Source organism: Paenibacillus camerounensis, assembly GCF_000723885.1.
Classification (GTDB): domain Bacteria; phylum Bacillota; class Bacilli; order Paenibacillales; family Paenibacillaceae; genus Paenibacillus_AQ; species Paenibacillus_AQ camerounensis.
On sequence record NZ_CCDG010000019.1, the window covers coordinates 1 to 57,671 of the forward strand.

Here is a 57,671-nt window from a genome sequence, read left to right on the forward strand (position 1 = left end):
CAGGAGCGGGGCAGATTCCAACAGGCACAGTCCTGATCAAGAACAAGTGGAAAAGCAATTATCTGTATGAGACCGGCGAAGGGATCATCCGGTACGGGATGACTAATCCGGCGGATACCTCTGCACACTGGAGAGTGGAAACAACGGACGACCTATCCCGGATCAAAAACGTCAAAACAGGCCACTACATCACGCTAGCCGGTAATGCCGGCAAAGAGGATTCCCTAAAAGCAGCAGCTAGTACAGGCGGAGGGAACGTATCCGAGCAGTGGCTGATCGATCTTTCGAACAGGAGCGGGTACATGGTTATCCGCAGTGCAACTGCGCCGGAGGGCAAGCTTGTTATCCATCAGGAGAATCAGCTTGGCTATGCCCAGGTCAGCGCGGATATTAATGTGACCTTTGAGAGTCCGCAGTGGGCTTTTGTTGATCTGAGCGCAGCACCTGCGGTGCGGCTGGAGAGCCGGATGCGTCCCGGTCAGGTGATGTATGAAGAGGAAGGCAAGGTACGCTATGGCAGAGCAGCACTTGGCAATGAGGCCGCGCAGTGGTTTCTGGAGCCTGGGGAGGCTGGCGGGACCTTAACCATTCGCAACCGTGCGACAGGGCATTACATCAAGCAGAACACGGAGCACTGGTCCGGTGTTGCGGCTGAGGCTATTGATCCCGCTGACAAGGGGTTAAGCGAATGGATTCAGGAGGCAGCCTTAGGCGATGATGGGGCAGGCTATATCACTCTGCGCAATTACGGGCTGACAGACGGGGGCAAAGAGCTGTGGCTGAATCCGCAGTACGGTGACGATAATGATGTACGCTCCAACAACTGGCCAGGCTGGGCAGGCAATCACAGTGCGCAGTGGACGATTGTACCGGTTACCGAACTGCAGCCTGTGCGGATAGCGGCTTATACCGATGAACAGACGGCGGCGGATTACCTCTATGAAGCTTCCGGCGGAGCATTGGCGCATGGAGCGATTGTACCGGAGGCGGCAAATGAGAACAGCTATTTATGGTATATCGAGGATTACGACGGCCATAAACGGTTGCGCAATGCGGCGAGCGGTCACTATATCACTTACACAGAGGGTTCGGTAAAAGCACTGGCACTCAGCGGCAGTCAGCCTTCCGACCGGTGGGTATTCAATGAATCGGATGATTACGATGATTATCAGACGATTGGGAATGTGCAGAGCCCGGGCGTCTATCTGGCGATGCTGGCAGGCGGCGGTGCCGGTGCCGGAACGGATGCCAGTACACTTGCGACGCAGTGGCAGCTGCTGGACCCAAGCACTCCAACAGATAACGCCGAGCATTATTACCGGATTCAGAACGGCTGGCAGTCTTTTTACTGGTACGAGAGCAAGGAAGGGCAGCTGAAATACGGCAATATGCAGGAGGACGGCTCTGACCAGTGGCTGGTGGAAAAGTATAACGGCCGCAAGCTGTTCAAGAACCGCAAGACCGGACACTACATCAATATAGCGCAGATGCCGGACGGACATATTCAGGTGAGCCCGCTGGCGGACAAAGCCAACGTGGATCAGACCTATATGTGGACCGGAAAAAATACAGGTGACAGCACATACGTTATTTCCAGTGTACTCGACAAGGAGCCGGGCAAACGGCCCGAGAAATATATCTCCCTGCAAAACCTGACCAAATATGCCGAATACGGTGTCATTAATCCGGATTGGGGCAGTCCCAAATGGAGATTTGTTCCGGTAACGGAGAAGAAGCAGGAGCTGTTCCGCTTCAAGCTTAACAGTGTGAACGGGGAAGATCAGTATTTGCAGGACGGTCCTGTTCCGGCTGTGCAGGAGAATGAGCGGAAGCTGGAGGAAGGAGGGGCTTCGGTTACGGAGGATGTGTATGCACATCAGTCAGGGCCGGAGGTGAAGAATACTGGTTCTGATGAAAAGAGTACGCTGACCGCAGAGACAGGGGATGAATCCGCCGGGCGGGCAACGCAGCTGGAACATGCTGAGGAGCAGGCAGCGGAGTCACACTATGGAGCGGACGTTGCTAAGGCTGCAGATGATTCAGATATGACAGTCGGCCAGGCGACATACGGTACGCTTGACCTGGAGGATGACAGCTTTGTATGGCAGCTGCAGGAAATCCCGGGTACAAACGGAGCGGTGAAGATTAAGAACAGGGGCACAGGCCGATATCTCTCGCTGCAAAATTTCGGGGAGGCGATCGAGCAGGAGTTACCTGAGCTGGCTGTTCCTACAGAGCAGACAGTCTATGATGTCTGGGCCAGCATCCGGTGGGTGGTGGATATGCAGCAATCAGGTGTTTCTACTATTAAAAGCGCCTGGGCCGGCCATTATCTGTACGGTGCAGCCGGTGCAGACGGCGAACCGGTCATCCGGATCAGTAAAGCGGCAGGTGCCTCCAGTATGGATAGCGCCCGGTTTACCGCCGAAGCGGTAACAGAAGCTCCGCCGGCGGTTCCTGTGTATCCGCTCAGATTCAAGAACGCGCAGACCGGCGATTATCTCTATGAAAATGAGTATGGTGTAGTGCTGTACGGCCAGCCTGCGGCGGATAACGGCTACTCGCACTGGACGATTTCTGGCGGAGCGGATGGTCAATTTATTGTAAACCGCGCTACCGGCCACTATCTGACCTTGAATGAAGATTATTCGTTCCTGGAAGGCAGCGCTGAGCCGGATAAGCATGGTGCCTCAGCCTGGAGAATAAGCCTGGCTGCAGATTACCGCAATTACCTGATCCGCAGCCTATATGGGGAATATGACGATGAGCTGATTCATGTGAGCAATAAAACCGGCTATGCCGAGCGCACCCTGCTGCTGGACAGCGAGGTTTCTGCACAATGGGCGCTTGAAGCGGCACCTGGAGAGTTCAACAGGCCGGCCGGTGAGGCGCGAAATAGCGATACCTCCACACCGGTGCAGGATAATACCAACATTGTGAGGATCGCCCCGCAATCACCGGCTGGGAAAGTACTGGCGGAGAAGAATGGCCAGCCGGTTTATGCGGACAGCACGGACTTTTCTGCTAAAGCTGAGTGGCTGGTACAGGATTATAACGGCCGCAAAAGGATTAAAAATGTGCAGACCGGCCACTATCTCTCACTTGATGAAAAAGGTACTGCTGTGCTGGGTTCCGGCGGCGGGGAGGCCTCGCAGTGGATTACGGAGGAGAAGCTCGGCTTCATGCGGATCAGCAGTGCAGGCCATAGTGCAGTGTTCGCCGTGGACGGCAATGAGCAATGGAGCTTCGTGCCGGTGCCTAAGGATATTGTGTATCCCGGCAAGGATGCCTTCCATGGCAATGGACTGCTGCGGTTTGCGGTAAATGCGGAGCAGGCCGGAGAGTACAGCGCGGTACTCCGTTATAAATATCCAGCTTCTACAGGTGCTGCGCTGAATGTAACGGTGAACGGGCTCCCGCAGGGTATAGCTGCGTTGACGGCTGGCAGCGGTAACTGGAACGAGGTACCTGTGGAGCTGGCGCTGAGAGCAGGTATGAATACCGTTACGATCAGCAGCGGCGATGGTGACTGGAGTAAGGTATCCGTTGACAGTCTCACCGTCAAGGACAGTGTGGCCAAAGCCTATCGCGGGGCAACTGTGCCTTATATCGGCTATGAGGCAGAGGATGCAGTTACGAACGGCGAGCTTATAGGTCCGTCCCGCAAATACCGCAGTGTCGCCTCGGAAGCCTCCGGGCGGCAGGCGGTGGTGCTTAAGGATACCGGCGATTATATCGAGTTCACCCTGGCTGAGGCAGCGAACGCTATCGTGCTGCGTTATTCCATCCCGGACAGTCCGGACGGGGCAGGAGCTGAGGAGACGCTGACGCTGGTGGTGAACGGCCAACGTCAGGAGCTGAGCCTGACCTCCAAATATGCCTGGGAATACGGCAGCTATCCGTGGTCGAATGATCCAAGGCAGGGCAGCGGGCACCGCTTTTTTGACGAGATTCATGCCCTGATCGGGGAGGCTCCGGCAGGGGCTGTAATCCGTCTGGAGAAAAGTGCGCAGGATCAGGCAGCCTCTTATGTCATTGATCTGGCAGAGCTGGAGCAGGTTGCCCCTGCACTTGAGATGCCGGCAGGCTATCTGTCTGTGACGGATTACGGCGCAGTCCCTGATGATGAAGGCGATGATACTGCCGGTTTCAAGGCTGCGCTGGCTGCGGCAGAAGCAGCCGGCAGCGGCGTCTGGTTCCCGGCAGGCAGCTTCAATGTCGGCGACGGCCTGCTTGACCTGTATCGTGCAGACATCCGCGGGGCAGGGATGTGGCATACGACGCTGAACGGGGCCAAGTTCTACGGTCACGGAGGTGAGATCAGCGTACATGATCTGCTGATTGAGGGCGGTATTAATGTGCGTGACGATGAGGCGGTTACGAACGCTTTTCACGGGGCGTTCGGGCAGGGCTCACTGATCCAGAATGTCTGGATCGAGCACACGAAGGCCGGACTGTGGCTGACCCAGCCGGGAGGCGAGAAGGCGCGGACAGACGGCCTGCACATGGTCGGCCTGCGCATCCGCAATCTGATGGCGGACGGCATTAACTTTGCCGTAGGCACAGGCAACAGCATGATGGAGCAGAGCGACATCCGCTATCCGGGTGATGACGGGATTGCCATGTGGTCTTTTACCGATGATAAGCTGAAAGACGTTAACGGCAGCGAGCGGACGCCGAGCTTCAATAATACAGCCCGCTTCAATACCGTTGCGCTGCCTTGGCTGGCTGATAATATCGTCGTCTTCGGCGGCCGGGACAACAAAATTCAAGATAATATTGTCAAAGACACCGTAACAAACGGTGCGGGTATTGCTGTATCGACCCGTTTCTCGGCGGAGCCCTTCCATGGAACTACAGTGGTAGAACGTAATACACTGCTTCGTACAGGCAGCTATGATTCCGGTTATGGCGTCAATTTAGGAGCCATCTGGCTGTATGCAGGCGAGAGCAATCTGAATGCCGATATCCAGATCGGCGGCAATACCATACTGGACAGTACCTTCTCCGGGCTGGTTGCGCACGGCAATATGAGGCTGGACGGTGTTGTGCTAACTGACAATGTGATTGACGGGGCAGGCACAAGCGGTGTGGAAGTGACGCCGGACCTGACCGGCAGTCTGCTGATCGACAATCTGATTATCCGCGGGGAGCGGATGAACCTGCTGGCTAATCCGGCAGCCGGGTTCACCATCCGCGAGAAGAATCAGGGTATCGCAGCTGCCGTTAAGCCGTTCACGGTGAAGCTGGCTGACGGGCAGAAGGGGCCTTTTACCCTGAAGCAGGGGACGGCTGCTGAACTGCAGGTACTGGATCAGAATGGTGCGGATCTTACCGCGCAGGCTGAATGGAGTTTCACGGAAGCAGGTATAGCCGGTCTTAAGGACGGCAGGCTGCAGGCTGTCGCAGCAGGGAATACCCTGCTGAGCGTGAGCGTGAACGGCAGCTCACGGGTGTATGACCTGGCTGTGCTGAAGCCGGACGATACGGAGTCCGGCAGCCCCGGCGGCACCGGAGGCTCCGGCGGCAGCGCAGGAACTGGCGCTGCTGCGGCGGACGGTGACGCCCGCCTGAGCGCTGCTGCTGCCGCAGGCCAGCGCGAGATCACTATCGCTGCCGGTGCCGGCGGCACGGCGCGCTTCAGTGCAGCCGCCCTGCGGAGCGCGGCTGCGGCAGTGCCCGGCGCCGTGCTCGTGGTCACGAGCGGCACCGCGGCGTACCGCTTTCCGCTGCACCGCGCGGAAAGGGTGCTTGAAGCGGCCGGCCTTGCGGACGGCACGCTGGAATTTGCGCTGGCTCCGCTTGGCGGCGCAGCGCTTGAGAAGCTGCTTGCCGACGCAGGCAAGCAGGCCCTTGCGGTGAAGGGTGTGCCGGCAGGCTTCACCCTGAGTGTACTCGGCGGCAGCGGCGCAGCCGCCGTGCCGGTCAGCGGCTTCGGCGCTGCTTACGCAGAGCGGACGCTGACCGTGGGCGAAGCGGTCAGTGCAGACCGCGCAGCAGCGCTGCTGTACGATGCACAGACCGGTACCTTCCGGTATGTGCCGGCCCTGTTTGAGACGGCCGGCGGGGTAACGAAGGTTACCGTAAAGAGCAACGTAGCCGGGGGCGTTATAGCCGTTGCGCTGCATCCGGTCAGCTTCAGCGATCTATCCGGCCACTGGGCCAAGACCGAGATTGAGCTGCTGGCAGGCAAGCTCATCCTGAACGGCACCGGCGCCGGTAATTTTGCGCCGCAGCAAACCGTCAGCCGGGCCGAATTCGCGGCCATGCTGGTGCGCTCGCTTGGCCTGCTGCCGGATGCTGCGGCTGATGCCGCAGCCTTCAGCGACGTGCCGGCCGGCGCCTGGTTCGCAGCCGATGCCCAGGCGGCTGCCGGTCTGGGCCTGGTGCAGGGCTACGCGGACGGAACCTTCCGTCCGGAGGCTCCGGTCACCAGGGAGCAGCTGGCGGTGATGGCCGCCAGAGCACTGAAGCTGATGCAGTCAGCTTCAGCCCTGCCTGAAGCCGTGCATGCTTCAGCAGCCGCCGAACCTGGAGCCACTACCGCAGCAAATGTTGCTACAGTAACTACCCAACCTGGACTTACCACCGCAGCAAATGTTGCTTCAGTAGCCGCCAAAACTAGAGCTACCACCGCAGCAAATGTTGCCACAGTAGCCGCCAAACCTGGGGCCACCATCGCAGCAAATGTTGCTACAGTAACTACCGAACTTGAAGGCGCCGTATCTGGCACGGCTCCAACTAGTAACGCATCGGCCTTAGCGAGCCAGGCCTTTGTCACTGGTGCTGCATCCGGTGCAGCACCAGTAACCCCCGGCAGCTTCTCCGACGCTGCCGACATCGCTTCCTGGGCGCAGGAAGCGGTGAACACCCTGACCGCCGGCGGAATCATGTTGGGACGGCCTTCCGGCAGCTTCGCACCGCAGGCCTTCACCAGCCGCGCCGAAGCGGCGGTCATACTGGCCCGGCTGCTGCGGGCTGGCAGGCTGCTGAACGACTAATCCTGTTCATCCTGCCTTAATGCAGCACCCAAAAAGCCGCCGCCTCAGGAAGCTCCATTCCTTGGGCGACGGCCTTTCTAATGTGGCAACATTAATGTTGCCCCTTTAATGTTGCACCTCTAATATTGCATCTCTAAAGTGTTGCTTCACTCTAATGTTAATTTTCTAATGTTGCACTCCAAAGCGGTATTGCTAATGTGGCTTCAATGAAATCCGCTTACAGCATTTCATTATCGTTAATTGGAAAAAAGTCACTTAATTCTCCGGAAACTATGGTGGGGAGAGGTTTAGTTGGATAAAGGCTGCTTAATTTTGCTGATTTATGGCTAATAGGGGTTTTCGGCTAGATTAACTGTCGATTTTCCACCTAATCATTAGAAATCAGCTGAAACCGCAAAATTAGTTGGCGAAAATCGAACTAATGAGTTCAGTCTACGACAAGTTCAGTCTACGACAAGTTCAGTCTACGACAAGTTCAGTCTCCAATAATCTCGGTCTCCAATGGTTCGGTCTCCAATGATGTGCTCTGCTGTGCGTTCATTTTGCAATAAGCTCGGTCTCCAATGATGTGCTCTGCTGTGCGTTCATTTTGCAACAAGCTTGGTCTCCAATGATGTGCTCTGCTATGCGTTCGTTCTGCAACAGGTTCGGTCCAAAGTGTTCTAGCTTCATACTTAGGAGCTCCGGGACACCTGCCCCTACTTAAGCTGCCCCATCCCCAAATTCACCCGGTAATTGCCAAACTCCAGCAGCTCGTCCAAAAAAGCATTCAGCTCCTCCTGCCCCTTCAGCCGCACACGTATCCAGTAGCAGCCTTCACCGCTGACGCGGTGCAGCTCAAGCACGCTGTCTTTATTTTTGGCAAACTGCTGAAAAGGGGGATGTGCGGCGTTGGAGCTCAAAAACACAGTGACAAAAGCATGGATTCCCAGTCCGATTTTAGCCGGATTCCAGCGCACGGTATAGCCCTCGATAATCTCAAGCTCCCGCATTCTGCGGATGCGCGCGCCTACGGCCTGTCCGGTCATATGCACCAGTGCCCCGATGTCCTTGTGGCTGAGTGTGGAGTCCTCGATAAGATATTGCAGAATGCGGTAATCGGTATCGTCGATCATATAGGAGGTCATATAGAGTGAATCCTTTCCGTGTGAAAGTAGAAATGCCCGATCTGTTTCGAAGCGCAATGTAATACAGAATGAAAAGCTTTTATAATGAATTGTAGCAGAAGACAGCCTGTAGAAAGAGGTGTACACATATGAAAATTCAACTGATCCGCAATGCCGCCCTATGGCTGCAGTATGGAGGGCTGACCTTCCTGATAGATCCTATGTTAAGCGAAAAGGGGGCCAATCCGCCAATCGTCAACACCGCCAATGAGCGCAGAAATCCGCTGGTGCCGCTGCCTGCTCCCGCAGGGCAATGGCTGAATCCGGATGTGGTGCTGGTAACCCACCTTCATCAGGATCATTGGGATGCGGCTGCGGTCTCGCTTTTGGCCCATGATCTGCCTGTGCTGTGCCAGGAAGGGGATCAGGAGAGGATCGGCGGGCAAGGCTTCATTAATGTTACAGCTGTGCCTGATACAGAGCCGCTGGCTTTCCAAGGTGTCGCTATAACGCGTGTAGGAGGACAGCACGGGACCGGAGAGACAGGGAAAATGATGGGCAAGGTGTCCGGGTTTATTTTTCAGGCAGTGAATGAACCTGTGCTGTACCTGGCGGGGGATACAATCTGGTGCGGAGAGGTTAAAACGGCTTTGGACACGCATCATCCTGAGGTGGTTATCTTAAATGCCGGAGGTGCGCGTTTTATGACCGGCGGCCCTATTACGATGGATGAGCAGGATGTTGTGGACGTCTGCCGCCATGGGCCGGATGCAGCTGTTATCGCAGTGCATATGGAAGCCATTAACCACTGTCTCGTAACCCGAGAGATGCTTAAGGCTCGTTTGGCTGAAGAAGGGCTGCTGGAGCGTGTGTTTATTCCCGCAGACGGGGAATTTTGCCGTAGTTTCTGAAGCGGCGGAAGTTATGTTTAACTGCAATAATCGGGGGAGATGGAAGTTCAGGTGTTTAAGTCCTGATTCCGCGGCTTCCAAATGTAACCGTTATAAAAATTCTATGCCGCCGCTTGACGCGAACCCGAAATCATGATAAATTATTCCTTGTTCATGTAATGTTCCCTGATAGCTCAGTTGGTAGAGCACTCGACTGTTAATCGAGTTGTCACAGGTTCGAGTCCTGTTCGGGGAGCCATTCTTGGAGAGATACCCAAGTGGCTATAAGGGGACCCTCTGCTAAGGGGTTAGACTGCGTAAGCGGTGCGAGGGTTCGAATCCCTCTCTCTCCGTCGTAATTACAGAAATGAAGCTCCCGGTTTTCCGGGGGCTTTTTTTTGTTGCTGCCGTGGGAATGAAATCTGGCTGTCAGAATTGTTTCCGCGAATGCCCAATAAGCTGCTCTTCGGACTATAAATAATATCTTCCGCACCCTCATCAGCAGCTCCGCATTACCCCATTTCTTTCTTCGGGAATACTGCGCATTAAATATTTTGCAAAAATAGTTATGTGGGCTCGGATGAAGGCGAAAGAGGGGGTTTGTCACAATTTGGTGTCGAATGTTAGCTTTTCTAGCCTAAAACTACATTATACTATTCGAACCTATGTAATTCTAGCGATGTAACTCGTTATTCCTTTAATTAGTTGAAGAATTGATGCTGTGAAGAGACAAATGTTATATTATTTGAGCGAAAATAAAGTATTGTATTAGAAAAGGGAAGAAAATTCAAAAGAACACTCCTCCTGAATCCTCTGTTTTACTCCGAAATCCTCTCGTTTTCATACCTTTTGTAGATTTTGTAACCTATAGTTTACATTACCTGTTAAGTAATATAACGCTAATTTTCGAAAATTATATTAAAAGCTTGCATTTTTTAGTGACGCACCAAAAACCATGTGTTAATATAAATGACATCTTAGAAAGAAAAACAGATTGGGAGACAGAGGAAGGGGTTTTTTGATTACTATGGGGAAAAGGGGATGGCGATGGAGTACTTCATTCAGCAATTAATTAACGGGATTTCCGTAGGCAGCATTTACGCTCTGATCGCCCTTGGCTACACAATGGTTTACGGGATTATCAAGCTGATCAACTTTGCTCACGGCGACATTTTTATGGTCGGGTCGTTCATCGGCCTGTACAGTGCCAAGTTTCTGTCAAATGCCGGGCTTCCTCCGGTACTGGTGCTGCTGCTGTCGCTGATCATATCAATGACGATGAGCTCACTGCTTGGGATCACTATTGAACGGCTTGCATATAAGCCGCTGCGCAAGTCCACCAGAATAGCCGCACTTATAACAGCGATCGGCGTATCGTTCCTTCTGGAATATGTCGGAGTGCTTATCCTCGGACCGCAAGCGAAAGGGTTCCCGGATATTATGGTGAAGAAGCAGTATCAGCTGTTCGGAAGTTCGATCCAAGTCGATTCCAATCAGGTTATGATTCTGATTACTACCATTGTACTGATGATTATTCTGCAATATATCGTTCGTTATACGAAGACCGGTAAGGCCATGCGGGCCGTATCGTTTGATATGGAAGCGGCACGGTTGATGGGGATCAACGTAGACCGCACCATCTCGGCAACCTTTGCCATCGGGTCGGCGCTTGCTGCAGCTGCCGGCGTAATCTTCGGTATGACGTATAACTCGGTTGATCCGCTTATGGGTGTAATGCCGGGCCTCAAAGCTTTTGTAGCGGCAGTACTTGGAGGAATCGGAAGCATTCCGGGCGCGCTTGTCGGCGGATTGCTGCTGGGAACAGTTGAGACTGAAATTTCATCGCTTGGCTATTCATCCTGGCGTGACGGTGTTGCTTTTGCCGTGCTGATTCTGATCCTAATCTTCAAACCATCCGGGCTGTTCGGCAAGAATGTCCGGGAGAAAGTGTAGGTGGGGAACAGCATGAAGAAGCTGAATACAAAATTCTGGCTGGGCATTATCGTTGCCCTTGCGTTCTATGGTTTAGTTCAAGTTCTCCTAACAATTGGAATATTCAATGATGTAACCCGCTCAATGCTGCTTCTGGTAGGCGTTAACGTAATGCTGGCAGTTTCGCTGAACCTGATTAACGGGATTACCGGACAGTTCTCGATCGGGCATGCCGGATTTATGTCCGTCGGTGCCTACACCTCGGCTATACTGACACTTGATTACGATGTGCCGTTTGTTCTGGCTATCATTGCCGGCGGTATCGTGGCCGCGGTCTTCGGGGTGTTGATCGGGATGCCGACGCTTCGTCTCAACGGCGATTATCTGGCGATTGCTACACTGGGTTTTGGCGAGATCATCCGGATTGTTCTGCTAAATACAGAATATGTAGGCGGTGCTTCCGGTCTGAGCGGAATTCCGGCAAAAACCACCTGGACAATCATTTTCTTCTTTACCTTGTTCACGGTTATTCTTATTAACAACTTCATCCGCTCCACGCATGGCCGTGCCTGTCTGGCTATCCGCGAGAATGAAATTGCCGCAGAAGCGATGGGGATTAATACCACATTGTATAAGGTCATTGCATTTACCATCGGTGCTTTGTTTGCAGGGATGGCGGGCGGTTTGTCGGCGCATACCTTCTATGTTATTACTCCCGGCAGCTTCAACTTCCTGAAATCATTTGAAATTCTCGTAATGGTCGTTCTAGGAGGTCTGGGCAGTACGGCGGGATCTATTGTAGGGGCAGTATTCGTTACGCTGCTCTACACGTATCTGCGTGAATTCCCGGAATGGCGGATGATTATCTACTCCATCGTTCTGATTCTGATGATGATTTTCCGTCCGAGCGGCCTGCTTGGCAAAACCAAAATTAATTTCGGCAAGCTCGGTAAAAAGGAGGCAAAGGGCAATGGCAGCATCGACAGCAGTACTCCTTGACGTTAAAGGGGCCAGCCGTTCCTTTGGAGGCCTCAAGGCGCTGAGTGAAGTTTCCCTTCATATTAACAAGGGGGAGCTCATCGGCCTGATCGGACCGAACGGCGCCGGCAAAACAACATTATTCAACCTGTTAACCGGGGTGTACCCGCCCTCTACCGGTAAGATTCTGCTTAACAACGAGTCGGTAGGCGGCATGAAGCCCTTTAAGATCAATCATAAAGGTGCGGCGCGCACATTCCAGAACATCCGGCTGTTTACAGCTATGACTGTACTGGAAAATGTCAAAATCGCCTTCCACCAGCATGCCAGACATTCCTTATTCAGCTCCATGCTCCGGCTTCCGAAGCACTTCAAGGGTGAAGAGGAAATCACGCAAAAGGCGATGGATATTCTCAAAATATTCAGCCTCGCTGATCAGGCCCAGGAGACGGCAGGCAACCTCAGTTATGGTAATCAGCGCCGTCTGGAAATAGCCCGTGCGCTTGCGGCCGGACCTAAGCTCCTGCTGCTGGATGAACCGGCTGCCGGTATGAACCCGAATGAAACCCGGGATCTGATGAACCTGATAGCCTGGATCCGGGAAGAATTCGATCTGACGATTCTCCTGATCGAGCATGATATGTCACTGGTTATGGGTGTCTGCAACCGGATCTATGTCCTGGACCGCGGAGTCCTTATCGCCGACGGAACACCGGTGGAAATCCGGAACAATCCGAAGGTTATTGAAGCGTATTTGGGACAGGAGGCGTAAAGGGATGCTTACAGTACAGGGAATCAACGTTTACTACGGAGCCATTCACGCATTAAAGGATCTCAGTATTCAGGTTAACCAGGGAGAGATTGTGACGCTGATCGGCGCCAACGGCGCAGGGAAATCCACGCTGCTCAAGACGCTGTCCGGGCTGCTTAAGCCTAAGACCGGCAGTATTGAGTTTCTGGGTAAATCCATCACGAGCCAGAGTGTTCAGTCAATAGTGAAGCAGGGGCTGATTCATTGCCCGGAAGGCCGGCGCGTGTTCGCCAATATGTCAGTAGAGGAAAATCTTGAGCTCGGGGCTTACCTACAGGACGGTAAAAGCCTTTCCGCTGATTTCGAGAGAGTCTACAGCATGTTCCCGAGACTGCTTGAGCGTAAAAAGCAGCAGGCCGGAACGTTGTCCGGCGGTGAACAGCAGATGCTGGCCATGGGCCGTGCTATTATGGGACACCCTAAGCTGCTGCTGCTGGATGAGCCTTCAATGGGCCTTGCCCCGCTGCTGGTGCAGGATATTTTTAAGATTATACAGGAGGTTAACGCAGCCGGTACAACGGTGCTGCTGGTTGAGCAGAACGCCCATCAAGCACTTAAGATTGCTCACCGCGCCTATGTGCTGGAAACCGGAAAAGTGGTTCTGGAGGGAGACGCCAAGGAATTGGCAGATTCGGAAGAGATCAAAATGGCCTATCTCGGCCACTAGATAAATGTATCTGAAGCATCACAGATCCAACACATAGAAATAATATTATTCGGGAGGCTGGGAGAAACTATGAAAAAAATTGGGGCCATCATTTTGTCAACAGTATTGACTGCGGTATTGGCATCAGGCTGCGGCAACAACACAGAGAACAGCGCTAACTCTGCAAGCGGCGGTAATGCAGCTGCCGGGGGCACAATCAAAATCGGTGCCGACCTTGAGCTTACAGGCGGCCAGGCTTCTTTCGGCGACTCCGCATCCAAGGGCGCTCAGCTCGCTGTAGACCAGATCAATGCAGCCGGCGGTATTCTGGGCAAGCAGCTTGAGCTGGTTATTGCCGACAATGCCTCGAAATCTGAAGAGGCAACTCAGGCAGCACAGAAGCTGATCACCAACGATAAAGTGGTTACAATTATCGGTGCATCCACTTCTACGAACACACTTGGGATCGTTCCGGTTGCTACCGAGAAGCAGATTCCGCTTGTAGCTGTTGGTGCAACCAACCCTAAGGTTACAGTTGACGAGCGCAGCGGCGATGTGAACGAATGGGTATTCCGCGCAGCCTTTATCGATCCGTTCCAAGGCCAGGTTATGGCTAACTTTGCAAGCAACAATCTCAGTGCTAAAACGGCAGTGATCTATACAGATACTTCGAGTGACTACTCCAAGGGTCTGCAGAAGTTCTTTGAAGAAACCTTCAAGGCTAACGGCGGAGAAATTCTGAGCCAGGAATCCTATCAGCAGAAAGACTCTGACTTCAAAGCGGTTCTGACCCGCATCAAAGCCTCTAATCCGGATGTTATCTATCTGCCGGGCTACTATGAAGAGGTGGGTAAAATCGTGAAGCAGGCCCGTGAGATGGGTATTACTGTACCGTTCCTGGGCGGCGACGGCTGGGATTCCCCGCAGCTGGCTGAAATTGCCGGTGCAGCAGCGCTAGAGAACACTTTTATGTCCAACCACTATTCACCTGAAGATACGGCAACAGAAGTAACCACGTTCGTTGATGCTTACAAAGCAGCTAACGGCGGTGCAGTACCTGACGGTATGGCGGCTCTCGGCTATGATGCGCTTAAGCTGGTTGCTGATGCAATCACCCGTGCAGGTGAAGCTGATCCGGCTAAGATCAAGGATGCTCTGGCAGCAACCAAGGATCTGCAGCTGGCTACCGGTAAAATCACTCTGAACGAAACCCATGACCCGGTTAAAGCTGCTGTCGTGCTGAAATTTGTCGGCGGTGTTCAGACTTTTGAAGCAAAGGTTAATCCTTAAGCGATTCTTCCGCATATGATGTGGGGAATGAATAATGGACTCTACAGAGAAAGGCTCCTTTGCGGGCCTTTCTTTTGTCATCCTGAATAGAGGAGGAACAGACATGATTATCGGAGTACCGAAAGAGCTCAAAAACAACGAAAACCGTGTAGCTCTCACCCCGGCGGGAGTGGAAGCCCTCTGTAAAGCCGGCCATAAGGTGCTGATTGAGCAGTCGGCTGGGGCCGGCAGCGGCTTCAGTGACGGAGAGTACTTGAATAAGGGCGCAGTGTTGTATCCGGAAGCTGCTCAAGTATGGAATGAAGCGGAAATGGTCCTTAAAGTGAAAGAGCCGCTGGCTGAAGAATATGTTTTTTTCCGCAAGGGCCTTATTCTGTTCACTTATCTGCATCTTGCGCCTGAGGCAGAGCTTACCAAAGCGCTGGTGGACGGAGGAGTTACAGCTGTTGGCTATGAAACCATCCAGCTTGCGGACGGCTCGCTGCCGCTGCTGACCCCGATGAGTGAGGTTGCGGGGCGGATGGCAGTTCAGATCGGAGCAAGGCTGCTGGAAAAGCCGCAGGGCGGGAAGGGGGTTCTGCTGAGCGGCGTGCCCGGGGTACAGCCCGGTGAGGTCGTAATCGTGGGCGGGGGCGTTGTCGGTACAAATGCGGCTAAAATGGCGCTGGGACTTGGTGCAAGAGTGACTATACTCGATAACAATGCCGCCCGGCTCCGCTATCTGGATGATATTTTTGGCGGGCGCCTCATTACAATCATGTCGGATTCCTATCATCTAGAGCAGGCGGTACGCAAAGCCGATCTGCTGATAGGGGCCGTGCTGATTCCCGGCGCCCGTGCCCCCAAGCTGGTGAAGGAGTATATGGTACAGCAGATGAGTGAAGGCTCTGTCATAGTGGATGTGGCGATTGACCAGGGCGGCTCCATCGAAACCATTGACCGTACAACTACCCATGAGAATCCGACATATGTAAAACACGGCGTCGTGCATTATGCAGTAGCCAATATGCCGGGGGCAGTGGCCCGTACCTCGACGCTTGCGCTCACTAATGTGACAGTGCCGTATGCACTGCAGATTGCCGGTTCGGGCATTCGCAAGGCAGTGCTTGACAATCCGGCACTGGCCCGCGGGCTTAACGTAGCAGCCGGGCAGGTGACGAATACCGCGGTAGCCAAGAGCCTAGGCTATGAGCCGGTTGACGGAGCTGAGGCGCTGGCTTTGCCGGGCAGCTAAGGCAATTATGAGCGGGCATGTCTTCAATGCAGTCTATACAGTCTTTGGACGGGAGGGGCGGTGTTGGTATTTTCCGCATCCGCCTCCCGGATATTTTCAGGATTTCACGATTCAGAAAAAAGCACTTGTCAAAGCTAGCGGAGTTTGATATACTCATTTTTGTTGTGGTAAACACAAATTATGAATAAGGCCCGTTGGTCAAGGGGTTAAGACACCTCCCTTTCACGGAGGTAACAGGGGTTCGAATCCCCTACGGGTCACCATATATGCGGTAGTGGTGGAATGGCAGACACGCTATCTTGAGGGGGTAGTGGGCGTATGCTCGTGGAGGTTCGAGTCCTCTCTACCGCATAATTAAAGGAACGGAAGCCTTGGTCTCAAGGATTTCGTTCCTTTTGTTTTGTGCGCAGAAGTTTTAGAATATTACTGGTTCAGAACTCCGGCATATTGGGGATACAGCTGGCGGATGCAATCCGGGCAAATATCATGGGTGAATTGCAGGGAAAGCTGGGCATGAAGAAACCGCTCAACAGTGATCCATTCTTCCAGGCTGCTGCGGACAGATTTGCAGGACGCGCATATGGGCACGAGACTGCCGGTAATACGGCGGGGACGCAAAGGATGACAGCTGCGGGTGTGCTCATGCTGGCGGGGCTCAGCAGGACCTTTATCGTGCAGGGAAAGAACAAGTGACTGAATTCCGCAGGAGCGCTCAGTGAATAACGGAAAAGCGTCCAGGCTGAACACACGGTCAGGTTGGTCAGGGATATGCAGAAAAAAATCAGAGCTGGAAATCAAACGTCCGCCCTGAAGGATGTCCTGTACAGCATTAGCCAGTGCTGTGAGCTGGACGGGGATGGTGATCCACTCTTCAAAGAGCTGCAGATAGTGGCTTCCCGTCATTCCGCCCGCTTGTGACAGCCTGTAATGCTCCGGGAACGTCTTCCAATGATTATTCATAAACAGGATGATTCCGGTTCTGTCTATAACCAGCGCTTTATGTGTCAGGGCGTTAAGAGAAGCAGTGAGGGCTGTAGATAAGCTTAATGGCAAGGTTATCGCTCCTTGAGTGCATGCAGGATGGGCTGTCAGTACGGAGGCAGGTTCAGAAGCTCTGACACCAGACGCCTGTAGCGTTCAGCCTTCCGTGTACCATGAATCAGATTAGACAGGCGGTAGGGCGGTATTTCGTGCAGCTCGCAGAATTTCTTCTGATCCAGCTGTAATTCTGTCAGCCTCTGTTTGATTGCCCAGCCATAGGGGGTCACGGGACGTTTGCTGTTCAACAGGCTTCACCTCTTATCGACCATCCAGCCGTATGATATAATCATCTGGAACTAATAATAACCAATTATACACTTTTTTACGTCATTTTACAATCTAAATAACGTATTTGCGTCAAAAAAATGCTGTGGAAGGCGGTTGAACGATGCAGACGATCTATGATCGGATTGAATATCTGATTAAGCAGAAGGGAATTACCAAAAAGCTATTCTATGAGCAGCTCCATATCAGCTCAGGCAATTTCGGGGACTGGAGGCGCGGAAAGTCTACACCGGGAACGCAGCATCTGATCCGCATCGCTGAATTTTTTCATGTCAGTCTGGATTGGCTGATTTTGGGTAAAGCGGCTGCTGATGGGGTTCGTGAAGAAGGAGAAGCGTATTTGTCTGCCCAAATGCGGCAATTGAGTTGCCACAGTGAAGAGCTGCTGCCCAAAGAGCAAGAGTTTATCGAGGAATACATAGCATTTACCCGATACCGTAAACAAAAGCAGGCAGAGGAAAATTCCTAAGCCGGCATCTTTACATTTACTGCAAACCGGTTTATAATATTGAATGTTGACCTCAAACAAAGCTTTACCTTTTGTAAGACACCGCGCGGTAGTGGTGGAATGGCAGACACGCTATCTTGAGGGGGTAGTGGGTGTATACCCGTGGAGGTTCGAGTCCTCTCTACCGCATAATAATTTGTACAGAACAACAGGGCAGTAATTCTCTAGATGAGAGTTGGTGCCCTGTTGTTTTTTTACTATAACCTAAAACTGATTATATGGAGGAATATTCGATGATTCTCAAATCTCCCGGAGGCTCTATTTTTCCGTATTATTATAAGGGCGGAGAGATACACTGTTTGAAGTACGGCAGCTTTCATACCGACAGCAAAGCTTTGTTTGATTTAATGAAAGCGGAGGAGGCTTTTATTTTAGGGCAGCCTAAACGCCTTGCTGTATGGGTAGATTTATATGAAACACGGCTTACGAAGGAAGTGATGCGTGAACTTTCAGGGAACCTGATCAGGCTTCAGCCGCATATCCGAAAGCTGGCGATTGTCGGGAATTATTTCAGCAGACATCGGCTGCACAGGTATTTGCGTAAGCATGCCGGCCAAGCTGCGGCAGCAATTCAATATTATGACGATCCAGAGGATGCTAAGACTTGGCTGGTGATGTAGCTTGTCTAAGATAAATGCCAGATTATTTTATGGAAACGAAAAGATATATTAATCTGAAATTAATTGTGTAAAATATTATTGTTAGTGATATAATGTGATTACATTTAATCTTGGAGGGAATTACATGACTGTTAGTGTAGTATTGGTTGCGGTAATTGCGTTGTTACATATTTACATCCTTTATCTGGAGATGTTCCTGTGGGCGACACCGAAGGGGCAGAAGGCATTTGGGACTACGGCACAGGCGGCACAGGATTCAAAGGGGCTTGCTTTTAACCAGGGGTTGTATAACGGGTTTCTGGCAGCGGGGCTGATCTGGGGGATCGTGTATCCGGATGTAGCTGTCGGCCAGCATATTCAGCTGTTTTTTCTCGGCTGCGTAATGATTGCCGGAATTGTGGGCAGTCTGACTGCCAAAAAGACAATTTTGTATATTCAAGCCGTACCTGCATTAATCGCCATTGTTGCCGTTCTTATGAAGTGGTAATTTTGTGTGATAAAAAAACTCCCCGTACATGGCCGGCAGGCTGTTACAGGGAGTTTTTTGTATGGTCAACGGTAAAATGAATTAGTCCAGCAGCTTAGCGATATCGGCTTCAATCTGATCCGGAGTGGTCGAAGGGGCAAACCGCTTCAGCACACGGCCTTCCTGATCCACCAGAAACTTGGTGAAGTTCCACTTCACACTTTTGGAGCCCAGTACGCCTGGTGCTTCCTTGGACAGATATTTGAACAGCGGATGTGCACTGTCGCCTTTTACATCAACTTTTTCGTACATCGGAAAGGTTACTCCATAATTAATCTCGCAGAATTCGGCGATATCCTCGCTTTGGCCCGGCTCTTGGCTGGCAAACTGGTTACTCGGAAAACCTAGCACTTCAAAACCGCGGTCCTTGAATTTATCGTAGACCTCCTGGAGACCCTTATACTGGGGGGTGAAGCCGCATTTACTGGCTGTGTTCACAACGAGCAGCACTTTACCTTTGTACTTGGACATCGACTCTTCCTGGCCGCGCAGGGTATTAGCTTCATAATCATAAATACTCATGAATTTGGCCTCCCGAACATAAATTTATCACAATTTAATTTTACACTATTTATTATGGAATGCAAACATCCGGATTGTGACAAGAGCGGTATTATCGTTTCAAAATTAACCTGAGGTTTAAAGTTAAGGTGTGTACGACCAAAACTCACTATAAAAGGAGACGATCAACGATGAGCACATTAAATTCGAAGGCTTTGTATACAGCGACAGCAACTGTCCGGGGGGGACGTGAAGGTTCTGTAGAATCTTCGGACGGTGTGTTGAAGCATGATCTGAAGATGCCTAAGGAGCTTGGCGGACCCGGCGGGAACGGCACAAATCCTGAGCAACTGTTCGCAGCGGGCTACGGGGCCTGTTATGAGAGTGCGCTTGCCAATATTGCCCGTAAAGAAGGCGTGAAGCTTCAGGATGTTACGGTTACTTCTAATGTAATGATCGGCAAGGATGAGAGTGACGGCGGCTTTAAGCTGGGTGTGAAGCTGGACATCAGCATACCGGGCGTTGAGCGTTCCAAGGCTGAGGAACTGGCCCGAAAAGCGCATGATTTCTGCCCGTACTCCAAAGCGACCCGCGGAAATATTGAAGTTGAGCTAAATGTGATATAAGGACAGTATAAAGCTCTATTTTAGGGAATAATGGCTAAATATAGTCGGAAACCGGATAAACGGGATAATTGGCAGGCGGCAGCGCGTACTTCGGTTGACATCAACCCCAAAAATCTTTATTATGTCTAAGTATCTGTTAAAGCTACGTGTGCTATTAGAACCAAAAATTTAGATAATGGGTGATGAAGATGTCTTACAGACCGAAAATTACGAATGTGACGAAAGCCAGCAGCAATGATAAAGAGGGCTTGTACGAATTTATTATTAAGACTGCTGACGGAACACAATGCCGCGCGTTCTACAGCCGGAATCCGGAATGGAAAATGACGAACATCAGCCGCCTGCTCAAAACCCCATGCCCGGTGTGCCGCAAGGACTTCATCTGTAAATGCATGGAAGCCTACACTGCTGAATTCGAAGATCAGATGATCGGTGACCAGTGGATCGAAAAGGCAATTGCTGAATAAGGGTAACGGACGGACAATGAATGCGCGGGAGCTATCCCGCGTTTTTGTTTTATATATGGATAGCAGGAAATAGAAAGGTGCCTGGAGGGGGTGCAGCGTTTGGAAAAGGATAAAAGTCCGGAAGCAGGGCAGAGCGTTGTGCTGATCGACGGGGTCTGCCATCTGTGCCAGGGGCTGGTCAGGTTCATTATTCCGCGAGATCCTAAGGGCCGTATTAAGTTTGCTCCGCTTCAGGGTGAACAAGGGCGGGCACATCTGCTGGCTGCAGGGCTTGAGGCTGGCCGGCTGGATACGGTAATCCTTCTTGAGAACGGCAGAGTGTACACGGAATCTTCTGCTGTGCTGCGAATTGCCCGTAAACTGCGGTATCCGTATCCTTGCGTTTATGCCTTCATTATTGTACCCCGCCCGCTGCGTGATAGACTATACCGGTTTGTAGCCAGGAACCGTTACCGGTGGTTTGGACGGGATGAGACATGCCTGATTCCATCGCCGGAGATTAGGAGCAGGTTCCTGTGAGCGGGAATTTCAAAAAAGCAGCGGAGGAGCTCCCGCTGCTTTTTTGTGTGCCAATGTAAAAATTCATATGTTCTATGCCCTGATGTGATTCAATGTGCTATTTAAGCGGTTCAGTTGAAAGCAGGAAGCTCTGCACAAGCTTCCATTTGCCGTCTGCAGATTTGGTGAGTGTAGTAATGGTAGTATTGCGGTTATCCTGGAACTGCGGACCTTTAAGCTTCTTAATGGTTTGCACTGAATACAACACAGCAGTATCACCTTGGTAGTCGATGACTTTCGAGGATTCAATGGTGCCCTCAAGGTCATAAGCCTGGAACAGCTGGGCCGCTACAAGCTTATTCTGCTCATAACCCGCAGAGTTCTCGTCTATGGTGGACATTAAGCCATCCAGGTCTTCTTTATTGGTGTAATCGACATTGGCGGCAAATACAGCCTTGATCGCATCTTCATCTGCCTTTGGAACCGTTACGGCTGCTGTCAGAGCGCTTTCCGGGAGGCTGTACTGCACGGCCTGAAGCTGGAGATTGCTGATTTTCCAGTCAGCGTCCTTAGTGCTGCGTGTCAGGGAGTAAATATATTCAGTCTGGCTGTTCGGCATAAACGGCCCGCTGATTTTTTCGGTGGATTCGATGGTATGTACAGTTGCTTCATTGGCTTTAAGCTCGATGATATTGAGCTGGTCAACCGAATTTTTGAGGTTATAGGTTTCGAACTGCTGCTTGATCTGCGGACCGATCTGGGCAATCGGCGATTTGGAGTCAATCAGGCTCATGAAGCCTTCATAGTTCTCTTCGTTTGAGTATTTTACATAATTACTGAAGAAATCGGCTACTGAGACTGTATCATCGGTGCCCTGCAGACTGGTAATTTCGACAGTTCTCGTAGTTGCATTCCAGACCACGTTATTGCCGGTAGCTTCACTTACAAAACGGACTGGCACATAAGTAACATTCTTTATCATTTTTGGAGCGGTCTGGAGCGGCTTCACAATGCCGTTAATGCTGGCGTTTTTGCTGCCGAGCTGCAGCTTGATAACCAGGCCCTCTTTTGTTGCGGTAATGGTGCTGGTCTTGGCATCAAATACAACACTAAGTCCCAGCTTCTCAAAAATAGGGCGCATCGGTACAAGGATGGCATGGCCGTCATTGAGCGGGGCGTTTGTGGTCAGCTGCAGCTGTTCCTGGTCGATCTGGACTGTAATCGGTTTCTCTGCGGCGGAAGCCGAAAGGCTGATTGCGCCGGATAAGGTAAGTGCGGCAATAAAACCGGGTAGTAATTTCATCTGTGTGAGGTCTCCTTTTAAATGAAAGTGTTGGTATGGGAAAAGTTTACCAAATAAAAGTATAACACCTAATGTAATTTGGGGATATATCCTATTGCGGACATGCTGTTCCAGTAGAGGTATAGCGAGGTAAATACTGTTTTTTGAAAAAAAGGATTGCCGCTCTACTGCATATATGCTACTATAGCTGTAAATTATAGGATTACGAGCGGAAGCACCGTTCAATGACCGTATTACTGCGGTTATTGACGGTGCTTTTTTTGCTTTGTCTGAAAGGAGAGTGGTTATTATGGCAGCGAGGATTGTGCTGGCCGTTCGCGAGAGTCAATATATTGAGCCTTTGCTGCATTATGTGCATCACAGTGATTACGGGGAGCTGCTGCGGATTTCCGCGTTCAGCAGGCCGGATACCTTCATGGAGTTTATGGCCAGCGGCGAACCGGCGGATGCGGTAGTGGGCGATCCTTCTTTTATTGAATCCTGGCTGGTAGAAGGAAGGAGCAAAGTACCTTGGGCTGTTCTCAGCGAGGACGGGAGAATAGCCGGTAACGGTACAAATCTGGCCGGCGGGACGGTCATTCAGAAATATCAGGCTTTGCCCTCACTGCTGGAAGCTGTACTCCAGTTATGCGAAGTAAGGCGGCCCAGAGCAGAATCTGCCCTCAGAGAGGAAACACTGCTGCTCGGAATCGTCTCGGCCAGCGGCAGTAGCGGCAAAACAACGCTGTCGCTTAATATGTCCAAACAGCTGGCGGCAAGGGGATTGTCAGTATTTTATTTGAACCTGGAGAGTGTTGACAGCAGCGGGCTGCTGGTGCAAATGCCCTCACACAAGGCGCAAGGCCTGGAACGGCTGCTGTATGAGCTGAAGGTAAGGCAAGCGGATGGAACTGAGGATGCGGCGGTAAAGCTTGAGCTTGGCAAATATGTATGCAGACATGAAGCTCTTCGCTGTGACGGGTTCAGGCCTGTAGAGAATTTTAAGGAAATGCTGCAAATGACACAGCCGGATACGCTGGATTTATTGAATCTGCTTAGTGCGGCGGGCAACTATGACGTAGTGCTGGTTGATACCGGCAGTCTGGAGGAAGAACGCAGCCAGGCTGTACTGAAGCGCTGCGGGATACTGCTCTGGATGCTCAGAAATGATGAGCAAAGCTTGTATAAGACAGAGAAATGGCTGCAGCACGGCAGCAACGCCCATTCAGGATGGCCGCAGGATCTTCAGGATAAAAGCCGGTTCATTCTGAACTTTGCCGGAGCATCCGGCAAAAATAACCCTGCTCCCGGGGGCATAACACCGGATAACCAGCTTCCCTATATCCCGTCCTGGGCTTTGCAGCATCATGTGGAGCTGTGCCTGGAATCTCCGCCCTTTATAGCAGGGGTAGAGCAGATATGCCGTGATATTGTCGAGCCGCTGCTGCCGGGAGTGTTCACGGGTAGCCGGTATGAATGAGGAATTATTCAGAAGGCTGAAGCGTGAGATCCGTGCGGGGCTTGATGTTACTTCTGCTGTCGGGAACCGTGAGCTTAGCCGCTATATCGAACAGACTATTCTAGAGATGCAGAGCTTACGTTATTTGACTGCCCAGGAGAAGCATGAGCTGGTAAAAAAACTGTTCGATTCCTTCCGGGGGCTGGATATCCTGCAGCCGCTCGTTGATAATCCGGCTATTACCGAGATTATGATCAACAGCCATGAGGAGATATTTGTAGAGGAGGAGGGACAGATCCGGCGGCTGCCGCTGGCTTTTGAATCGAGGAGCCGGCTGGAGGATATTATCCAGTCAGTGGTCTCCGGTGTGGACCGCGTGGTCAATGATTCTACTCCGATTGTAGATGCACGGCTGCGTGACGGTTCCCGGGTCAACGTGGTGCTGCCCCCGGTTGCCTTGAAGGGGCCGGCGATGACGATCCGCAAATTCCCCGAAACACCGATGACCATGAATGATCTGGTGCGCCGGGGGGCGCTAGGCAAAGAGGCGGCAGAGCTGCTGCAGACCTTGGTAGCTGCCGGCTACAATATTTTTATAAGCGGCGGAACGGGCTCCGGGAAGACTACATTTCTAAACGCCTTGTCCCAGTTCATCCCGCCACAGGAGCGGGTCATTACCATTGAAGATTCAGCGGAGCTGCAGATTGTTACTGTACCTAATCTGGTTTCTCTCGAGACGAGAAATGCCAACACGGAGGGGCGCGGAGAGATCAGCATCCGCGATCTGATCCGCTCCTCCCTGCGGATGAGGCCTAACCGCATTGTAGTGGGTGAGGTCCGGGGAGCTGAATGTCTCGATATGCTGCAGGCGATGAACACAGGCCATGCCGGAAGCTTATCTACAGGACACTCCAACAGTGCGCGGGATATGGTCAGCCGGCTGGAGACGATGGTGCTTAGTGCAGCGGACCTTCCTGTTGCCGTAGTCCGGCAGCAGATCAGCTCTGCTATCGATGTATTCGTGCATCTCTCCAGGCTGAGGGACCGCTCACGCAGGGTAGTAGAAATCTGCGAGGTTGCCGGATTAAGGGAAGGGGAGGTGGTGCTTAACCCGTTGTACCAATTCCGTGAAGCGGGGGAACGTGATGGAGTGGTTGAAGGCAAGCTGGCTGCATGCGGCAATCCGCTGATGCATACCGGCAAGCTGGGGATGGCCGGTATACACCATTATCCGCTGAAGGAATTTGCATCGGCTATGGAGGTGAAGGAGCCGGTATGCTGAAGCAGATGCACAGACGGCAGACGCAGCAAAGGCCCGGGCAGCGGGATCTATCAGACAAGAAGAAGCCGGACAGCGGGACGCAGCTGCCGGATTATACAGTGTATGCCTTATCTCCGCGCCTGAAAATATCAGCGGTGCTGGCCGGCGGGCTGCTGATGTTCGGCATCGGTTATCTGTTCTATCATCAGCTGCTGATTTCGTTGCTGCTGGTGCCGGGGGCAGCTTATGCACCGGGGCTGTTGCGCAATTATTTGCGGGACCGAAGGCGCGCTGCACTTAATCTGCAGTTTAAGCAGACTTTGTTTTCTCTTTCCTCCTCACTGTCAGCCGGGCGTTCAGTGGAGAATGCGTTCCGCGAAGCTGTGGCTGATCTGCAGATGCTTGATCCGGAAGGGAACAGTGACATGCTCTCGGAGCTGACCATTATCTGCACGCGGATGGAGTACAATCAGCCGATCGAAGAGGCGCTGCATGATTTCAGCCGCCGGTCCGGAATGGAGGATGTGGAGCGGTTTGCCGATGTGTTCACCGTCTGCAAACGAACCGGCGGAGATCTGGTTGAGGTGGTACGCCGGACCTCCTCTATTATCGGGGAGAAGCTGGATATCCAGCAGGATATTGCCGTAAGCATTGCCCAGAAGAAGTTCGAAGCCAAAGCCCTGCTGGCCGCCCCGCTGCTGATGGTACTCTTCATGAGCCTGACGGCAAGCGACTATATGCAGCCGATGTATACAGGGGCAGGCATGGCGATCTCAACTCTTTCGCTGGCCGGACTATACCTGTGCTACCGCTGGACATCCAAGATCATGGATATTCCGCTCTAGGGCTGTGAGGAGGTGGGGAAATGCAATGGATAAGCGGTGCCGCAGTAATTGTACTGATTCTCGGCTGGCTGCTGCTGCGCCTGAGATGCGGCAGCCGTTATGACGTACTGCGAGGCCTGACGATGGAGGGATTGAAGCTGCGCGCCGCCGGAGTGCCCTTCCTGCTGCTGGTTGAGAAATGGAAGATTGCCAGCTATCTGCCCACGGTGGTGCTGAGAATACAACGCTCGCTGCAGCGCAGCTATGGCTTGCGCTACAGTTCGGAGCGGACGCTGCTCTTTATGGGGGAGATGCTCTGCTTCAGCTGGCTGTTCCTGCTGGGCGGAAGCTTGCTGACCCTGCTCAGCGGCGAGGAGACCGGAATTATTCTTGGGGTGCTCCTGGCCCTGATTCTCCCGGTTGCTCTCGTCAGTGACCTGCACAAAAAGGTAAGGCTGCGGGAGCAGAATATTGTGCTTGAGCTGCCGGAGCTGCTCAACAGCATCGTATTGCTGGTTGGCGCCGGCGAGACCGTGCAGCGGGCCATTATCCGCTGTGTGGAGAGCCGCAGGGGTGACTACAGCCATCCGCTCTACAAGGAGCTTTTTACAATGATTACCGAATGGGAGAGCGGCTATTCCTTCCAGCAGGCATTTGAACAGTTCAGCAAACGCTGTGCCGTGCAGGAGGCGTCGCTGTTTACAACTACAGTACTGCTGAATTACCGCAGGGGCGGTGCGGATTTTGTACTTTCGCTGCGTGATCTCTCACGGATGTTATGGGAGAAGAGAAAAGCGCTTAGCCGTACGCGCGGGGAACAGGCTTCCTCGAAGCTGGTATTTCCGATGGTGCTTATCTTTTTAATTGTTATTGTGCTGGTGGGAACACCGGCAATCATGATGCTCAAAATGTAGGAGGATGAGGAAAATGAAATTAATGATAGCAGAAGCTGCCAAACGGTTGTGGAAGGATGAGGAAGGGCTGGGTACGCTGGAAATGATCATGATTATTGCGGTATTGATCGCAGTGGTTCTGGTATTCCGTACGGAAATTACTAAGGTGGTCAAGGATTTAATCAGTACGGCGGGAAGCAAGAGCCAGGAAGTTTTTGAGTAATGGATCTGCGGAGTGATGAAGGCAGTTTCACAGTTGAAGCGTCTTTGCTGCTTCCTATCATTATGATGATTACAATGCTGCTTCTTTTCTTCAGCTTATATACCTATCAGCGGACAATGCTGCTGCAGTTTTCTTCTGCCACAGCTGAGCGTGCTGCCTATAACTGGGATAACAGTAATAAAGGTGCCGGCGGAGCGTTTCCGGCCGGGAGCTATGATTCGTTGTACTGGCGGATCGGCGAAGACGGGCTGCTTGCTTCCCTGTTTGGTACAGGGTCTGTAAATGGGGGAGTGGAGCTTGCGATACCGGCACCAGGGGCTCAAGGTTCTTTGCCCAAGCTGAAGCTTGAGCATTCGGCGGAGAAGCTTCCGGCGAATATGACTGGAGAGATGAACTACAGCTACAATTTTTCCGGCCGCAGGATAAGCACTGAGCTGCAGCGTGTACTTCGGCTGCCAGTGCTGGATAGGCTTATGGAGGATAAGGCAGAGCCAATAGTAACGACACAGGCGGTTGTCACGGAACCGGTGGAATTTATCCGCACAGTTGAGCTGATGCGATATTACGCCGCCAAATTTAAGAACGGTAAGCAGGAGAACAGCTCCGGGACGGGCATGGATAAGCAGGAGGCCGGCCAGATGCTGAACACTCTGAAGAAGTGAGGCCAGCTGAACAGGACGGAGGGTACAGATGAGATCAATGAACCGGACAAAGACAACTCAAGACAGCAACCGGATACCGGGATGCAGCATGAAAGAGGATGGCTCAGTATCCGTTTTTCTGATCATGGTACTCGCCTTTGTCTTCCTGTTCACCGCTGTATTGATTGATTATGCGCGTATCGCTGCTGCGAGTGTACAGCAGGAGAGACTGGCCAGGGCGGCGGTGCGCTCAGTAATGTCTTCCTATGACCTGAGCCTTCAGCAAAGCTATGGACTGTTTGCTTTCGGAGGCGATAACGGGGATCAGCTGCTATCCGGAGTACTCAACGACAACCTGTACGAAAGCGGACGGGGGGATGCCTTTAATCTGCTGCCGGTCAAGCTGGACAGCTCTTCCCTGGCCTGGAGCCGTTCAATCGGCAGTTACGATATTTTCCGCCGGCAGATCGCGGAGGAGATGAAATACAAAGCACCGGTTGACTTTGCTCTTGAGCTGGCAGGCAAATTCAAGCCGCTGGCGGCTGCAATGGGGGAGGCTTCTCGTTCAACGAAGGTCCTCGGTAAGCTTCAGCCCCTGTATGATGCGCGTGAAGCAGCGCTTGACCGGATGCTTGAACATCGGCGGCAGGCAGCGGAGAGTGCAAGAGGCCTGCAGCAGATCATTATGAATCCGCCGCAGGATTATATCGGTACCCGTTCGCTAAGCAGTGTTGAAACAGCTGCGGATATAGCGGCTATGTATAACGATTATGTAGGCAAATACTATACCGACCTGTACCGTGACAGAGAGAAGGAATCTGAAAGATACCAGTATGACATCGGCCGCTATTTGCAGCAGTCTGCGAAGCGGCTTACCGGAATACCGGAAGTGCTGTCTGCTTTCAGACAGCAGCATGATTCTCATGTGGCTGAAGCTAAGGCTGCGCTGCGTGAAGCGTCAGAACTTAACACACAGATGAAGACTTTACTTGAGCAGTCCAGGGTAAGCAGCGCTGAGAGCGGGCAGGAATCGGCGGACAGCTGGAATATTCCCGGCAGCAGTAATAAGGGACTTGATACAGAGGTTTTGTCTAAGCTGCGTGAGCAGGAGGACAACCTGCTCCTTGCACCGGGCGAGCTCAGTACGCTGGAACGGAATATAACCGTTCAGGAACAGGCCGCCGGGGGGGGGGAGCCGGCAGTATCTGCTCTGCCTGCTGCTCTGGCAGAAGCTGCCGGACTTTATGCCGATGTTCCCCGGATGAGTGCTGCTGTGCTGGATGCTTCACAAGCTGTCAGCAGCTATCTGCTGAATTACGGCAACTCAGGTGCAGTTATATCCGCAGAGACTGCTGAGATCGAGGCACACCGTACCGCCGACAGTGAACGCAAGCAGATAGAGCAGCAGGCTAAAGCCAAGCTGGGAGATGCAATGAAGCTGATAGATCAGCTTCGCAGCCTCGGCGATAGCGCGGCAGCAGCGCAGCAGCGGTACAACACGCTCCGCCAATATTACGAGGACAGTATCCGGTTTAATCAGGCAGAGGATAATGCACGGACAACAGATTCCGGGAGCAGGGATGTATATACTGCGGGCAGCTCCGCAATGAGTGATGTAGACGGGCTATATGCGGCTATAGGCAGCATTATGACGGGGGCAAGGGATAGGCTGTTCCAGACGGAGTATTCGGCAGCTTATTTTCAGCATTTTGACTTCTCCCTGCTGGCTGCCGCCGCTTCTGATTCCGGAGACAGCCTGCTCTCCGCCCTGTCCGGCCAGCTTGATCCACATGCCCAGGAGCTGGAGTATATTCTGTACGGATTCCATAATCCTGCAGGAAATATAGCCGCTGCCTATGGTGAAATTTTTGCACTGAGGCTGGCAATACGGACGATGGAGGGATTTATCGAGAATGCCCGGCTCAGCAACCCGCTGGCTATTTTAGCCGCAGCGCTGCTGTACGGAGTTGAGCAGGCGGTTCAGGATATGCTTCAGTTGAGCAAAGCTGGCGAAGTCGTATTATCCAAATACTTGCCGACTATGCTGGACTACCGCGGTTATTTAAGGTTATTCATGCTCCTGCATGGGGCAGGTGAAGCCCAACTGTCCCGCATGCTTGCCCTAATCAGGCTGAACACGGGAATTAACCCGCAGGAAAAATTTACTTATGCTTCTGCCCAGATCCGCATGGGTCTTAGGCTGTGGTTTTTGCCGGGGACGGTGAAGCTGCTGGATTACAGCTCCGGGCTTCCGGGCGAAGTAGAAGGCAACGTATATTACCGTGCTGTGCAGGCGGATTTTTCTTATTAGCAGCAGAAGGAGGGCGGAATGGAGTGCTGGAGTCTGCAGGCGCAGAAACGCCGGGATGAAGGGAGTATGGTAGTTGAGGCAGCGATGGTGCTTCCGGTGTTTCTGCTGTTTGTCCTTTTTTTGATCTATATCATTCAGATGACGCTGTATTCGACGGCTCTGCAGAGCACTGCATCCGACACAGTAAAAATGATTTCGACACATATCTATCCGGCTGCACTGGCCGCGCAGAGGTTGGCTGAGGAAGAGAACAGCGTTGCAGATCCGGCAGGACCCGGCGGAGCGCCGGATGCAGGGAAGCCGTCCGGGAAGTGGAGTATTCCCCGCCTGTCGCTTCAGGAGTGGAGCGGCAGCTACGCGGATACAATGCCTTCACCTATTGATGAATGGGTCAGGGCTGCGGTGCAGCGGGCGGAAGGCCCTCTGCAGGAGCTTCAGGCTGAGGCGTCCCAGGCTGTGCTTGACCTTGCGCTGAAGCCTTTAATGAAGCCTTATCTGGCAACGGATTGGCTGGATTATGACCGGATACATGTCTCCAATGTCACAATTCCTGAGCTGAAGGAGGGTTCGCGCCCGTACTTCGGATTAGTGGTCAGCTATGAGCTGCCGATGAAGGTGCCCTTTCTGAATAAAGCAATCGTCCTGGAAGCCGGCAGTGTTGAACGAATCTGGATCGGGAATACCGATGCCGCCGAACAAAGCGGGGAAGACGGGAATGAGGAGCCGCAGGCATATATTATCATTCTTGATAAACCGGATCCGGGCGTAGCCAATAAGCAGGGCGTGATCAGGATTAAGGTTCCACCGGGAGCAGCGGCGAATCTTTCAATTTTTTATAAAAGCGGCCAGAGTACAGCTAAATATCTGGGCTGGAAAGAAGCAGACGAAGCCGGCTTTATTGAATGGGAATGGAAAATCGGGGTTAATACGACACCGGGCACATGGACGTTTGTTGTAACGCTTGAAGACGGGACAAGTCTGGAGGCAACCTTTAAAGTAGTAAAAAGATTCTAGCGGGAGGAGGGGTGACGATGGCAGGATGGGCCTTCTTAGGCTGTCTTAGTATTCTGGCAGCAGCTTTTGTTACGGATCTGCGGTGGATGAGGATACCGAACTGGATTTCTGTGATTGCTCTGGTTACAGGGTTAATGTCAAGAATCATTGCAGACGGGGGCAGCGGTTTGCTGTTTGCACTCACCGGCGCAGCTGCCGGCTTTGCTGCCCTGCTGCTGCTATATGTGACGGGTGCAGTCGGAGCCGGGGATGTGAAGCTTTTTGCAGGGATAGGAGCCTGGACAGGAATCTGGTTTACCCTTGAGGTCATTATGTATTCTGTATTGTTCGGGGCTGTAATCGGCTGGATTATTGTTCTGTTCAGGCGGGAGGCGGCGGGGAGAATCCGCAGCATGCTCAGCAGAACCGCCGGCTTTCTGCTGCTGCAGAAGCCCGGCGTGTTAACAAGCGGCTTACAAAGTCAGGGACTGAGATTTCCGTTCATGCTGGCTGTGCTTCCAGGATTTATATATACCTATTTTTGTTTTTAGACAGGGGGTGAACGCTGTTGTTCGGATTAACCCGGGATTTTATCCAGCAGGACGGCATTTCTATGCAGCTTGGAAGCGCGGAGGGATTATCGGCAGCGGAGCTTAATATGGTGCAGGCGAGAATGCTGATGAATACCGTCATCCCGCATCATCTGCGACTGCTGCTCAAGGAAATTGATCTTAAGATAACGCTGGAGTATGCTGTTTCCCGCCGCAAGATGCTCAGCCACCTGCTAAAGAGTGAAAGGCTGAGCATGGGCGAACTTTTCAGTCTGCTGCTGCAGATTGCCCGCGGAATGGAGGAGGGAAGGCTCTATATGCTAAGGGCAGAGCAGTATGCGCTGCATGAGGATTATATATTTATTGAAGGGCCGCTGGGCAGCGGCAGGGTCTTTCTTACTTACATACCGCTGCAGCCGGCAGAACCGTTGGTCTCTACAGGTGAAGCAGTTAAATCTTTGGTTATGGTGCTCATGGCATCGGTTACCGAGCTGTCCGGGAGCGGGCTGCAGCGACTGCTTCAATATTGCGGAAGTATGGAATTTAGCCCGGCCGGGCTAAAAAGCCTGCTTGCCGAGCTGCTGGCAGACGACGGGCTTGTAGACAGGTTGTCAGCGGGTACAGAAGCTGCTTCATCAAGTATGCCGGCTGGGGCCGGGCATGCAGTTTCTGGAGAATTGCCTGTCCGGCATATACAAGAACGGCAGGCTGGCTTTCCGCAGGCTGTTATGCCGGGAGAGCCTTCTGCTCCTTCTGCGCTCCGGAGACATTCGTTGGCCCGCCCGCAGGAACAGGCAGCTTGCAGCAGTCAGGGCAAAGAACAGGCGTGGGGAGGCCCCTTGCCGAGATTGAGGCTTGCAGATGAATCGGACCTGTCTGAATCTGAAGATATGGATGAGGCCGACAACGTCATTTTGTCCCCATACAGAACTTATGCGGCATTAGGCGCTGCTTTGGCTGATGCGCTGCTATGGAAGTTCCTGTATCTGGACAAGCCGTCAACACTCTGGCTGTCGGTCTGCCTTGCAGCTACCGCTATACTGGCATTCATATGCTGGATGGTTTGGAGCGGGAGGATCATGACGGGAGTTAGACTGGGCGGGGACGTAAGAGGGGAGAGGCTTGAGGGTGAAGCCTTAGAAGCAGAGGAGCGTTCAATAAACCGCAGGCCGAAGGCGTCTGAATGGGATTTTGGCAAAAATCCGGTAATGCCGTTCAGTGCCCAGACACCTCCCGTTGTTGAACAGAAGCTGCCTTTACAAGTAAGACGGGAATCAGGAAGCTTATTGTTTGATAACAAGACCCCCGCAAGGCCCCAGACTGCTCCCGAGCCGGCAACAGCGCTGCTGGAGGTGCGTGAAGGTGAAGCCGCCGGCAGGGGAAAGGTACAGGCTGGGCGGACTGGGCCGTTTCTGGAACGCACGGGTACAGATGAGGATGGAGCAGCGGAGAAGATTGAACTGGACCGGGCCAGCTTCATTATAGGCCGTTCAGCTGATGTAGCCCAATATGTAGAGAAATCGGAGGGGGCCTCAAGGGTTCATGCTGAAATCTCCAGAGGCCCAGCCGGTTATATCATCAAGGATCTGGACTCGCGCAACGGGACGCTGTATCAGGGAGCCCCGATGATTCCTTATAAAGAGTATCCGCTGACCGAGGGCAGTGAATTTACAATCATCAAGGGCAGCTATACATTCCGCTCCGCCTGATGATGACTCATTTCTCTGCCTTCAGCTGCTCCAGTGCGGGCTGGAGCGTCGGATAGTTAAAGGTAAAGCCTTGGTTTACAGCTTTGGAGGGCAGCACCCGCTGGCCCTTCAGCAGAATTTCCGACAGCTCGCCGGCGGCTGCCTTTAATACAAAGGCAGGGACGGGAAACCAGTGCGGCCGGTGGTAGACCTTTCCGATCATCCGGCCGAACTGTCCGTTAGTCACCGGATCGGGGGCGGTAGCATTAACGGGGCCATTTATCTCCGGGTTACGGATGCAGAAATCAATTAGTCGGGCAATATCCTCCAGGTGAATCCAGGAGAGCCACTGCTTCCCGCTGCCGATTCTGCCGCCGAAGCCAAGCACGTAGGGCAGCTTCATTTTGGGAAAGGCTCCGCTCTCGTTGCCGAGGACTACACCGGTACGGAGCTTGACCAGCCGTGTTCCTGTGTAAGCTGCATCAGCTGCAGCTTCCCATGTATGGACTACCTCTGACGGGAAATCCATCACCCGGACAGGAGAGTCTTCATTATAGGTATCTGTGAGTGAAGTGCCGTAAATGGCGACAGCAGAGGCTTGCACAATGACTGGCGGCTTATGCTGCAGAGCTGATACCAGCCTTCCGGCAGCCTCAACCGTTTCAAGCCTGGACTGCATAATAGCGCGCTTACCTTCAGCGCTCCAGCGCTGGCTAAGCGAAGCTCCGGCCAGATTGACCAGCGCATCGGCATTCTCGGCAATTTCCGGATTGGCGGCGAGGCTGTCCCAGGTTGTATAGCTGAGAGCAGGGTGAGAAGTTGCAGCTTTTGGCAGAGTGCGCCCGGCGACAATGAGCTGATGTCCTGCCGCGAGCCACAATGCTGCCAGCTCACGGCCGATAAAGCCGCTGCCGCCGCAGATAATATATTTCATAGAAGGAGCCTCCGTTTCAGGATGCGGTTCACTTAATCAGATGGCGGTAGGGAGAATAGTCGATACCGTTCTTTTCGAGAAAAGAAATAAGAAATTTGTTATCCCGGCGCGGAGTAGCCATGATATAGCCTTTGATGCAGTGCTCACGGGTCACCACCGGAGCTTCGCTCTCTACGGCGATTTTGCCGATCTCGGCAGCGATGGAGTGCTTGGCGATATCGCGGAAGGGTCCGGGAACCGGCTGTACCAGCTGATCCAGAAAAGCCTTCATCTCATCGCTCCACAGCGGCCGGCTGCGTTCTACCCAATAATTCTGCCAGTCGAGCCTGGATCTGCCGTCTGCCTTGGGCAGAACCTTCAGAAATTTACGGAACATAAAATAACCGCCGATGCACATGCAGCCCAGCAGTAAAAAGGTCCAAAACGCGATGGAGTTCATAAACCAGTTGCTTGGTACTGACGATAATAACCTGAAATCTAAAGTAGAAGACATGTATACACCGCCTTTGACAATGAGGATTGTCACAAACTGATTTCACCTCTAGAGTATAGCGTATTTCCAAAGTTTTGCGAAGCGGAAACGGCCGGCTGGAGCTTGCCTAGATTTATTTTCCCGATCACGGTAGAATAAGGGTTAATTCGTGAAGGAAAGAGGGAAAAAAGGCATGCTGAAAATAGGTTCACATGTGTCCTGCGCGGACAAGGGTCTCCTTAGCGCAGCCAATGAAGCAAATGAGTATGGTTCCAGTTCGTTCATGATATATACGGGAGCGCCGCAGAATACGCGCCGCAAGCCGATTGAAGCAATGTATCCGGCTGAAGGCAAGCTGGCAATGAAAACGAACGGCGTTGAAGAGATTGTCGTTCATGCTCCCTATATTATTAACCTGGGTTCCTATAAGGATAATACTTATCAGCTTGCTGTTGATTTCCTGCAGGAGGAGATCCGCCGTACCCATCAGCTGGAGGTCAAGCATATTGTACTTCATCCGGGGGCTTTTACCGACAAGGATGCAGAATATGGTATTCAGCGGATTGCCGATGGCCTGAATGAAGTGCTTGGCGGTACGAACGAGACGGATGTGCATATCGCCCTTGAGACAATGGCCGGCAAAGGAACGGAAATCGGCCGCAGCTTCGAGGAGATTGCCTCCATTATCGATAAAGTCGAACATAACGAGCGTTTGTCCATCTGCCTGGATACCTGTCACATTCATGATGCCGGCTATGATATTGTAGGCGATCTGGATGGGGTGCTCCATCAGTTCGATGAGATTATCGGCCTTAAGCGGCTGGGTGTAATCCACATCAATGACAGCAAAAATCCGCGCGGAGCAGGTAAGGACCGTCATACTCCGATTGGTTCAGGCTGGATTGGCTTCGAGAGTATCAATAAGGTTGTTCACCACGAGGCGCTTGCAGAACTGCCGTTTATTCTGGAGACTCCATGGATCGGGAAGGATGCCAAGAAGCTCCGTCCGATGTATGAGATCGAAATCGCTCTGCTGCGCGGTAATGTGGCAGAACGCTTCGGACCGGAATTCCTGCAGGAGGTAGAGGAGCTGCATTCGTTCTTCGCTAAGCAGGAGATTGATTCGCGCCGCTATGTGCTTGATGTGTGGGAGCTGCTCAAGAACGATGCCAAGGCTAAAAAGGCAGATCCGCGTGAACCGCTGGAACGGCTGTATGACAATGTTCTGGCAGCCGGGCTTTTCCCGCAGCTTAGCGAGGAGGCGCTTAATCAGCGTCTGATTGCTTATCTTGCAGGCAAGCAGGTACTGGTTAACGCTTAGGCTGAACTGAACTATAGATTGCGCTAGCAGATGAGAGGATGGACAGGGGATTATGGAATTGCATGTAAAAAGAGATCATTCTTCAGGCGGACAATATCCGGACCGGGCGCGGATGCTCATATCTTGCCCGGACGGGCCGGGTATTGTAGCGGCTGTCTCGCATTTTTTGTATCAGCATGGAGCTAATATCGTTCAGTCAGACCAGTATACGATGGACCCGGACGGCGGCATGTTCTTCATGAGAGTGGAATTTGATCTGCCTAAGCTGGATGAGCGGCTGGATGAAGTGCGCAATATCTTTGGCGGAGTTGCCGAGCGCTTTAAGATGGACTGGCAGATTTTTAATGTGTCCCATAAGAAGAGACTGGCAATCTTTGTCTCAAAAGAAGACCATTGTCTGGTGGAGCTGCTCTGGCAATGGCAGGCCGGTGATCTGGATGCGGATATTGCCATGGTGGTGAGCAACCATACAGATATGCAGGCTTACGTTGAATCCTTCGGTATTCCGTTCCATCATATCCCGGTTACAGCTGACACCAAGGCTGAGGCTGAGAAACGCCAGCTTGAGGTTATCGGCAGCGATATCGATGTGATTATTCTGGCCCGCTACATGCAGATCATCTCGCCGTCCTTCATCGAGCATTACCGGCACCGGATTATCAATATCCACCATTCCTTCCTTCCTGCTTTCGTCGGGGGGAAGCCTTATGCACAAGCATATCAGCGCGGTGTAAAGATTATCGGCGCAACCGCTCACTATGTAACGGAGGAGCTGGACGGCGGACCGATTATCGAACAGGATGTGCAGCGGGTCAGCCACAGCGATGATGTGAATGAACTGAAGCGGATCGGCCGTACGATCGAGCGGGTCGTGCTGGCACGGGCTGTGAAGTGGCATATTGAAGACCGCATTCTGGTTCATCACAACAAAACTGTAGTGTTTAACTAATCTAATAGTTCTGAAGAGCATTACAGGTAAAAAAGTATTTTACCGGCATTTTGGCGAAGTCTGCCAAAGTGCCTTTTTTTGTTCCTAAAAACGGTTCTAGAGGGAGGTAAGGGCTTGGCTTCACAGCGAGGACAACTGTTAAAACGCAATTATCTGTTTGCCTTTCTGATTCTGTTTACCGGCTTCGGCGGGCTGCTCGGTTACGATCTGTATTTCAAGCCATATGTGCTGTCTCAGACGGTGGTTAAGATTAGAGCCGCTGATGGCGGCTTCATACCCAAAAACTATCAGCTGCAGCAAGGGGATCTCTATCTCGATTCCGTACAGACCAAAGATATCCCTTCAGGTGTCATTACGGAGCTAAGTCAGGTGGAGAACAAAATTACCAATGTGAATCTGATGGACGGAAGCATACTGACTGATTCTCTGGTGGATGTAAGCGATCTGGAGCCTCAGGTGGATGAGGGGATTTTCCCCATTCCCAAAGAAGCGATCTATGCCATCAACGGCTCGCTGCGCAGCAGAGATAAGGTGGATATATACCTGGTAGCGAGCGACAAAGCAAACAACACAGGGAGTAGGAGCACGAGCACGATTACCGGGAACATTAGCACTGGGGGGACTGACGGCAGGAGCAGCTTACAGCAGGCAGGCGGTTTAGGATCTGGAGGCGGGGTGGAGGAAGCCGGACTTACGCCGCCTGTACCCAAGGTCTTCTTAAACGGCGTTACTGTAAATTATGTACGTTCCGAGGATAACAACGATGTGCTTGATTCGGAGAATGGCAATACCAACAACCGCGTAACTTCTACCGGAAAAGTAGCGACACCGGAATTAAAGCTCAAAAAGAGTGAAGGTGAGCTGCTGGGGCAGTATCTGGAGCAGGGCCTGAAGCTGTGGATTGTACGCGTGGAATAAAGGAAACAGAAAGGAGGGCGTTCTATGAAAATCTTCAGTTTAGGTCTAGCGCAGCTGACGATTAATGAGCTGAAGCTGGCCGGTTTTACGGTGATAACGCAAAATGTACTGCCCGAGCCGGCACATGCCGAAGGCCATCTGCTGCTGGTAACGAGTGAACAGGTGCCTGTCTCCGCTCTGAGCGGGCTAAGAAGCAGATTTGTGCAGTCCACCATCCTGTACCTGTATCTGCAAAGGGGAGTCCGCGGCTATCAGGCTGTTCATATGCTGTGCGAAAGTCTGGGAATCATGTTCGTTCCCCCGCGTTCAACAGCTTCGGCCATTATTGAAAAGCTGCGGTACATCATGGAGGAGGAGCATGAGGAACGGAGCAGCCTGGTAGGCTTTTTCGGTTCCGGTCCGGGAATCGGCTGTACAAGTGTAGCCAAGCTGTTTGCCAGACGGATTGCCGCAGCGGGATTCCGCGTGATTCTGCTGGGGCTGGATCTGTATGATCCCGGCTATGACCCTAAGGCAACAATCAGCCTGGACAGGCTGCGGTCGCGGATCACAGGAAAAATGCTGCACGTTGAGGATTTCGAAGGGCTGATTAAGCAGGATGGATATATGTATCTGCCTGGTAACTTTGACTATCTGAGCGTCCATGATTATCAGGAGGAAGAAATATCCTATCTGCTGGCAGAGGCACATTCGCATGCTGATGTGGTTGTGGCTGATTTCGGCTCGATTCCGGAAAGCGCCGCATGGTACACCGGAATGCAGAAATCAGCGCTGCGCATGATGGTTACACATCCCCGGCATGAGTACCGGCTGCAGGCTCTGATGGAGCTTGCCGGGCATATGGATCTGCATCCGCAGGACTTTCAGTGGATTGTGAACCGCAGCAATCTGGAGGAGATGACCTCACCCAAAAGCCTGGCACTGCGCTTCGGCTGTGAAATTCTGCTGGAGCTGCCGTATTATCAGCCGCTGCTTGACACTCTGCCCTTAGGCAAAAAAGAGCTGCAGCAGGTAGACGACAAGGTTCACGCTATGCTGGTATCACTGGGGCTTGCAGCGGAAGCGCGGAGGAAGGGGATCTTTCAATGATTGAATACAATGAAGCCCCGCTACTGGAGACACGCAGTTTTTTTTCTCTGAAACAGAGCGTACTCCGCACCAGTAAGCCGGGAAAGGAAGATTTTTATACTTTTCTGCAAAAGATGAAGCAGGACATGAACGCCGGGCTGGAACGGGAGGACGACAGCTATTTTGAACTGAATGCCAAGGCGCTGACGGGAGATGCGCAGGCGGTGAGCTTTTTTATGAATGAGATTGAAAAGTATCTGCGTAAGACCCCCTTTACCGGCAGGGTGCCTGAGGCTTACCGTACTGCTGCAGAGGCGCTTTTTCATGAATGGAAGGGATTTGGTCCGGCATACCGCTGGTTTACTGACCGGGCTTATAGCGAATCTACCGGGCTGCAGATGATCGGGCGGCAGATCTTTTACAATTACCGCGGCCAATTTGTAGCTTATCCGTATGATATGCCTTCGCTGGACCGGGTGGAGCAGCTCAAACGCTCTCTCCTCAAAAGCGATCCCGACAAAAAGCTCAACAAGGACAATCCCTCAGTCGAATTCAAGATGGATGATCCGCTGTGGCCCGGCCGGTTCATCCGGCTTGCAATCTGGGTGTCACCCAGAGTATGGGACGGTTTTACGACAATCTCCATGCGGCGGCAGGTGGTTGAGTTCCTTGATCTGGAGGATCAGGCGGGCACCGAATGTATCCCTGCAGAAGCCATTGAGCTAATCCGCGCATTGACAGCCACCTTCCGCAACACAATCATCGCCGGTGCTGTCGGTTCAGGCAAAACCACCTTTGCCAACACGATCGTCGGTGAACAATTGCTGGGATCAAGCTCCTGCATGGGCGTGGTGATGATTGAGAAGCATCCGGAGTCAATTTTGCCGTATCAGATCAAAGGACACCGGATTATTCCGATTCAGGCTGCCAACGAGGAGCTGATGGAGGTCGGTGTGGAGTCGCTGCGCCATGATCCGAATATTCTCTATATGACCGAAATGCGGTACAACGAGTGGGAGTTCTATCTGTGGAGCGGCGAGAAGGGCTATGACGGCATTACTGGAACCTTCCATACCGTTGATTCGGAGGATATTCCGTATCAGGGAGCTTTTGCGGTCTCTACCCGGATTGGAGGCAGCCTTAAAGGGCATCTAATCTCGGCACTGAAATCCTGTGAGCTGGTGTTTATTCTCGAGAGTGTTCCGGACGGGAAGAAGCGGCTGGTAAGGATCTCCGAGGTGTTTTATGACGAAGAGCGCAATTCGGTATTTGCCAATGACCTGATGCGCTGGGAGGAGGGACGCTTGGCCTGGAGCTATAATGACAAGCTGACCGGGAAGCTGATGACCAGAATGACTAAAAAGAATGCCGCGGCCACGCGCGCATTCATCCGGGAACTGGGACACCTGGCAGCCATGAAGCCAATGGAGGAGCCATTGAAGGAAAGCCTAAAGTCGAGGATTGTGTTGAACGAATGAGGGGGAGTTAAGTGTGGAGCTTGTCTTTTATATGATCCGTCTGGCCCTTCACTTACTGGTTGTCTTTGGTCTGTGGCTAATGGTTAAGCCGCTGATTGAGCGGCATATGAGGCAGTTCGGGCAAAAGTTTGATCTGCGGATGAACCTCAGGAGAAGTCTTTTACGCAAAAAAGTCAGCAGAGGAGATAAGCGGATCTGGCTGTACCGGCATCTCGATGATCTGCTGTATTTTGCACACCGGAGATATGAGCCTGGAATCAGTGTAATGCGCTTCTTGCTCATGACAGCAGGTTTATTCGCTGCGGTTTTCCTGTCTACCCTGCTTACGCTCAGGGAGCTGCCCGGGCATATGAGCTTTAGTAATCCTTTTCTGGAGGGAGTCAGCTTCGGGGAACGGATGCCGATTCAGGAGGCCTGGCGTCTTCCGCTGTTTGTCTCTGGTCTCGCGGCGAGTATTCCGTATTGGCGGATGAGATACACCTATGCCCAGCGAAAAGTGCGCGGCAGCTATGATCTGCTGGATGTGATCAAAATTTCCTCCAAATTTACACATCTGTCGGTGGACAGTATTTTATCAAAGACGGCGGATTTTTTGACTGAGGATAACGTGCTCAAGACCCCGCTGAGGCTGCTGGGAGCGGCTTTTTCCAACTATAGCAATGAATATGAGCTCAAAGCGGAGGCGATGCGGTTCTCAGGTGCGATCGGCACTACGTTTGCCATAGAATTTGTGTCGGATCTGCTGTATTGCGAGAAGGAGGGGACCCGTTATCTCAAAAGCTCACTTATGATGCTTAACCGCTCAATGGAGCAGCAGCGCGAGACGATTTTAACGGTAAAAGCTGGCAGCAGGGATGCAATCAGCCTGGGATTGTACGGCAATCTGGTTGTGCTGGTGTCCTCTGTAGGAACTTTTATGTATATGCTCAAACCTGACGTTTATTTCAAGCTGCAGTTCCAGACAAAGGTCGGACTTGCCTTTCTGATGGTCATTATTTCCGGACTGTTTGTTTCCTTCATCATCAGTACCATACTTGCCAGACCCAAACTGGATTACCACTGAGGAGAATTGTAATGGAACGATTGTTGCTTTTGGTTGCGGTGTGCGGGGTTGTATATCTGTCATTGCTGGTTTTTGTGAGCAGCAGCACCAGGCAGGAGCGTTATGCATTAAGGCTTGGCATCAAGTGGGCCTCATTTGGGGAAAAGCTCCAGAATGAACGGCTGCAGCAGCTGCTCCAGGCAAGCGGACTTTCGGTATCAGCAGGTAAAATCACCATTTTCCGTTACTCGGCTGCGCTGATTTATCTGGCTGTTCAGGGGATTGGCAGTTATGTGCGGGTAGCACCTTTTTCCGGTATGGACCTGCTGGTTGCCCTGCTTATCCTAATTATCAGCAGCCCGATGCGTTATCTGCCGTTTGGCTGGCTGCTCGCCTGGCTGTATCAGAAAACGCTGATCCAAAAGGACGGCGAGCTGATCTCCTTTATCCGGCTATACGAGAATAACCGGCTGCGTAAGCGCGGGTATGTACAGTTCGGCGCTTTCTGCGCGGGAACGGCCAATCAGTTTCATTATATCCGTCAGGATTTGTATGAGCTGTCCGAGCGGGCGGTGGATGAGGGCACGGAAAAGGCGATCGAGTGGTTTTGCGGCAAATTTCCGGAGAGCCATGCTTTTATTAATGATATCCGGTCGATTCTGCTGGCTACAGAAGGGATGGACGATGATAACGAAGCAGCGAATTATTTGCGGGAGCAGGGTAAGATTATCACCAAAATATCCAGCGATCAGTATTTGAAAAAATGGTCCTTCATCGGCGATGTCTCCACGCTCATTAATGTCATTCCGTCGATTGCTACATTCCTGATGATCGTCTCGCTGGCGATGCAGTACATCATGCTGATTAAAGGGAATTTCAACGGGGTGGGGATGTTCCAGTAATTTTATTAGCTGAGGAAGCTAAGAATTTGCTTATATGAGGTTTTTGATATATTCAAACCTCCATTAAAAATATAAAATGAAAAGGGAGATTTTAACAATGAAGAAAGATGCTATTTCTACCGGGTTGTTTATCGCTATCGGATTCCTGTGTGTGGCTATTGTTATCGCAATTCTGATTCCTGTAGTCCGCGATGTAGTGGGAGCTGCAGATGATAACAGACCAACGATTCCTGGTGTGACAATGAGTCAGCCTCTAGAACCACACCGGGTTGCAACTGCTGACGGAACGACGCTTCCTCTGGTCTGATCCGTTATGAAAAAGGACTCCATTTCAGTCGCCATGTTTTTAGCCATCGGTTTTGTGGTCGCCGGGATTTTTATCGCTGCGGCTACGAATATAATCGGCGGCAGCCAGGATGACGTTATCCAGCACACCAAGCAAGTTGAGCAGTACTAGAAGGAGGGATCCGGGTGAAGGAAACCGTCCTGCGGGCATTGTTCATGTGGCTGGTTTTATTTATTCTGCTTCAGCCTATTTTTACTTATATTGATTATCTTCTGGATTTGCAGGTCAAAGCCAACACCTCGTATATTACACAAAAAGCTGCTACAGAAGGTCTGGTCACCAGCTCCATGAAAAGAGAGGTCATAGCCAACCTTAAGGCTGTTGGATTTCCTGAGGCTTCCATTGATATTTCAAGCAATACAGAGACTGTACAGGAGCGTAAGCAGCGGATCGATGTGTACATTAGTGCGCCCCGGTTAAACCTGTTCCCTTACGATTTCTCGGGAAAGTCTCAGCCGGCGCGTTACTACGGGCACGGTTCCATAATGAGTGAATATCTAGACTAATTGGGGAATGGTTCTAAGCTATGGACTACGTAATCAAACTGGCCTTTGTCCTGCTGATCTTTGTCTACTCCTGGTTTTTTCAGATTCAAAATCAGGAGTGGGACATTCTGCGCAGCATGCTTAAAGACGCTAATAACAATGCCGTGCATGATGCATCACAGGAGCTGAGCGAGACTGCACGGGCGCAAGGACGTCTAATCATCGATCCTGCTGAAGCATACACCACCTTCCGGGAGTCACTGCAACGCAATCTCGGGCTTGATGCCGGCTTATCGCCCCTGGAAGGAAGCAGGCTGCAAAAACAAGTGAAGATTGTAAAGTTTGACATTGTCGATGATTCAACAGGTGTTACTTTTCCGTTCCTCTATGAAGACAGTACATACGGCATTACCAAATACATACAAGGACCCTCTGTCATCGCCGTCATTGAAACACAGCATCCCGTCCTAATCTCCCGTTCAAAAGTCCAAGAGGCCATCGTTGTTCCGGCAGTACAGGAGTATAGGATGGGTGATTAGGCGGAGGCTTCATTAGTTCAGTTCAGGAGTAATTCTAAAACAATTAAAGGGGATATGATTATGAAGAAGTCGATTATTAAAGTAACAACAGCAGTATTTCTGTTGAGCCAATTGCTCTCAATGGGTGGGGGATTTCAGGATAGTGAGGTTTCTGCAGCTGCGCCAGCTCCCACTACCACCAAGCCCGCAGCCGCCGTTATGACGGATAATTTGTTTAAATATGGGCTGAAGAAGGATATCGAGTTGCCGGCTACAGTAACGGCTGATGGCTTCAGCTATACGCTTGAGAAAATTATGATTTATGAAACTAAGTCGGCTACGGCTCAGGCGTTGATTAAACAGTACGGTTTTACGGGGATAGCAAATGATAAATATTTTATTTGGACTAAGTTTACAATATCCAACAATAGTAAATATCTTGTGCAGCTAACATCTAAGGATTTAGCGGAAAAATGGAGATTGTTTTTTGGTAAAGAAGCATCTGTAAAAATGCCCGATAAGCTCTGGGATAAAATGAACAGTCCTTTAGCACTTTGGGGTTGGAAACTTAATCCGGGTCAAAAACTTAGCTCATATCAGGCTTACACTTATAATGGTGATTTTAAATACTTTTATATCTTTCTTGATGTTAAAGGTGCTAAATCTTACCTAGATGTGGTGGAAGAGAAAAATGAGTAACAGGAAAATTAAAGTATTAAGCCGTATTAGTATTCTCTTTCTGTTAATTGACCTCATTAGTCCTATGAGTGTGTTTTCAGCTCTCGTTCCTAATGTCAAAGCAGCGACCGTTGCTATTCCAGTTAGTAAGGGTTTGATAGGTTCAAGCAATTCCGCAAAAGTATATTTTTTAGATTTGCCTAATGGTATTTCAGTAAGTTCTATAAAAACAAACTCGTTCAAGTATTCCGGTAATAATACTGTTATTGATTCTATTTCCTTAGAAAACGGAAAGATTAAACTGAAACTAAAAGGTAATGAGAGCACCGAATCATTCCCGGTAAAAGGAACTGCAGGAAGAATAGATAATCATTTCAAGTCAAATCCAGGAAACTCCATTTGGCTGTATTCAGACGGAAGACGCTGGCAAATAAATGAGTATGACAAAGAAAAAGAAATCAATGTTTATAAAATTAGAAATGCACAAGATGCTAAAACTCCATCAGAGGTTCCTCCTAAAAATACTGTCCTGACAAGATCGGAACCAGTAGAACCAAGTACAGCGAAATGGTATAGGAATGACAGTAAGGGAACTGACATAGTGGATTATAGCAGTATAATACTTTCCAGTATTACTCCTGTTACGGAAGATTTAATGAATGGGGACAAAGGAGAGGCGAAAGTAAACAGCGGAAAATTTCTAGTTACCTATAATATTCCCTCTGCACAAAGACAGCCTGAAGATTTACCAGATTACATGAAGGGGGGCTCGGCTATAGGTTGGCTCTATTACACCTCTTTCCCATACTACTTCACAGGCACAGCCAAAGTTACCTCATATAGCTATGCCGGTACGGTCACATTCGACTATCCCCTTCCAACAGAGCCAACCCTATCTGGAGAAGTCGCACTTCTTGAACCTAACCCTAATCCGGAAAAGTACATAGAAAAGGCTGTGCCGGTAAAGTTATCTTTGAAAGGGTCTCTGGCTGCGTATACCGATACATCGAACATCTTAGAGTGGGTTTTTTATGCCAAAAAAACCGGCAATGATACATCATTAGTCACTAAGAAGGACACAGCGAAGGTTCTTTCCAGCGAGAGGCAGTTTGACTTCGTCATTTCAAAGCAGGAAGCTGCTACGCAGCCTAAGTTTACTCAAAATTACACATTAACCGTAACTGTAAGGTTTGCTAAGCCGATAGTTACAGCCTCTGGAACAATAACATCTTTAAGTGAGAATTTTACTATCAATGCAGGTACGTATAACGGTCCGCCGCCAAGTAGCATCCCTATCCCTACGCCCACACCGGCAGCCGGGAAACCTCCAGTAGCCCGAATATCTATGCCTGACCAAGTGGTCGCAGGGGAAAACTTCATCGTATCCGGAGCCCAGTCTTACGATCCTGATGGTACCATTGTCAAATATTCCTGGCAGCATCCTAATGTTAAGATGGCTCTATACGGAAAGTCCAGTGATACCTCGTATGATCTGGATTTCATTGATACAACACAGACCATCACCCTTACCGTTACAGATAATGACGGCCTTACAGCTACTACCTCCCGGGATATCAAGATTGTGGCACCTGCACCTAAAGCGAAGATTGAATTGCTGGGAGTCTTGAAGCAAAATCGGAAAATAACAATCCGGAATGCAACAAAAAATATATCCGATGATTTTCCGATTATAGAGAGCACCACACGCTTTACTATTACTGCGGTATCGGGGGGCACCCCTGCGGATATCAAATATAGCGGAAGTCTTGTTGGAGTTAAAGAAGTGGATGTGCTTATGAAAACACCGGGCCAGTATAGAGCTGCTCTATATGTTGAAAATACTGCCGGCTACTCAGGAACGACTTCTTTCACGTTCACTGTCGTGCCAGATGATGCACCTGTACCCTATATTTCCATGCCGCTTATAGTCTACCGTGATCCGGACAACGGTAACAAAGCAAGCGTAATGCTGGAGGACTTCACCGTTTCGCCAGACTACGATTACCTGGCAAAACGCGTGTGGGAATATCGCTATGATTCGGATAACAACGGTAATTTTACAGAAGAGAGCTGGGTCCCAATCAGTAACGCTAACCTTGACCGGGTTAATTTTTATCCGGCGAAAGTGGGGAGATATGAAATACGTTTGACTGTTACAGAAGAATTTGGGCAACCGACTATAGATGCTTTTGTGACAGCAGCAGATCGCAAGTCTGCGAATACAGATGCGCAGCCAGTGCTTGAACGAATTGTAACGGTTGATAATCGTCCGCCGACATCGGACTGGTCTTGGTAGAAGGGATAGATTAGGGTGAAGAAACGAGAAAAATCATCTATGTATAGATTATTTGTCAAAATCATCTTATGTGTTGTATTAATTGTAACTATGTTCCCTTGCATGCCAGAGTCTGAGGTAAATGCTGCTGATACATCTATTGTAAACTTTATGGATGTGGAGATTCCGGAGTTTAATGGGACTTATGTTACCCCACGGTTTGTAGAGGGGGGTGCGGATAGCTGGGCACAATGGTCACAATATGTTGAATCTACAATTACCGCCCACCGTAGCAGCTTTAAAATTACAAATATAAAGTTCAACCGGGTGACGAGGGTCCTGAGTTACGACATGTCCGAAATTAATATGTCCATTAATATAGACCGTGTAAAAAGAGATCCAGACTCTTCCTGGGGATTTAATAATATTTACGGATATTCAATGATGATAGTGGATCAGTGGGTTATCGGAGATTTTCAAGGTCTGAATGCAAACCTGGAAGAAAATTTTGCTGCTCCTTACTATTACGCATATGGGGCATCGAATTCAATACCTACACCGGGGCCATTCTTTGATGCTCATCTTATATATCCCAATAATTACTACAATGAAGCTATAACGCCGCATGTATATTCTGAGCTGACGATACCGGCTGCCTACTATGTTAATGACTATTCCGTGCGAGACTGGCTTAATACGCGTCTATTAATGAGTGATCCCAAAGTAATTCGTACAAATTTTAAATTTCAAGACGTTCTGTATAACGGACCCAGCAACTATTATCCGCTGATAGATAAAGTTGAAGCAAAGCTTGAAGTGAACTCTCCACCTACGCTTAATCTGACCACTCAAAACGGAGCTACGCTCTTTAATGTAGAGGGTCAAAATATTCTGAATGTGACCGGATATGCACAAGATCCGGACAATGAGGAACTGGATGTCATAGTAGAGGTTCCGAATATGTATTACCGCAGGATAAAAATCTATAACTCCTATACAGCGCAGCAGTTTACTGTCCCTATTGATGCTATTAATGATTCCATACCACCTGGCAGCTATACAGGTACAGTGACCGTAGTGGATAGGCGTAACTATAAAGCAAGCGGCCAGTTCACTTTTAACGTTAAAAACAAGCTGCAGAATAAGAACTACTATTTAATTAATTCACCTGTAGAAATCAGTCCATCTTATATAGACTATGAAGCCGATCCGCAAATAGCTACCCGATTCAGGTATGAGCATAACCCGAACTATTTCGATAATCCTACATCAATGCTGGTTGACTCGGGAATATGGCGGACATCGGTGTATACCTCGTTTGCTCATTCGGGCTGGTACAATGCTATCGTGCAGGTCAGGGACAATCCCTCGGGTGATCATTTCGATGAATTCCGCAAGTGGAGCAGGGACAACGAGTCTTCTCTTATATTTCTAGTACATAGGAAACCTACGGCTATGTTTTCGGCTAAGCTGATTGGAAACAATATACAGATTACTGACAGTTCGTATGATGTTGATCATACAAGCGCAGCCGATAAAGGATTGTCTGATCGCCAATGGCAATGGCGAAAATCAGGGGATGAAGCATGGAATGAGGGGCAGCTGAGTACTCGGCCTACAGGTGATGCCTATGAATTACGGCTGCGGGTCAGGGATGTAGACGGGCCGAAAGGTTACGGCGTCTGGTCCGACTGGACCTCCCAAGTACTGGGTACCGGTGCTAATCTACCGCCGGTAGCGAACTTTATTATTGATCCGGTTAATGTAAGTTACCGTAAAAGTACGGCTATAACCGATAAATCGTATGATCCGGACAATGATGATCTGGATACCTATGAATGGGTCATTCGCAAAAATGGCAGCCAAGTGTATTATCACTACGGAGCTCTTACTATTCCACCAAGCTTAACAAGCTACGGAGTGGGGAGTTATCAGGTTATCCTGCGGGTGCGTGACAACAGGGGGGCGTGGTCCGGTTATTACTCGCAATGGGCCTCGGTCATTAATAATAAACCGGTTGCTCAATTTAACATGCCTGCTCAAGTATACCGTGATGATATTGTGACTATGGAAAATACAACTCCCGACCCTGATGCAGACGGTGATGTACTGGCTTACACCTGGTACGGCCGCAAGGGAAACAGCAGCTATAGCTATAGCGGCAGTACACGGAACCAGAATGTAGTCATCCGGAATTTGATCAGCGGGCTTGGAATAACAGATAAGGCTGCAATATCAAGAGACTGGGAGATGAGACTTAATGTATCGGACGGCAGTCAGGAGGCCTATGCCACACGGCTGTTTGAAATTTTGAATCATGTCCCCACAGCGGATGTATCCGGGCCTATTGAAGCTACACAGTACACCTCAAGGAACTACAGTTCCGGAGCAGCCGATCTTGATAGCTCCGATGTAAGCAGCCTGCAATATTACTGGAGGGTTATCGACAGCGCGGGGCAGGCCAGTATCCTCCGCAACCATAAATCGATAGATGTGACGTTCTACCACACCGGAACCTACACCATTGAACATTGGGTAATTGATCAGATTGGTGCGAAATCCAATGTGGCTAATCTCAAAGTATATGTTACAGAAAATCTGAAGCCATCAATGTCTCTGACATCTCCTCTGGGTACTGTGAACAGTCCAACTATAATCGATGCCGGTATTGCGGGTGATCCTTCCATTAAATGGACTTATACCGACCCGGAGAATGATCCGCAGGAGAAATACACGCTTGAGTTCTTCACCAAGGAGAGCATACTGGCCAAGACGGTAGAAGGAACGGATAGCAGTGGCACTGTGCGGCAATATCAGCTGACTAACGGGACCTTTGAAAGATTTAAGCTGTTTACTGTATTAGGCCGGGCCTATTCCATGAATTCCTGGTCTGATGTCTCGAATGAACGGGCCTTTATCATCGACAACCCTCCGCAGCCAGGGTTTACACTCATGACAGATACCGGCCGCAACGCCGCCGTAGTACCGATATATCGGACGGATGAGCTGACTATCCAAGGTACAGCGTCAGACCCGGATATCCCGAGCGGTGACAGCATCAGCTACAGCTATTACCTTAAGCCATCCGGCGGAACAGAAGGGCTGGCCGGCTCGCAGAGCACCTTCACCAAGCAGTTCAATACTAACGGCATCTTTATTCTGCGGCAGGTTGTAACGGATTCGCTGGGGCTCTCGCGCGAACTGGCGCAGACGATTACAGTAGCCAACCGTATTCCGGCAGCCAGCATAACGTATCCCGCCAGCAGCAGCCAGACCGTTCCGACAGTAAGCAATACGCTGACGCCTGTAATAAAATGGGGTTATCAGGATGAGGACGGCGACGAACAGCAGCGCTATAAAGTTAGGGTCATTAATCTGACTACCGGTGCTGTCGCAGCACAGTCAGGGGAACAGGCCTCATCCGTACAAGAGTGGCAGGTTCCTGCCGCAGTGTTGACTGAGAATCAGAAGTACGCTGTTGAGGTTGAAGTCTATGACGGATTTAGCTGGAGCGGAGTGTCTCCGCGCAAATATTTTATGGTTAACCTGCTGACTGTTCAGGGCGGGGTGCGCCATACGGCGGACTGGAATACTAACCGTCAGACCTATAATATGAAAAAAAGCGGAACAGCAGAGAGTCCGCGGGGCTATAGTGTGTTTTGGGCCGGAGAGAGCTTTGTGCTTCGTGCAGATACAACGGGGATGCCTGATTCAGTGGAGGTTTCGATGACGGGAGGGTATCATATATTGCTTACTCCCTCTGACAGCAGCAGAACGGTATGGAACGGAGAGCTGTATGATTCCTCATTTGAAAGGCTGCCGGACGGTCCTGTGACTTTTACCTTTACTGCAAAAAATATGTTCAGCAGTAAAATGGACACCGTTACGGTGACCATCCAGGGGGATTGGCAGGATTATTTTCAGAGTCACCGGATTAAATAAAGGCTCCAAACGGGTACAAGCTATAATCTATGGGCGGAGGGCTGATCGCTAGACGATTCCCTCGGCCCTTTCTTCTGCCAGCAGCAGTCTGCGTGCACTTAAAGAGGCGGCAGCAGCCGGAATCTTGGGTGAGCTTATGTAGGTATTGCCATGTGTGAGATGCATATAGTAGGCCAGCTTGCCGCTGTATACTTTATCGGCACAGAGCGATTCTGCGAAATCTTCCGGTGTAACGAAGCAGGAAGGCTTGGCAACCGGCCGGCATGCAGCCTCTTCGCAGACGGAAGCGACAAAGTGGGAGCAGAAGTAAGCGTCTTCCCGGTCAAACCTGACATTCAGCAGTACACCGATCAGGCCCAGCAGATGATATTTGTAGCGTCTCTGATTTTCCATCATGCCCTGGACATGCTTGTACATCGTTTCGTATTCCCCGTCACTGACATTCATTTCATAGATGGCGCAATCAGCCATGCTGTAAAAAGGATGCTCAAAGTTTTCGCGGATCAGTCCCGCAACGAACGGGTTGTGCACTTTTTTCCGCCCAAAGCTGTACACCTCCTGCAGTCCGCTGTCAAAGGCAATGGAAGCATGATTCAGCTCTGCCTTGGTGAACCATTTAATCAAGCCGCTAAAAGCAGTCCCGGTTCCGGTCAATACAATATAGATATTTTTGCGTGCGTCCATGCTCAGGATTCCTTTCTGCTGGAAAATATGGATAATCCGGTAAAATTCCTCGTTAGGTAACTTCATCTTACTGCATAATCCAGCTGCGGGAAACAAACTTTAGTCTTAACCTGAAACTGGACTAAAGGCTAAGTACCTGGTCTTTGGACCAGTATACCGCGCGGGGGCCTGATGTATAAAGCTGATTTTGTCTGGTGAAAAATAAGCTGTTCAAACCGTGCGTGTACAAAAACAATTGATAATGCTTCCACATTAGTGATACAATAATAGTCAAAATGACATTCTTGATTTAGAGGAGGATTATTTTAATGACTGAGCAGGCAAAAGAGCAAGCGATCCATAAAGAAGAAAATTCGACGGTGGACAACCTGGCGATTACTACAATCCGTACACTGGCTATTGACGCTATTGAAAAAGCCAATTCCGGCCACCCGGGTATGCCGATGGGTTCCGCACCGATGGGTTACCAACTGTTCGCCAAAACAATGAATCATAATCCGGATCACCCGACCTGGGTTAACCGTGACCGCTTTGTATTATCTGCCGGACACGGCTCCATGCTGCTGTACAGCCTGCTGCACCTGAGCGGTTACGACCTGCCGATGGAAGAATTGAAGCAGTTCCGCCAATGGGGCAGTCTGACTCCAGGCCATCCTGAGGTCGGCCATACTGCCGGTGTTGATGCTACCACTGGTCCGCTTGGACAAGGTATCGGTATGGCTGTAGGGATGGCTATGGCTGAAGCTCAGCTGGGTGCTACTTATAATAAAGATAACCATAACGTAATTGACCACTATACGTATGCAATCTGCGGCGACGGTGACCTGATGGAAGGGATCTCTTCCGAGTCTGCCTCCCTGGCCGGACATCTTAAGCTGGGTAAGCTGATTGTAATGTACGATTCCAATGATATCTCGCTCGACGGCAAGCTGAATCTGGCATTCTCCGAGAATGTCGCACAGCGTTTTGAAGCTTACGGCTGGCAGGTTCTGCGTGTTGAGGACGGTAATGATCTTCCGGCACTGGAACAGGCAATTGCAGATGCACAAGCTGATACAAGCAAGCCGACCCTGATCGAAGTTAAGACTGTTATCGGCTACGGCAGCCCGAACAAACAGGGTAAAGGCGGACACGGCGGTACTCACGGCTCTCCGCTGGGTGCTGAAGAAGCGAAGCTGACTAAAGACTTCTACAAATGGGTATATGAAGAAGACTTCTATGTTCCGGATGAAGTTCGTGCCCGTTTTGCTGAAGTGAAGGAAAACGGTATTGCCGCGAACAAAGCATGGGACGAGAAATTCGCAGCCTACAAAGAAGCTTATCCGGAGCTGGCAGCACAGCTTGAAACTGCTATCAGCGGCGCGCTTCCAGAAGGCTGGGATGCAGAGCTTCCATTCTTCACAGCTGAAGACAAAGCCGTATCAACCCGCGTAGCTTCCGGTAATGCGCTGAATGCACTGGCAGCAGGGGTTCCGCAGCTGGTAGGCGGATCTGCTGACCTTGAAAGCTCCACAATGACCCACCTGAAAGGCTTGACCCAGTTCACTTCCGAAGCCTATGACGGCCGTAACATCTACTTCGGCGTCCGTGAATTCGGTATGGCTGCAGCAATGAACGGGATTGCCCTGCACAGCGGCCTCAAAGTATTTGGCGGAACGTTCTTCGTATTCACTGACTACCTGCGTCCGGCTGTCCGCCTGGCTTCGATTATGAAGCTGCCGGTAACGTATGTTCTGACTCATGACAGTATCGCTGTCGGTGAAGACGGCCCTACTCATGAACCAATCGAGCAATTGGCTTCCCTGCGTATTATCCCGGGTCTGACTGTTATTCGTCCGGCTGATGCCAACGAAACCTCCGCAGCTTGGGCTTATGCACTTGAAAATACGGCTAACCCAGTGGCACTGGTGCTTACCCGCCAGAACCTGCCGATCCTTGCAGGAACAGTAGATGGCGTACGCGAGAACATCAAACGCGGCGGATACGTTGTTTCCGACGCCAAGAACGGTACTCCGCAGGCACAGATTATTGCTACCGGCTCTGAAGTGCAGCTGGCTGTAAAAGCACAGGCAGTACTGGCTGAAGAAGGTATTGACGTACGCGTTATCAGCTTGCCGAGCTGGGATCTGTTCGAGAAGCAGGATAAGGCTTACCGTGATTCCGTTATCCTGCCTGAGGTTAAAGCCCGTCTTGCAGTCGAAATGGCACAGACCTTTGGCTGGGAGCGTTACACAGGCGATCAGGGCGACATTCTCGGTATCACTACCTTCGGTGCTTCCGCACCTGGCGATATCGTGATGAAAGAATACGGCTTTACAGTAGAAAATGTAGTCAGCCGCGTTAAAGCCCTGCTATAATAGACGGAATAAATATAAAGGGGAGAATAAGCATGAGCCAGTTTACCAACGCAACAGTTCAAAAAGCAGCCAATATTTATTACGATGGAAAAGTTACCAGCCGTACCGTGATTTTGGAGAACGGCACGAAGGTAACGCTTGGCATCATGCTGCCGGGTGTGTATGAGTTCGGCACAGAAGGCCCGGAGACTATGGAGATTCTATCCGGCGATCTGAAGGTACTGCTTCCAGGTACTGACGTCTGGAAAGAAATTAAGGGAACCGAAACGTTCCACGTTCCCGGCAACTCCAAGTTTGCGCTGGAAGTATTCGCATTAACTGATTATTGCTGTTCTTACCCGAATCTTTAAATTCATCTGGTCTATGGAGAGAAGCTCTGCTTAATTGCAGGGCTTCTTCTTTATATCCGGGCAAGGGAAGTGTTAAATTAAAGCTTGTCCAAAATAATGGAATTTGGTATGCTTAATAAGAACTTATGTTCTTGTTTGTGGGAGGGTAACTTTTTTATTCTCCAGGACGCTATTAAGTAAAGGGGGCTGATGCTTTGCTGTATTCAAATGATTACATAACGTTTAACTATGAGGAAGCAGGAGAGGGGCAGCCTATTCTAATCCTGCATGGAAACGGGCCGGACCACCGGATGATGATGGGCTGCCTGGATACAATCTTCAGACGATATGCTGCGGGCGGTGGAGATGATGATTGAGGCGCTGATTCCCGGTGAACGTTTTCTGCTGGTCGGCCAGTCGTACGGAGGGTATCTTGCAAGAGGCCTGCTCAGAAATTACGCCGGCTCAATTGAGGGGCTTTTTCTTTTATGTCCTTGTGTTATTGCAGAGATGCGCGACAGAGAGCTGCCGCAGCATCAGGCTGCAATCTGTGACAAGGAGCTGCTTGAGGAATTGAGTCAAGCAGAACGGGATGAATTCACATCTATTGCTGTAGTGCAGACCAGGACAGCCTGGGAGCGTTATAACCGTGAGATTGTAAGTGCTTTGCAGCTGGCAGATGACGGCTTTATGGAGCGGATCAAGACAGCAGGCAAGTATCCCTTCAGCTTTGATACTGACCGGATAGCCCCCTTTCTCAAACCGAGTCTAATCCTGACGGGAAGGCAGGACTCCATGACCGGATACAGGGATCCATGGAAGCTGCTGGAGGTTTATCCGCATGCCACTTTTGCTGTACTGGATCATGCAGGACATAATCTGCATATGGAGCAGGAGGAGCTTTTAGGAGCTATGGTGAAGGAGTGGCTGAGCAGGGCCGGCAACAGTAAGCTTACTTGACCCGCTCATACCCGATAATAGCTTCGCAGTTTCCCAAGGCGGTAACGGCTCCTGTACGTACGAAGCCGAGCTTTTCATAGAAGTAGTGGTTTCGGATTGCCCAGGACGGCGTGTCGAGTGTCCATTTCCGGGCGGCGGGATAAGTCTCGAACAGAAAACGGAAGGATTCTTGTCCATAACCGTGATTCTGATACAGCGGATCAATAAAAATGCGGGCCAGGTGACATTCCCCGGCTTCCGGAAACGGGAAAACGATCATGCCTCCGATTATGCTGTTCCCGGCTATCAGCTTATAATAATGGGCTTTGCCCATCTGCTCGGCCTGCCAGTCCGTAGAGCCGTAACCGGGAGGGCCGTCTTCCTCTTTATTCTGGTAGAGCCTGGCATCGGCATCAAAAGTCCGTTTTTGGACATCGGCCAGCCTGGCAGCATCTTGCGGATCAGCGAAAGATATAGTAAACATTTATATTGCCTGCCCCCTTGGCATATTATGGTTTTTATTTAATTCATTCTTGCATACTGTGCCGGATACCTGCTCCCAACAACTATATTATGAGCCCGATACAGAATTCCTTCTGGTTATTGACGGGTTAGCAACATTCTCATATACTTCCACTAGCTGCTAGAGTAGATAGAATAGTGGGAGGCGGGAGAATGAAACGATCATGGATGTACAGGCGGTTGCATAAGGTACTGCTGGGCTTTTGGAGTGGTATGCTGCTTGCCTTGATATTAACAATGACTCCGGTAGAGGCATCTGCTAATATTGTGAATTCCAACCAGGTATATTCCTATACGATTATGCAAAGAGATATTGAACGGTTGGTGAAAGCCTATCCGGATCTGGTATCTATGGAGACATTGGGGCAAAGCCCCTATGGCCGGCAATTATGGGCTGTAAAGCTGGGCAGAGGGGAAGCAGTGCTGTCCCTGAACGGTTCCCATCATGCCAGAGAGTGGATGACAACTACCGTATTAATGAAAATGATTGATACATACGCCCAAGCCTATGTTAACAATACAACCATTGGAGATTACAGCGTACGCCGGCTTTTGGATGAAGTGAGCATCTGGATGGTCCCGATGGTGAATCCCGACGGTGTGGTGTTGTCCCAGCAGGGTACGGCAGGCCTTACAGCAGAGCTGGCTCAGACACTGCGGCGTTACAACGGTAACAGTACTAACTTCACCCGCTGGAAGGCGAACATGCAGGGTATCGACCTTAACCGCCAGTATCCGGCCAACTGGAGCACGATTAAGAATGCAGGCTCATACCCGTGGTATCAGAATTATAAAGGCCAGCGGCCCGCACAGGCGCCGGAAGTCCAGCTGATGATGGATTTTACATACCGGATCGATCCGGAGATGACGATTTCGTACCATAGCTCCGGAGAAATTATTTTCTGGCATTTTAATACCCTCAGCAGCAATGCAGCCCGGGATCAGGCAATAGCCCGGACAATTAGCCGTATGACCGGATACTCTCTGGTATCTCCTGAGAAGAACCCTTCCGGCGGAGGCTATAAGGACTGGTTCATCCAGGAGTTTGGCCGTCCGGGCTTAACAATTGAAATTGCCCCGTATGCCGGAGAGCGGAATGTGCCTCTAAGCCAGTTTGAACGCGTCTGGAAAGATAACAGGGCGGTGGGACTTTATTCTGCACTGCAGACTCATTCCTTATGGCTGAATAAGCAGAAGGTCCAGTATCTCCAGCAGTCCATGGATGTACTTGCTGAAACCGGACTCTATTCCCAAATAGGGAAGTTGTCCGGAGGTGTCAGTATACAGCCGCAAAGACTGCATGTGATCGCCAAAAAGGGTGACTGGTACCAGGTACAGGCGGCAGAAGGCACTGGCTGGATTCAGTCTTCCCCCGGAAAGCTTGCGGTAGTGGAGGAGATTGCAGCAACTGCAGAGCTAAAGGTAAGTGTCCCGGCATATAAATATCCCGATGGATATGCTCCTAAAGTGACATTCCTGGAGCCGCAGACTGTTCAGGTATCAGGCAGATGGGGGAACTGGCTGCTGGCCCTGACTCCCGTTGGAAGCTGGTGGATTGATGGGCGGACGGCAGAGCTGAAGTGGCCGGTGGAGGAAGAAGGACAGGAAGCGGCAGTTGAGCCGCAAGGAGCGGAGCAGATGGTGCCCGGGCCTGTAAGCTCCCCTGAAATATAGGCTTGTAAGCCAACTATAGGATGGTAATCACAAAAAAGGTGCTCCGCAACCGCATAATTACGGCTGAATGGAGCACCTCATAACAATTGACCCGGTAATGGAAGTGATTGTTGTACCCGTACCGCAGCCTACTCCTGAGCCTTATCTGCCCCGATTTTGCGGCCGATCCAGGCTTCGTAGGTTTTCACTACAGCGGACAGATCCTCATCACCGTAGCCTTGGGTATATCCGGCCTGGAACATGCTCTTGGCCAGTCCCAGCATAGGCGAAGGGACTCCGGTTGAGTCGCTGAGTGCGGAAGCAAGCTTCAGGTCTTTAAGCATAAGAGCCAGTGAAAACTGGTTGCTGAAGTCATCTTCGATAATTTTGCGCCCTTTCAGCTCGGCCTGCTTGCTGCCCGCGGAACCGTTCTGGACAAGCTCCAGGAATTTATCTGCCGGTACACCGTTCTTTACAGCAATGGAGAAGCCTTCAGCGAGGGCAACATTATGAATGCCGACCATAGAATTATGCGCCAGCTTGGCGACGGCGCCGCTGCCGTTCCCGCCCATATGCAGCAGCAGGCGGCCCATTGTGTCAAAGAGATCACGCTCTGCTTCAATGACCTTGGCGTCGCCGCCAACCATGAACACAAGCGTGCCTTCGATCGCTGCAGGCTTGCTGCCGGTTACCGGCGCATCAAGGAAGCTGCCGCCGCGTTCTTCTACAGCCGCTGCGACCTCTTTGACCAGTCCGGGGGAAATGGTGCTGGA

General features: G+C 51.1%; 53 protein-coding genes and 5 tRNA genes (1 of these 58 running past the window's edge). 48 read left to right on the forward strand and 10 right to left on the reverse strand.

What is annotated here, in order from left to right; all coding sequences use genetic code 11:
• The coding region (locus tag BN3772_RS07315; RefSeq protein ID WP_052380408.1) for an S-layer homology domain-containing protein at positions 1-7,001 on the forward strand (7,001 nt) is incomplete at its 5' end.
• Between the two features lie 698 nt (positions 7,002-7,699).
• On the opposite strand, the gene BN3772_RS07320 is transcribed toward BN3772_RS07315, so the two are convergent.
• Positions 7,700-8,128 carry an Lrp/AsnC family transcriptional regulator gene (locus BN3772_RS07320; protein ID WP_042198265.1) on the reverse strand — a complete coding sequence of 143 codons (429 nt, stop codon included), beginning with the start codon at positions 8,126-8,128 and terminating at the stop codon, positions 7,700-7,702.
• A gap of 128 nt (positions 8,129-8,256) precedes the next feature.
• Between BN3772_RS07320 and BN3772_RS07325 the strand changes: the two genes are divergently transcribed.
• From BN3772_RS07325 to BN3772_RS07375, 11 genes are all read left to right on the forward strand, one after another.
• Positions 8,257-9,018 (forward strand): MBL fold metallo-hydrolase, encoded by a 762-nt coding sequence (locus tag BN3772_RS07325; RefSeq protein ID WP_042198267.1) that lies wholly within the window; start codon positions 8,257-8,259, stop codon positions 9,016-9,018.
• 162 nt (positions 9,019-9,180) lie between these two features.
• Positions 9,181-9,256 (forward strand) — tRNA-Asn (locus BN3772_RS07330).
• Positions 9,257-9,261: 5 nt separating this feature from the next.
• A tRNA-Ser gene (locus BN3772_RS07335) sits at positions 9,262-9,350 on the forward strand.
• A gap of 772 nt (positions 9,351-10,122) precedes the next feature.
• Positions 10,123-10,950 (forward strand): branched-chain amino acid ABC transporter permease, encoded by an 828-nt coding sequence (locus tag BN3772_RS07340; RefSeq protein WP_425280424.1) that lies wholly within the window; start codon positions 10,123-10,125, stop codon positions 10,948-10,950.
• A 12-nt stretch (positions 10,951-10,962) separates the two neighbouring features.
• Entirely contained in the window at positions 10,963-11,928 is a 966-nt protein-coding gene (locus BN3772_RS07345) for a branched-chain amino acid ABC transporter permease (protein WP_042198444.1), read from the forward strand.
• The gene (locus tag BN3772_RS07350; RefSeq protein WP_042198270.1) at positions 11,900-12,679 is read left to right on the forward strand and encodes an ABC transporter ATP-binding protein; all 780 of its coding nucleotides are present in this window, start codon (positions 11,900-11,902) and stop codon (positions 12,677-12,679) included. Before BN3772_RS07345 ends, BN3772_RS07350 begins: the two co-directional genes overlap by 29 nt.
• 4 nt (positions 12,680-12,683) lie before the next feature.
• Positions 12,684-13,385 (forward strand): ABC transporter ATP-binding protein, encoded by a 702-nt coding sequence (locus BN3772_RS07355; RefSeq protein WP_042198272.1) that lies wholly within the window; start codon positions 12,684-12,686, stop codon positions 13,383-13,385.
• Between the two features lie 69 nt (positions 13,386-13,454).
• On the forward strand, positions 13,455-14,654 hold the full coding sequence (locus BN3772_RS07360) for an ABC transporter substrate-binding protein (protein ID WP_042198274.1): 1,200 nt from the start codon (positions 13,455-13,457) through the stop codon (positions 14,652-14,654).
• Between the two features lie 103 nt (positions 14,655-14,757).
• Positions 14,758-15,888 (forward strand): alanine dehydrogenase, encoded by a 1,131-nt coding sequence (gene ald / locus BN3772_RS07365; RefSeq protein WP_042198277.1) that lies wholly within the window; start codon positions 14,758-14,760, stop codon positions 15,886-15,888.
• Between the two features lie 188 nt (positions 15,889-16,076).
• A tRNA-Glu gene (locus tag BN3772_RS07370) sits at positions 16,077-16,151 on the forward strand.
• Positions 16,152-16,156: 5 nt separating this feature from the next.
• Positions 16,157-16,239 (forward strand) — tRNA-Leu (locus tag BN3772_RS07375).
• Positions 16,240-16,311: 72 nt separating this feature from the next.
• Here the strand turns inward: BN3772_RS07375 and BN3772_RS07380 are convergent.
• Together BN3772_RS07380 and BN3772_RS07385 are read right to left on the reverse strand one after the other, a co-directional pair.
• Complete coding sequence (locus tag BN3772_RS07380) at positions 16,312-16,941, reverse strand: nitrogen regulation protein NR(II) (RefSeq protein ID WP_042198279.1); 630 nt, start codon at positions 16,939-16,941, stop codon at positions 16,312-16,314.
• Between the two features lie 35 nt (positions 16,942-16,976).
• The gene (locus BN3772_RS07385) at positions 16,977-17,174 is read right to left on the reverse strand and encodes a Rha family transcriptional regulator (protein WP_042173561.1); all 198 of its coding nucleotides are present in this window, start codon (positions 17,172-17,174) and stop codon (positions 16,977-16,979) included.
• Between the two features lie 143 nt (positions 17,175-17,317).
• Between BN3772_RS07385 and BN3772_RS07390 the strand changes: the two genes are divergently transcribed.
• From BN3772_RS07390 to BN3772_RS07405, 4 genes are all read left to right on the forward strand, one after another.
• Positions 17,318-17,683: a helix-turn-helix domain-containing protein gene (locus BN3772_RS07390; RefSeq protein ID WP_042198281.1), complete on the forward strand. Its 366-nt coding sequence runs from the start codon at positions 17,318-17,320 to the stop codon at positions 17,681-17,683.
• Between the two features lie 85 nt (positions 17,684-17,768).
• Positions 17,769-17,851: transfer RNA gene (locus tag BN3772_RS07395), tRNA-Leu, on the forward strand.
• A 104-nt stretch (positions 17,852-17,955) separates the two neighbouring features.
• Positions 17,956-18,342, forward strand: coding sequence for a hypothetical protein (locus BN3772_RS07400; RefSeq protein ID WP_244444693.1), 387 nt, complete (start codon positions 17,956-17,958; stop codon positions 18,340-18,342).
• Between the two features lie 124 nt (positions 18,343-18,466).
• On the forward strand, positions 18,467-18,829 hold the full coding sequence (locus BN3772_RS07405; RefSeq protein WP_042198286.1) for a DUF1304 domain-containing protein: 363 nt from the start codon (positions 18,467-18,469) through the stop codon (positions 18,827-18,829).
• A gap of 81 nt (positions 18,830-18,910) precedes the next feature.
• Here BN3772_RS07405 and BN3772_RS07410 read toward each other — a convergent pair whose 3' ends face one another.
• On the reverse strand, positions 18,911-19,390 hold the full coding sequence (locus BN3772_RS07410) for a glutathione peroxidase (protein WP_042198289.1): 480 nt from the start codon (positions 19,388-19,390) through the stop codon (positions 18,911-18,913).
• A 170-nt stretch (positions 19,391-19,560) separates the two neighbouring features.
• Here BN3772_RS07410 and BN3772_RS07415 point away from each other — a divergent pair, with 170 nt between their 5' ends.
• The 3 genes from BN3772_RS07415 (at position 19,561) to BN3772_RS07425 (ending at position 20,981) form a co-directional block, all read left to right on the forward strand.
• Positions 19,561-19,995 (forward strand): organic hydroperoxide resistance protein, encoded by a 435-nt coding sequence (locus BN3772_RS07415; RefSeq protein ID WP_042198292.1) that lies wholly within the window; start codon positions 19,561-19,563, stop codon positions 19,993-19,995.
• A gap of 188 nt (positions 19,996-20,183) precedes the next feature.
• The gene (locus tag BN3772_RS07420) at positions 20,184-20,462 is read left to right on the forward strand and encodes a hypothetical protein (protein WP_042198294.1); all 279 of its coding nucleotides are present in this window, start codon (positions 20,184-20,186) and stop codon (positions 20,460-20,462) included.
• A gap of 99 nt (positions 20,463-20,561) precedes the next feature.
• A complete protein-coding gene (locus BN3772_RS07425; RefSeq protein ID WP_042198296.1) occupies positions 20,562-20,981 on the forward strand; it encodes a thiol-disulfide oxidoreductase DCC family protein in 420 nt (139 codons plus the stop codon).
• A 97-nt stretch (positions 20,982-21,078) separates the two neighbouring features.
• On the opposite strand, the gene BN3772_RS07430 is transcribed toward BN3772_RS07425, so the two are convergent.
• A complete protein-coding gene (locus tag BN3772_RS07430; protein WP_042173581.1) occupies positions 21,079-22,263 on the reverse strand; it encodes a copper amine oxidase N-terminal domain-containing protein in 1,185 nt (394 codons plus the stop codon).
• Between the two features lie 289 nt (positions 22,264-22,552).
• Here BN3772_RS07430 and BN3772_RS07435 point away from each other — a divergent pair, with 289 nt between their 5' ends.
• Genes BN3772_RS07435 through BN3772_RS07480 form a run of 10 tightly spaced genes read left to right on the forward strand, consistent with a single transcriptional unit; the run spans position 22,553 to position 33,107 of the window.
• Positions 22,553-23,722: a P-loop NTPase family protein gene (locus BN3772_RS07435; RefSeq protein ID WP_052380409.1), complete on the forward strand. Its 1,170-nt coding sequence runs from the start codon at positions 22,553-22,555 to the stop codon at positions 23,720-23,722.
• On the forward strand, positions 23,715-24,983 hold the full coding sequence (locus tag BN3772_RS07440; protein WP_042198298.1) for a TadA family conjugal transfer-associated ATPase: 1,269 nt from the start codon (positions 23,715-23,717) through the stop codon (positions 24,981-24,983). Before BN3772_RS07435 ends, BN3772_RS07440 begins: the two co-directional genes overlap by 8 nt.
• Positions 24,977-25,807, forward strand: coding sequence for a type II secretion system F family protein (locus BN3772_RS07445; protein WP_086074449.1), 831 nt, complete (start codon positions 24,977-24,979; stop codon positions 25,805-25,807). Before BN3772_RS07440 ends, BN3772_RS07445 begins: the two co-directional genes overlap by 7 nt.
• A 20-nt stretch (positions 25,808-25,827) precedes the next feature.
• Positions 25,828-26,700 carry a type II secretion system F family protein gene (locus BN3772_RS07450; RefSeq protein WP_042198300.1) on the forward strand — a complete coding sequence of 291 codons (873 nt, stop codon included), beginning with the start codon at positions 25,828-25,830 and terminating at the stop codon, positions 26,698-26,700.
• 13 nt (positions 26,701-26,713) lie between these two features.
• A complete protein-coding gene (locus BN3772_RS07455) occupies positions 26,714-26,902 on the forward strand; it encodes a Flp1 family type IVb pilin (protein ID WP_042173587.1) in 189 nt (62 codons plus the stop codon).
• Positions 26,902-27,564 carry a TadE/TadG family type IV pilus assembly protein gene (locus tag BN3772_RS07460; protein WP_042198303.1) on the forward strand — a complete coding sequence of 221 codons (663 nt, stop codon included), beginning with the start codon at positions 26,902-26,904 and terminating at the stop codon, positions 27,562-27,564. The genes BN3772_RS07455 and BN3772_RS07460 overlap by 1 nt, the downstream gene beginning before the upstream one ends.
• A gap of 28 nt (positions 27,565-27,592) precedes the next feature.
• Positions 27,593-29,854 carry a hypothetical protein gene (locus tag BN3772_RS07465; protein ID WP_052380410.1) on the forward strand — a complete coding sequence of 754 codons (2,262 nt, stop codon included), beginning with the start codon at positions 27,593-27,595 and terminating at the stop codon, positions 29,852-29,854.
• Between the two features lie 18 nt (positions 29,855-29,872).
• Positions 29,873-30,868, forward strand: a complete 996-nt coding sequence (locus BN3772_RS07470) for a TadE family protein (protein ID WP_042198304.1) — start codon at positions 29,873-29,875, stop codon at positions 30,866-30,868.
• Between the two features lie 17 nt (positions 30,869-30,885).
• The gene (locus BN3772_RS07475; protein ID WP_042198307.1) at positions 30,886-31,398 is read left to right on the forward strand and encodes an A24 family peptidase; all 513 of its coding nucleotides are present in this window, start codon (positions 30,886-30,888) and stop codon (positions 31,396-31,398) included.
• Positions 31,399-31,415: 17 nt separating this feature from the next.
• Positions 31,416-33,107: a DUF6382 domain-containing protein gene (locus BN3772_RS07480; RefSeq protein WP_042198309.1), complete on the forward strand. Its 1,692-nt coding sequence runs from the start codon at positions 31,416-31,418 to the stop codon at positions 33,105-33,107.
• A gap of 7 nt (positions 33,108-33,114) precedes the next feature.
• Here BN3772_RS07480 and BN3772_RS07485 read toward each other — a convergent pair whose 3' ends face one another.
• Together BN3772_RS07485 and BN3772_RS07490 are read right to left on the reverse strand one after the other, a co-directional pair.
• Complete coding sequence (locus BN3772_RS07485) at positions 33,115-34,020, reverse strand: TIGR01777 family oxidoreductase (RefSeq protein ID WP_042198312.1); 906 nt, start codon at positions 34,018-34,020, stop codon at positions 33,115-33,117.
• A 28-nt stretch (positions 34,021-34,048) separates the two neighbouring features.
• Positions 34,049-34,513: a DUF2621 family protein gene (locus BN3772_RS07490; protein ID WP_042198454.1), complete on the reverse strand. Its 465-nt coding sequence runs from the start codon at positions 34,511-34,513 to the stop codon at positions 34,049-34,051.
• 172 nt (positions 34,514-34,685) lie between these two features.
• Here BN3772_RS07490 and BN3772_RS07495 point away from each other — a divergent pair, with 172 nt between their 5' ends.
• From BN3772_RS07495 to BN3772_RS07555, 14 genes are all read left to right on the forward strand, one after another.
• On the forward strand, positions 34,686-35,813 hold the full coding sequence (locus tag BN3772_RS07495; protein WP_042198314.1) for a deoxyribonuclease IV: 1,128 nt from the start codon (positions 34,686-34,688) through the stop codon (positions 35,811-35,813).
• Between the two features lie 52 nt (positions 35,814-35,865).
• Positions 35,866-36,762: a formyltetrahydrofolate deformylase gene (purU, locus tag BN3772_RS07500; RefSeq protein WP_042173604.1), complete on the forward strand. Its 897-nt coding sequence runs from the start codon at positions 35,866-35,868 to the stop codon at positions 36,760-36,762.
• 114 nt (positions 36,763-36,876) lie between these two features.
• On the forward strand, positions 36,877-37,680 hold the full coding sequence (locus tag BN3772_RS07505; RefSeq protein ID WP_042198317.1) for a CpaB family protein: 804 nt from the start codon (positions 36,877-36,879) through the stop codon (positions 37,678-37,680).
• 24 nt (positions 37,681-37,704) lie between these two features.
• Positions 37,705-38,769, forward strand: a complete 1,065-nt coding sequence (locus BN3772_RS07510; RefSeq protein WP_042198320.1) for a P-loop NTPase family protein — start codon at positions 37,705-37,707, stop codon at positions 38,767-38,769.
• Positions 38,766-40,226 (forward strand): P-loop NTPase family protein, encoded by a 1,461-nt coding sequence (locus BN3772_RS07515; RefSeq protein ID WP_042198322.1) that lies wholly within the window; start codon positions 38,766-38,768, stop codon positions 40,224-40,226. The genes BN3772_RS07510 and BN3772_RS07515 overlap by 4 nt, the downstream gene beginning before the upstream one ends.
• A gap of 13 nt (positions 40,227-40,239) precedes the next feature.
• Positions 40,240-41,289, forward strand: coding sequence for a hypothetical protein (locus BN3772_RS07520; protein ID WP_042198325.1), 1,050 nt, complete (start codon positions 40,240-40,242; stop codon positions 41,287-41,289).
• 11 nt (positions 41,290-41,300) lie between these two features.
• Positions 41,301-42,170 carry a hypothetical protein gene (locus tag BN3772_RS07525; protein WP_042198328.1) on the forward strand — a complete coding sequence of 290 codons (870 nt, stop codon included), beginning with the start codon at positions 41,301-41,303 and terminating at the stop codon, positions 42,168-42,170.
• A 97-nt stretch (positions 42,171-42,267) separates the two neighbouring features.
• A complete protein-coding gene (locus BN3772_RS07530) occupies positions 42,268-42,477 on the forward strand; it encodes a hypothetical protein (RefSeq protein WP_042198331.1) in 210 nt (69 codons plus the stop codon).
• Positions 42,478-42,483: 6 nt separating this feature from the next.
• Positions 42,484-42,627 (forward strand): hypothetical protein, encoded by a 144-nt coding sequence (locus tag BN3772_RS30560; RefSeq protein ID WP_157643561.1) that lies wholly within the window; start codon positions 42,484-42,486, stop codon positions 42,625-42,627.
• Between the two features lie 14 nt (positions 42,628-42,641).
• Positions 42,642-43,022 (forward strand): hypothetical protein, encoded by a 381-nt coding sequence (locus BN3772_RS07535; RefSeq protein WP_042198334.1) that lies wholly within the window; start codon positions 42,642-42,644, stop codon positions 43,020-43,022.
• A 20-nt stretch (positions 43,023-43,042) separates the two neighbouring features.
• Entirely contained in the window at positions 43,043-43,540 is a 498-nt protein-coding gene (locus tag BN3772_RS07540) for a hypothetical protein (protein ID WP_042198336.1), read from the forward strand.
• A 60-nt stretch (positions 43,541-43,600) separates the two neighbouring features.
• Positions 43,601-44,218, forward strand: coding sequence for a hypothetical protein (locus BN3772_RS07545; protein WP_042198339.1), 618 nt, complete (start codon positions 43,601-43,603; stop codon positions 44,216-44,218).
• The gene (locus BN3772_RS07550; RefSeq protein ID WP_042198341.1) at positions 44,211-46,493 is read left to right on the forward strand and encodes a hypothetical protein; all 2,283 of its coding nucleotides are present in this window, start codon (positions 44,211-44,213) and stop codon (positions 46,491-46,493) included. The genes BN3772_RS07545 and BN3772_RS07550 overlap by 8 nt, the downstream gene beginning before the upstream one ends.
• Before the next feature lie 420 nt (positions 46,494-46,913).
• Positions 46,914-50,414, forward strand: a complete 3,501-nt coding sequence (locus tag BN3772_RS07555; RefSeq protein ID WP_157643562.1) for a hypothetical protein — start codon at positions 46,914-46,916, stop codon at positions 50,412-50,414.
• A gap of 48 nt (positions 50,415-50,462) precedes the next feature.
• On the opposite strand, the gene BN3772_RS07560 is transcribed toward BN3772_RS07555, so the two are convergent.
• Complete coding sequence (locus tag BN3772_RS07560; RefSeq protein ID WP_209443627.1) at positions 50,463-51,164, reverse strand: hypothetical protein; 702 nt, start codon at positions 51,162-51,164, stop codon at positions 50,463-50,465.
• 242 nt (positions 51,165-51,406) lie between these two features.
• Between BN3772_RS07560 and tkt the strand changes: the two genes are divergently transcribed.
• The 4 genes from tkt (at position 51,407) to BN3772_RS07575 (ending at position 54,744) form a co-directional block, all read left to right on the forward strand.
• Positions 51,407-53,455 carry a transketolase gene (gene tkt / locus BN3772_RS07565; RefSeq protein ID WP_042198346.1) on the forward strand — a complete coding sequence of 683 codons (2,049 nt, stop codon included), beginning with the start codon at positions 51,407-51,409 and terminating at the stop codon, positions 53,453-53,455.
• A 32-nt stretch (positions 53,456-53,487) separates the two neighbouring features.
• Entirely contained in the window at positions 53,488-53,805 is a 318-nt protein-coding gene (gene ppnP / locus BN3772_RS07570; RefSeq protein ID WP_042198348.1) for a pyrimidine/purine nucleoside phosphorylase, read from the forward strand.
• 194 nt (positions 53,806-53,999) lie between these two features.
• Positions 54,000-54,161: a hypothetical protein gene (locus tag BN3772_RS31020; protein WP_209443628.1), complete on the forward strand. Its 162-nt coding sequence runs from the start codon at positions 54,000-54,002 to the stop codon at positions 54,159-54,161.
• The gene (locus BN3772_RS07575) at positions 54,151-54,744 is read left to right on the forward strand and encodes an alpha/beta fold hydrolase (protein ID WP_209443629.1); all 594 of its coding nucleotides are present in this window, start codon (positions 54,151-54,153) and stop codon (positions 54,742-54,744) included. The genes BN3772_RS31020 and BN3772_RS07575 overlap by 11 nt, the downstream gene beginning before the upstream one ends.
• Here the strand turns inward: BN3772_RS07575 and BN3772_RS07580 are convergent.
• Positions 54,737-55,207, reverse strand: coding sequence for a GNAT family N-acetyltransferase (locus BN3772_RS07580; protein ID WP_052380412.1), 471 nt, complete (start codon positions 55,205-55,207; stop codon positions 54,737-54,739). The two genes, BN3772_RS07575 and BN3772_RS07580, sit on opposite strands and share 8 nt — an antisense overlap.
• Positions 55,208-55,398: 191 nt before the next feature.
• Between BN3772_RS07580 and BN3772_RS07585 the strand changes: the two genes are divergently transcribed.
• Positions 55,399-56,919: a M14 family metallopeptidase gene (locus tag BN3772_RS07585; RefSeq protein ID WP_086074450.1), complete on the forward strand. Its 1,521-nt coding sequence runs from the start codon at positions 55,399-55,401 to the stop codon at positions 56,917-56,919.
• 128 nt (positions 56,920-57,047) lie between these two features.
• Here the strand turns inward: BN3772_RS07585 and BN3772_RS07590 are convergent, their stop codons facing one another.
• Positions 57,048-57,671: the 3' portion of an NAD(P)-dependent oxidoreductase gene (locus BN3772_RS07590; protein WP_042198349.1), read on the reverse strand. Its footprint extends 279 nt past the window's final position; 624 of the gene's 903 nt are visible here — the last part of the coding sequence; the start codon falls outside the window, past its right edge; its stop codon occupies positions 57,048-57,050.

Bases quoted from the DNA above. Each gene is read 5' to 3' on its own strand.
- BN3772_RS07460 (WP_042198303.1), top strand. From the start codon at position 26,902: ATGGATCTGCGGAGTGATGAAGGCAGTTTCACAGTTGAAGCGTCTTTG.
- BN3772_RS07355 (WP_042198272.1), top strand. From the start codon at position 12,684: ATGCTTACAGTACAGGGAATCAACGTTTACTACGGAGCCATTCACGCA.
- BN3772_RS07540 (WP_042198336.1), top strand. From the start codon at position 43,043: ATGGACTACGTAATCAAACTGGCCTTTGTCCTGCTGATCTTTGTCTAC.
- BN3772_RS07495 (WP_042198314.1), top strand. From the start codon at position 34,686: ATGCTGAAAATAGGTTCACATGTGTCCTGCGCGGACAAGGGTCTCCTT.
- ald (WP_042198277.1), top strand. From the start codon at position 14,758: ATGATTATCGGAGTACCGAAAGAGCTCAAAAACAACGAAAACCGTGTA.
- BN3772_RS07465 (WP_052380410.1), top strand. From the start codon at position 27,593: ATGAGATCAATGAACCGGACAAAGACAACTCAAGACAGCAACCGGATA.
- BN3772_RS07560 (WP_209443627.1), bottom strand. From the start codon at position 51,164: ATGAAGTTACCTAACGAGGAATTTTACCGGATTATCCATATTTTCCAG.
- BN3772_RS07555 (WP_157643562.1), top strand. From the start codon at position 46,914: ATGATGATAGTGGATCAGTGGGTTATCGGAGATTTTCAAGGTCTGAAT.
- BN3772_RS07320 (WP_042198265.1), bottom strand. From the start codon at position 8,128: ATGACCTCCTATATGATCGACGATACCGATTACCGCATTCTGCAATAT.
- BN3772_RS07405 (WP_042198286.1), top strand. From the start codon at position 18,467: ATGACTGTTAGTGTAGTATTGGTTGCGGTAATTGCGTTGTTACATATT.
- BN3772_RS07415 (WP_042198292.1), top strand. From the start codon at position 19,561: ATGAGCACATTAAATTCGAAGGCTTTGTATACAGCGACAGCAACTGTC.
- BN3772_RS07580 (WP_052380412.1), bottom strand. From the start codon at position 55,207: ATGTTTACTATATCTTTCGCTGATCCGCAAGATGCTGCCAGGCTGGCC.
- BN3772_RS07440 (WP_042198298.1), top strand. From the start codon at position 23,715: ATGAATGAGGAATTATTCAGAAGGCTGAAGCGTGAGATCCGTGCGGGG.
- BN3772_RS07430 (WP_042173581.1), bottom strand. From the start codon at position 22,263: ATGAAATTACTACCCGGTTTTATTGCCGCACTTACCTTATCCGGCGCA.
- BN3772_RS07445 (WP_086074449.1), top strand. From the start codon at position 24,977: ATGCTGAAGCAGATGCACAGACGGCAGACGCAGCAAAGGCCCGGGCAG.
- purU (WP_042173604.1), top strand. From the start codon at position 35,866: ATGGAATTGCATGTAAAAAGAGATCATTCTTCAGGCGGACAATATCCG.
- BN3772_RS07390 (WP_042198281.1), top strand. From the start codon at position 17,318: ATGCAGACGATCTATGATCGGATTGAATATCTGATTAAGCAGAAGGGA.
- BN3772_RS07475 (WP_042198307.1), top strand. From the start codon at position 30,886: ATGGCAGGATGGGCCTTCTTAGGCTGTCTTAGTATTCTGGCAGCAGCT.
- BN3772_RS07410 (WP_042198289.1), bottom strand. From the start codon at position 19,390: ATGAGTATTTATGATTATGAAGCTAATACCCTGCGCGGCCAGGAAGAG.
- tkt (WP_042198346.1), top strand. From the start codon at position 51,407: ATGACTGAGCAGGCAAAAGAGCAAGCGATCCATAAAGAAGAAAATTCG.
- BN3772_RS07585 (WP_086074450.1), top strand. From the start codon at position 55,399: ATGAAACGATCATGGATGTACAGGCGGTTGCATAAGGTACTGCTGGGC.
- BN3772_RS07400 (WP_244444693.1), top strand. From the start codon at position 17,956: ATGATTCTCAAATCTCCCGGAGGCTCTATTTTTCCGTATTATTATAAG.
- BN3772_RS07420 (WP_042198294.1), top strand. From the start codon at position 20,184: ATGTCTTACAGACCGAAAATTACGAATGTGACGAAAGCCAGCAGCAAT.
- BN3772_RS07435 (WP_052380409.1), top strand. From the start codon at position 22,553: ATGGCAGCGAGGATTGTGCTGGCCGTTCGCGAGAGTCAATATATTGAG.
- BN3772_RS07525 (WP_042198328.1), top strand. From the start codon at position 41,301: ATGGAACGATTGTTGCTTTTGGTTGCGGTGTGCGGGGTTGTATATCTG.
- BN3772_RS07470 (WP_042198304.1), top strand. From the start codon at position 29,873: ATGGAGTGCTGGAGTCTGCAGGCGCAGAAACGCCGGGATGAAGGGAGT.
- BN3772_RS07490 (WP_042198454.1), bottom strand. From the start codon at position 34,513: ATGTCTTCTACTTTAGATTTCAGGTTATTATCGTCAGTACCAAGCAAC.
- BN3772_RS07350 (WP_042198270.1), top strand. From the start codon at position 11,900: ATGGCAGCATCGACAGCAGTACTCCTTGACGTTAAAGGGGCCAGCCGT.
- BN3772_RS07450 (WP_042198300.1), top strand. From the start codon at position 25,828: ATGCAATGGATAAGCGGTGCCGCAGTAATTGTACTGATTCTCGGCTGG.
- BN3772_RS07575 (WP_209443629.1), top strand. From the start codon at position 54,151: ATGATGATTGAGGCGCTGATTCCCGGTGAACGTTTTCTGCTGGTCGGC.
- BN3772_RS07485 (WP_042198312.1), bottom strand. From the start codon at position 34,020: ATGAAATATATTATCTGCGGCGGCAGCGGCTTTATCGGCCGTGAGCTG.
- BN3772_RS07340 (WP_425280424.1), top strand. From the start codon at position 10,123: ATGGTTTACGGGATTATCAAGCTGATCAACTTTGCTCACGGCGACATT.
- BN3772_RS07360 (WP_042198274.1), top strand. From the start codon at position 13,455: ATGAAAAAAATTGGGGCCATCATTTTGTCAACAGTATTGACTGCGGTA.
- BN3772_RS07545 (WP_042198339.1), top strand. From the start codon at position 43,601: ATGAAGAAGTCGATTATTAAAGTAACAACAGCAGTATTTCTGTTGAGC.
- BN3772_RS07510 (WP_042198320.1), top strand. From the start codon at position 37,705: ATGAAAATCTTCAGTTTAGGTCTAGCGCAGCTGACGATTAATGAGCTG.
- BN3772_RS30560 (WP_157643561.1), top strand. From the start codon at position 42,484: ATGAAAAAGGACTCCATTTCAGTCGCCATGTTTTTAGCCATCGGTTTT.
- BN3772_RS07550 (WP_042198341.1), top strand. From the start codon at position 44,211: ATGAGTAACAGGAAAATTAAAGTATTAAGCCGTATTAGTATTCTCTTT.
- BN3772_RS07345 (WP_042198444.1), top strand. From the start codon at position 10,963: ATGAAGAAGCTGAATACAAAATTCTGGCTGGGCATTATCGTTGCCCTT.
- BN3772_RS07530 (WP_042198331.1), top strand. From the start codon at position 42,268: ATGAAGAAAGATGCTATTTCTACCGGGTTGTTTATCGCTATCGGATTC.
- ppnP (WP_042198348.1), top strand. From the start codon at position 53,488: ATGAGCCAGTTTACCAACGCAACAGTTCAAAAAGCAGCCAATATTTAT.
- BN3772_RS07515 (WP_042198322.1), top strand. From the start codon at position 38,766: ATGATTGAATACAATGAAGCCCCGCTACTGGAGACACGCAGTTTTTTT.
- BN3772_RS07325 (WP_042198267.1), top strand. From the start codon at position 8,257: ATGAAAATTCAACTGATCCGCAATGCCGCCCTATGGCTGCAGTATGGA.
- BN3772_RS07455 (WP_042173587.1), top strand. From the start codon at position 26,714: ATGAAATTAATGATAGCAGAAGCTGCCAAACGGTTGTGGAAGGATGAG.